Source organism: Pseudomonas sp. IzPS59, assembly GCF_014863505.1.
Taxonomy (GTDB): domain Bacteria; phylum Pseudomonadota; class Gammaproteobacteria; order Pseudomonadales; family Pseudomonadaceae; genus Aquipseudomonas; species Aquipseudomonas kribbensis.
Map to the genome: position 1 here is coordinate 6,203,559 of NZ_CP062251.1, position 57,671 is coordinate 6,261,229.

A 57,671-nucleotide genomic window follows, 5' to 3' on the forward strand; every position below is an offset into this window, starting at 1 on the left:
CGCGCAAATGCCATTCGGATCTTCAATCACCACGGCAGCCATCGTTCCACCACTCCAGCTCACCACGCCATCTGCAATGGTGCGAAAACTCTCGGCAGGCATTTGGTTTTCCTTCGTGAGTGCAGCGACCATCGCGGTGGGCATTGTATGGCTTGTACTGACACCGGCTGGCGCTGCACTTGCGGACAACGCCCACGTCAACGCCAGGAACAACAGGGGAACGACTTTCACTCTGAATCTCCGATGGCATGGCTGACCGATTTGCAATGCACGACCCTTACTGCGCCGTACATTCAGGTTCGGCGAGATGTTCACCATCAACGCGGAATCTGCACAATTCGGTAGTTTCATTCACTCCAACCAGCGACATCAGCTTGAAGGTCAACTGCAATTCGGTGTCGGAAAACGTGGCCCTATCCAATGAGACATCGGTGAAGCCGTTGTTAAAATTCTTGCCTTCAATGTCGCAGAACTCCATCGAGTCGCTCGCTGCTCCTTGTCCCCCAGGCTTGAGAATCTGAATATTGACGCAGGGGCTATCGAACGTTTGGTAATAACGGACCAGCTTTCCGGAAACGTGAGCGACATCGGCCTTATATATATCGACGACCGGCCCTCGTGCGTTGCCTGCAAATGCACAAAATGAAAAACACAAAACTGAAAACAGCGAAAATCCTTTCAAGACTCACCCACTCCATAAACCTGCTGATCAAATGCTTTAGTTCACTGTTTGCTCTTGTCCGGAGCCATAGCCAATTGACGGGCTCGCTCTATCGTCGCGCGGATCAAGCAGGAATCTGACCACTCCCCGAAAACCGATTTAGACGATTTCGGCTCAGGCAGACACTCCGCATCGCGAAATTTCATCCAGGCCCTTTGGGTTTCCCTCAGGCCTCTCCGTGCATTTTCGTCCAACCGTTCCATGCGTTCCCGGTAAACGAGGTTGAGCAGTGCATCCGTATCCGTCACAACCAGATCAAGCGCCCCACTCGACGCAGTTGGCCACACAACGTCCGCCAACGCCTGCTTGGTTTCGTTGTTCCAATTGTAGAAACCGTTCTCTTCAATTTTCAGCCAGGCAGAGCGCCCATAATGATTGGTCGGATCGCTCGCACTGACTTCAGATTGGTAGACAATTTCCAGATAGATCGGGTCGGTTGAGCGCTGAGGATCATTCAGCAGCGTTTGACGAACGATGGACCGTTGCTTTTTGCTCTCGGTGATTTCAATCGAAAAACATGGGTCCGGGCCGGGACGGTCTGTTGACTTCACCCTCGCCAGACACTCTTTACGAAGGGCCATGGACGGAGCATCTGGCCCAAATCCTATGTCTACAACCCTCACGAGCAGTCGTACTTCAGGATCTTTGGAAAAATCCGCCTGAAGCACGGTCGCAATCATAGTTCCTTCTGCTTTCACAACCGAAGACAGCAAAGAAAAAGCCAAAACAAGACTAAATCTAAAATTCATAATCCCTTGATGTCCGCAAAAAATACAACAGCAAACTAGACCTGTTTTAATCTAAACATACGAAAAAGATCTATTTAAACGCCGCACCAAAATCAAAGCCGCTGAGCGCAACACCACAAATAAATCTGTCACCTTTTCTGGAATATGCTGGAAACATTCATTTCATCTGATCATATAGAACAAACAAATCCGCCACTTTAACTTGCTGAACGTAACAAATAAATTTGTCCATTTTAATTAAGCACAACAAACAATCTATCCCGTTAGCTTTTTAAAGCTTCAACACCAATATAACCGCTGACACAAACAACTTACTCATCCTCGCTCATAATCAAATGAAACTCCTTTCCATCAAAATCGTAATACCGTGTACGATACTTATGCGAGACCTTATTACCATCAACCCCCAATTCTTTATTTTCAGTGACACCCATTATAACGATCAAACTACTATCTACATGATACTCAATATCAAAAGGCTTACCTGTTTCCTCATCTTCCCCCTTATAAGCATTTGGAAGGGTCTTGATAACTTCACCAATTTTCGCATCTATAACCTCCCCACAGATTGACGAGCCTCCACATCCGCCAGTATATACAATGTAATGACCAGCAAAATTTACAGATCCTTTTATTGCATCCTTCCTAATTCCATCCCATTGACTACCTGTATCCTTATTAACTAATGAATGAACGCTTCCTCCATACACATCCTTGATCATATATTGTGAAAACAAAGGCGGTTCAGCCAGCGCCGAAAAGCTGACTGCGCACAACAACATGAGCACCCTAGACAACATCTTAGTTAGCATTCTTTTTTGACTCCTCTAAAACTCGAACCATTTCATCAGGCTTAATATGAGCGACATTCAGGCCATCACCTTGATAATAAGACACCCCCTCGACCTCCGCAACTCGTTCAATCATTTGCCTTTTATGAGTTACCGGATCAAGAATTGCGTGACCAGCAGAATCTTTAAGATACGTAGGATTTATTCTTTTACCTCGACGCACACCTGCTGATGCAAACTCTTTCGCCCAAGCATAGATTGCATCCTCAACATCGCCGCTACCTTCCAGGTAGTTAATAATTGCCTTCCTTTTGATCCTTATAAGGTACTGATCGAATATTTTATCTTGCATAGCTTCGTCATATTTTTGCGACGTATCCAACTTCAGCTTATCCACTGCATCAGCCAAAGTCGAAGTAACTATCTGATATCTTCCCGTCGCAAACATTTCACTATTTTCTTGTTTTGCCTGGACCTCGGCTATGGTCAGCGACGTCAAGTTTGTATTGTAGTATGGCTGAACCTCATTACCCACAGTTCGATTGTAGGCGGTATAGTCATTACTTGACTCAACTTTTGCCAATAAGTTACCGAACGCACTATGGGCCCAACCAGCCAAGGCAGGTTTAAGAAGATGATTAGATATGAATTCAATAGGATGGAAGTGCCAAACAACGTCCGAGGCCATAGCTTGTATACTTACAAGCTCATCCCAAAACACATACTTATCAATACGTTCTTTTTCATGCTTAAGTGTTTTTGGAAATCCCTCTAGAAGCTTCTCTAGCTTGGCCCATTTCACTGCATCTGACTTTGACTTCCACTCCGTCGGATGATGCGCGACAAGCTTAGCCCACTGATCTCTGATTGCAGGGTCTCTCAAAGCGTCAGCAAGCTCAGATGCATCAACCTCCCCATCATGATTCTTATCTATCTTTGCAAAAATTTCTTTAAAAAATTTTGGCATATTTTCAGAGTCAAGAAATCCGTCAGCATCAGAATTAGTCTCTTCAACTATATGAAAACCTAATTTTTCCCAATCATGCTGTGTAATTACTTCCGTTCCTGCTTTCTTTACCAATCCGTTAACTTCTTGATCTCCATCGAACAATTTCACCTCATAATACTCTTCGCCCCCCTCCTTTATGACTGACGCTTTGCTCAGATCTATCACGCAATCCTTATTTAACTCCTTACTTTCTAGAGAAGGGGCTTTATTCTTCACTACAGTCTTAGATGGCAACCACAAGTACTTCCTACCAATCTTTAAAACGGCAGAATTTTCAAGAAATTTATTTACATCAGCTTCATCTGTGAAAATCTCAATATGGACTTGCCGCCTTCCACTTATTTCACCTTGTTCGCTAACAAGATTCTCGACTAAACCTAAATAGCCAACGGGGTCGCCTGCCTTAACGCCAGCACCAACTTTAATAACGTTGTCGAAATTAGTCGGTGTGAGATCCCACCGGACGAACTGGCTAGATGGATCATTCTCTACGATTGTCCAAAATGATGAGGGCGCGCTTCCAGTCGCTTGCCATACACCTCCGGATACCAAAGTGCATGGAGCCATACGGCGCAACACATTGCCGACCACTAGGTTCACAACCATAGTGCTGTCAAATTCAATTACACTGTTTACGGCTAATTCTAAATTTCCAGCAACACGAGGACCCGCGACTTTTTCGTTTACAGGTTCCGCTGGAGGCTGAAAGATCGGCAAGCGTCTAGTGGCTTGGGCTTTGACCTTTCCCTGCCAATAATTAGGCCTAGCCCTCTCAGGAATAGCGTCTCCTAACCAGATACGATTACCTTTGGAGTTCTTATATGGTTCACCGTCTTTCATGTAAGCAAACCAGATTTCGCGCCCTACGCCACGTACTTTGTGAGACCCGCTCTTTACACTGCCAGATAGAATCTTTCCTTTGGCGTACGTCAAGTTCCCAATATCTTTCTGGTCTATGATCTCCAGCTTCGTACCGCTTGCTACTTTACCTGGTGAAGGTGTCTGTGCTGATACAGGTGCCTCGTCGTAAGCCTTAAAATCTCCCACCTTCATTGTGACTTTCGGTGTCGGCTTCTCTTGGGTTGTTAGAGGATATCCCTGATAAGGCAGCAAATGCATGTATAGACTGTAAAAGTTAAGTTTGTTTTGTTTACCCTTATTCACCCCTTCCTCAGGATTGGGTGCGGATTTATATTCATGGCGCACAAGGCAAAATGAGTTCGAATACTTGAGTTTTTTTTCGCCGTCACCAAAAGTCGATTCCAAATAATCTTCATTTAGCCGATAAGCAACTACTTTACCATCAGCGACACAGCGAATCGGTTCATTCAACACACATTGTGGTATAGATATTTCGCTGATATGAATGCCGCCATGCCAAAATTTATTGCTGCCCAGCAGATAATGCCCTGACCGCTCGTTCGCTAAAGTTTTGTAAACCTCTTCTGCATCGGAAAACTGTTTCCCATCCGCTTGTCGGAATGGGTACTGAAAATTCATCAAAGGCGCAGGCCCTTGGGCAGCGACAGGAGCAGCCGCGGGTGTCGCAGCACTCTGTTGGCTCCACCAAACCTCAGGGCTTATCAGGTTGCCACTAGGACTTTTCATTTGATAGTGAACATGGCGAGGATATTGAGTTATACCATTCGGTCCTTTTCCTCCCATCGTTCCGATTTCGTCACCTGCCGCAACAGTCATCCCTTGGCTTACCGAATGGCTACTGGTGTGTAGAATTTCGTGACTGTTACCGTCCGCGTCTTTTATTTTTATCGTACCGTAATTACCACCGGTAAATGTGACTGTACCGGAGATTGGTGCATAAACTTTAGGATTCTGCAGATTGATGCCGTTCTGGCCACCTTCATAATTAAAATCAGTTCCTCCGTGAGGGCCGTTCGCACGTTGTTCGCCATAAACTCCCGTGATATGAGGTTGATGGCCATTAACTGGGGGCAGAACACGATGCATTACTTCACTGAAAGACATAAAACATCCTTTTAAATTTTGTCAAAGCGAGTAGTCTTGAATTTCTTCCAAAAACCAACAGCGCTCAAGTTTAAAAATATATAAAACCTGATAGTCAGTATCCGGCTTTTCAATTTTCACTTTCGCAGTCTTTTTGGCTTCTTCAAGAATCTCAATCTGAATTCCTTCCGATGCTCTTCTACTTGCATTAGGAACTAAAGGGAAGTTTATATCTTGCCTTTCTACTAAAACCACTTTCTGCTCTGGCTCTGGTTCGGCGTCTACCGTTATCATTTTCTTCAATGGATTGTGAGTAAATTCACGCTGGACGGCAGGGCTCTCCGTATAAGCAGCTAAAAAACTTGAGAATGTCTTCGATGGGCAGGACTCAATATCAGTACCACCTGCAGTTGCGCTATTCGAAAAAAATGCGACCGCAGATATAACTAACGCAAAGATAAGTTGATTCTGATTATTCATAATATAGATCCTTCAGCGTAATCATTGATCACTCAGAAAACACAAAAAAAGCCTTCGGCTTAACCTTCTCAGGCGGCGCATTCAACAACGCCTGATCCATCAAACTCCCCGCCTTATCCTTATCCGCCGCCCCCGGCAGCACCGGCGGTTTGATCCCGATACCAGTGCCTGCTCCCGGCGAACCGCCAGCATTAATCTTCACCACCGGCCCAACCACCGTCACACCACCGCCATCCAGCTTGATGAAACTGCCGCCGCCGAGAATCGTCAGCTCAGTCCCCGCCTCGATGACAATCTTGTCCCCAGCCTTGATATGAATCTCTTTCCCGGCACTGGTCAGTTGGGCCGTACCGAGCTTCACATGCTGGCTCTCACCAATAGTCAGGTGGTCGTCCATCCGCGCTTCGATCTTGCGGTCGCTGATGGTGGTGCGGTGTTCTTCAGCCTTCAGCTCGGTGTAGGTGTTCTTCACCACGGTGTCGTGGCGTTCATTCCCGACGCGGATCTTCTGGTCGTGTTCGACGTTTTCATCCCAGTCGCGCTGGGCGTGGATGAAGATTTGTTCGGCGCCTTTTTTGTCTTCGATGCGCAGTTCGTTGTAGCCACCGCCGCCCGGGGAGCTGAGGGTTTTGAAGACGGTTCGGGTTTTGTTCGCCGGGAGGGCGTAGGGCACCGGGTTTTCCTTGTGGTACAGGCAGCCGGTGACGAGGGGCTGGTCGGGGTCGCCTTCGAGGAAGGTGACGAGGACTTCCATGCCGATGCGCGGGATGGAGATGGCGCCGTAGCGGTCGCCGGCCCAGGAGCTGGAGACGCGTAGCCAGCAGCTGGTTTTGTCGTCGGCCTGGCCTTCGCGGTCCCAGTGGAATTGCACCTTGATGCGGCCGTATTGGTCGCAGTGGATTTCTTCGCCTTTGGGGCCGGTGACCATGGCGGTCTGGCTGCCGAGCACGCGGGGTTTCGGGTGTTCAAGGGCCGGGCGGTAGAACACGTCCCACGGGGTGGCGAGAAAGCGGTTGCGGTAGCCCTGGTGGAAGTCGTCCTTGTTGTCGGTGGTGTCGCTGGTCACCGATTCTTCGAGGACTTGCGGCTGTTTGCCTTCGTGGAAGATTTCGGTGAGCAGCCACAGGTCGTTCCACTCGCTGCGCGGGTGGTCGGACATTTCCATGAAGTGGCCGCTGACCAGTCGGGTCTGGTCGCCACGACCCTCGGCCTGACGGTAGTCGGCGCGATGGCGTTCGAGGGCACGCTGGCTGAGGAACTTGCCGCGCGCGCGGTCGATGAAGCGGCCGGGGTAGTCGTAGTCTTCCAGATCCGGTTCGGTGCTCTCGCCGTCCGGTTTGTAGGCTGCTTCCATTTGCAGGCGCGGCTTTTCGAAATCGTAGTCGCGGCGGGTGGTGCGGCTGGTACGGGTTTCCAGGCGCAGTCTGAAGCCTTTGATCACCGGTTCTTCGGCGACCATGCCGCTGCCCTGCACATACGCGGTGGGCTGGCCGAGGTTCGGGAACACGGTCTGGTCATCGCCGAACACCAGCAGATGGCCTTTCTTGCTGTGCTGGAAGTGGTAGTGAATGCCTTCCTCTTCGCACAGGCGCTGGACGAAGTGCAGGTCGGTTTCGTCGTACTGCACGCAGTAGTCGCGATCCGGGCACGGCTGGCTGAGCTGGAAACTGTAGGCGTTGCCCTGGATGCCGTGCTCGTCGAGGATCAGCGCGATGATTTTCGGCGCCGACATCTGCTGGTAGATGCGCTGGTTAGTGCGGTGATGCAGGTATTGCAGCTGCGGCACCAGCGAAACCTTGTAGCGGGTCAGGCGCTTGCCGGCATCACCCTGGGCGACGCGGTAGATCTGGCCGTGGATGCCCGAGCCTTGTGGGTCGAGGGCGAGGAAGGCCTGTTTGTGCAGGAGTTTTTCCAGGTCCAGATCCGGGTTTTCGCTGACCAGTTCCAGGTCGAAACGGAACGGCTGGCTGATGCCTTCAGTGCCGGTGAACGACAGGACTTGCAGGTCGCCCACGTAGTCTTCGACCGTCAGGCTGAAGTGCGTTTCGTTAGCTGGGTTGAACATAGTGTGCTCCCTGTTCGAATGTCATCCGTTACGCCCTCAGCCGCAAACGCTGCAACCAGGACGAAGTGGCGCCCAAGGCGTCACGCAATTGGTCGGCAGAAATGTTGCGCTCTGCCGCGTCAAAGGCCAGCGCGGTGCGCAGCGCTGGCCAACAGTGTGTCGGCAGATTTGCCGGGGCTTGCAGTTCGCGATCCAGGTGTTCGTCACGGGCCTGGGTCGAGGGCAAGCGGCGGAACGGGTGTTTGCCGCTCGCCAGTTCATAGATCACGCAGGCCACGCCGTACACGTCTGCGCTGGCCGACAGCGGTTGGCCCTCGAGCAGTTCGGGAGCGGCGTAGCCCGGGGTCCAGGCGTTGAAGCGCTCGCGGCTCAGGTGTGGCAGGCCGGGCAGGATGCCCTCCTCGGCTTGCCCGAGACCGAAGTCGAACAGGCGCACGCCGTCTTCGCAGAGCATGACGTTGCTCGGTTTCATGTCACCGTGCAGCACGCCTCGACGGTTGGCGTAGGCCAGCGCGTCGAGCAGCGGCAGCGCGATGTCGCGCAGTTCTTTCCACGGCAGGCCCAGCGGCCGCTCACAGAGCAGTTTGTCCAGGGTCAGGCCACGCATGAGTTCCATGGTGATGAAGGCCCGCTGGCAATCGGTGTCCACTTCGAACGTGTGCGGTCGCAGCACGTTGTCGTGGCGCAGGCGTCGGGTCAGGGCGAACTCGCTGTAGAGCAAGGCACTGGCGTCCGGCGACTCGGCAAATTCTTCGCTGAGGATTTTCAGCGCAATGTAAGGATCGGGATCGCCGAACTGTTCGTGCAACAGATCCCGGGCCCGGTAAACAGCACCCATGCCGCCGGCCCCGAGCAGGCGCTCGAGGTGATAGCGGCCGGCGAGTACGTCCGGCAGTGCACCGATGCTGGCCTTGGTTGGCGCCAGCAAAGGCTCTGCCTTGTTTTCCTTGGCGAAGGCGAAGTAGGTCAGGTTGTTGGCCTGCTCTTCGCTCATCAGCAAGTCGTCGACTGAGGATTCGAGTTCAGTCATTGGCGGATCACCACGGCAGTCAGATTGTCCCGGGCGGCGCCACGCAGGGCACCGTCGAACAGACGTTCCAGCGCCACGTGTGGCGCCGCCAAGCTGAGCGCATTGCCGAGGGCATCGCTGCTCAGGCCTTGATACAAACCATCGCTGCACAGCAGGAACACATCGCCCGGATACACCTCGAGTTCCAGCACATCCAGGGTCAGTTGTTCCGCCGCGCCCACCGCCCGGGTCAACGCCTGGGCCGCCGGGTGCGCCGCTGCCTGTTCGACGCTCATCTGTTGCTCGTCGATCAATTGCTGCTGCAGCGAATGGTCCTTGGACAGCTGATACAAGCGCTGCCCGCGCCACATGTAGCAACGGCTGTCGCCGGCCCAGATGCAGGCCGCGCGATTGCCTTCCACCAGCAGCGCCACGACGGTGCTGCCCATGATGCTGTCGTGACGCCCGGCGGTGACGGTCAACTCCTGCCCCAGGCGCCGGTTCAGCCAGTGCAGACACTGGCGGATGGCTTTGAGGCGTTCGTCGAAGTCTTCGTGCTGCGGCAATTCAGCCAGGCTGGCGACGATCAACTGGCTGGCGATGTCGCCACCCTGATGACCGCCCATACCGTCCGCGACCACCCACAGCCCATGCTGCGGGGTGTCGAGGAAGGCATCTTCGTTGCGCGACCGCACCTTGCCCGGGTCGGTTCGCGCCGCGCTGCGCCAGGGACTGGCCACCAGCATCAGAGCTGCACCGGCATACGGAAGGTGCGCATCACGCCCATGTCGAACGGATTCGGCGTGCGCTGGCTGGTCAGCAGGTAGTTGGCGCGCAGGCCACCCACGTCGGCTTTCAGCACCAGCACGTCGCGACCGGTCAGGTACTCGGTCTGCATCAGGTCGAACAGACGGAACAGCGACCACGGGCCGGAGTTCTTCTCGATGCCGATCGGGCGCCCGGCCATCTTGTCCATGACCAGGCTGGTGCGACCGTCTTCAGCATCGGTTGGCCACTTGAAGTTCATCGGCAGGATCGGACCGTGGCGGTACTCCATGGTCTTGTCGCCGAACTTGAACTCGGAACGGCTGACCGCCGGATCGAGGGTGTACGGCTCCAGCTTGAACTGCACGGTCGGCTCGGCCGGGTTGATCGAGAAGAAGCTCTGGCGGATGTTCAGTGCAGCCGCCATCTGGTCGAGGAAGACCTTGGACACCGGCAGGCTGCGACCGTCGATGCTGCGCATCCGGTAGTTGCCCGGATCACCGCTGACGAATGGACGCATGTAGCTGTCGAAGAAGCGGTCGATGGTGCCTTGAGCCCGGAAGAACTCGCGGAAGTCGCTGATCGCCACGTCGCTGGTGCTCGATGCGCTGAACGGGTAACGCTGGTTGATGGTCTTGCCATACACGCTGTACAGCTCGCTCTGATAACGACCGTTCAGGTATTGGTAGGCATCGTTGAGCACCAGGCGCCACGAGTCTTCGGCCAGCACGTTGAACCACACGCTCAGCGGACGCGGCAGACGACCCGACGCATTGCGCAGGTTGGTCAGCGCATCACGCTGGCCGCTCATGCGGGTCTTGGCCAGTTCGAACGCGGCCTGCTCCGGCGTGCTGGAACGGGCGAGGCCCGCCAGTTGCAGTTGCAGGTCGTTGAGTGCAGTGAAGGCCGGGGTCAGGTCAGCGGCCGGGCCGTTGTTGTCGTCGAGCAGTTTATGCAGCGGCTCGAAGCGACGTTGCAGGGCCTTCTTGGCGGTGTCCGGCAGGTTCTTCGCCACGTTCATGGCCGCTGCCTTGTCCGTCAACGCCGAAGCGAGCTTGCCGACCTTGCCCAGTTTGCCCTTCTGCCCCGCCAGTGCATCGGCGGCGTCACCGGCTTCATCCACCGGCTCAGGAGCCGCCGGGAAGCGGGTGTTTTCGCGCACTTCGGTCAGCAGCGCCAGCACCGGCGAGTTGGCCGAGGTCAGGCCCGCCAGTTGCTCGGCGCCTTCACCGGCATCGCTGATCGGCGGCAGCGCCACCTGGCCAACGGCCTCGCTCCAGTAGTTGGCGTAGTCGCGGAAGTACAGTTGCTCCAGCTCGACCATCAGGCGACGCAGATCCATGTCGCTGATGCCCGCGCCTTCGCCCAGTACCCAGTTGTCACGCAGGATGTCGGTGACCAGCGCCGACCCCTGTACCGAAAAATACTGCTGATAACCGGTCTGGGTGTAGAAGCCCGGGATCACGTATTCGGTGCCGATGAACAACGAACCTTGCGGGCCGAGGTGCTGGCTGAAACGGTAGTCCGGCAGGTTGCGCGCCTGTTCGCGGAGCATGCGGTAAACCACAGCCGCCAAAGATTCACTGCGCAGAACCTGACGCGCCTGCGTCACCAGTTGCTCGTTGAGCGGGTAGATAAACGGCAGCTTCAGCAGACGCTCAAGGTGCGCGTTCAAACCGTTCTGCACCGCAGTGTTGCCGGTGTAGCGCTGGGACCAGTCGGTAGCGACCCAATCCTTGAGCCATGCCGCATCGCGACGGTCCTTCATGTTCAGCATCAGGTACGCGCGCAGGCTGTTGATCAGCTTTTCGCGGTCCTTCATGTTGGCGCGGATCTGGCCTTCAAGCATGGTGGCGACGCGCGGCAGCAGTTGCTTTTCAAGCTCGCGCTCGTAGGCTTCCTTGACCACCGGATTGACGTCCTGGCCCTGATACAGACCGACGCGTTCGTGGTACGCAGCGTCGCCCTTCTTCGGGAACACCTGGGTCGCGGCGTAGCTGGTGTCGAGGGTTTTCAGCGTGCCCATGGCGTCATCGCGCGGCGACAGTGCCGTGCGCTGCTGCGTCCAGTTCTGCGCCAGGTTGCGCAGGTTTTCCAGACGCTCCCAGTTGGCCGAGAAACCACCGGCCCAAAGCATGCCGAACAGCGCCAGCGCACCCAGTGCACCGACGTACAACGCACGCTGGCCCCAATGAATGCGGCTGCGCTCGCGCTTGTCCAGACCGGCCAGATCGGCCTCGGGGAAAATCACCCGGCTGAGCAAGTGGTGGATGAATCGCGAACGACCGCTGCGCAGCGTCGGCAGCACGCCGGCGCTCATGCCCAGGCTGGCGCCGATGCCGGCGGTGGTCGAGTCCATTTCGTGGGTCAGGTGCGGTGCGCTGGTCAGGTAGAAACCACGCAGTTGCGTCGCACGCTGGTAGCGGTTGCCGGTGAACGCCATGTCGACGAACAGGCACAGACGCTCGCCGATCTGCCCCATCTGGTGCGGAAAGTCGAGGATGCGGCCACGGCGCTGGGTGTCGCGCTCGGAGTGCATGCGCATGATCACCTGGCTGTTGAGGCGACGCAGCAGCTCTTCGAACTCGCCGCGCAGCACAGCCACGTCGGTGCCGACCTGATCCTTGCGGAAACTGGTACCCAGCACCTGATCGCTTTCTTCGCGGGTCAGTTGGTCGAAGAATTCGTCGAAGCCCAGCAGCTTGTCAGCCTTGCTCAGCACCAGATACACCGGCACGTCGACGTGCAGCTTCTGATACACGTCTTGCAGACGCGCGCGCACCTGGCGGGCCAGAGTGTCGATGTCCTGCTCGCTGCCACCGGTCAGGGTTTCTACCGGAATGGTCACCAGCACGCCGTTCAGCGGACGACCGCGACGACGCTTGCGCAGCAGTTCCAGCAGAGTGGTCCAGGCGCTGCCGTCGACTTCCGAATCCGGTTGGGTCAGGTAGCGGCCGGCGGTGTCGATCAGCACACCGTGGTCGGCGAAGTACCAGTCGCAATGACGGGTGCCGTGGGTGTCGCGGGTCAGCTTGCGGTCGATCTTGTTGATCGGGAATTCCAGCCCCGAGAAGTCCAGCAGGCTGGTCTTGCCGCTGGCCTGCGGGCCGATCAGCAAGTACCACGGCAAGTCACTGCGCCAGCGCTCGCTGCGGCCGCGATACAGGCTCGAAGTCTTGAGGGTTTTCAGGGCGTCCTTGAAACGCTCCTTCAACTCTTTCTGCTCTTCTTCGATCAGGTCGTCGCGACGGATACGGTCCTGGCCGTCTTCGGTTTCTTCGACGGCTTTCTTGCGGATACCCGCGCGCCAGCTGACGAAGACCATGGTCAGACCCCAGATCAGGAACAGCACGGCGATGGTCAGCAAGCGCGAGGTCGAACTCTCCCAGAACTTGTAGTCATCCACCGCCAACAGCGGGCCGACGAACCACACCAGCAGCGCCACGAACAGCACCAGCAGCAAGGTCCAGACCCAGGTCTGGCGCAGGAAGGCGCCGACTTTCTTGAAAAACTTTTTCATCACACGTCCCTGTTTACGGCTGCGACTGCGGCTGGACCGCGGCCGGATCAAGCGGCTGATAAGGTTGCAGAACGGTGTCGCGCTGCTCGCCCAAGACCCAGGCGAAGCCCGAATACATCATCACCAGGCAGACGAAGGTGAACAGCACCACCATCCACGCCGGCACGATGCGCACCAGGTTGCGGCGCTGATCGTTGAGGCCTTCCCACTGCGGCGACAATTCGCGCGGCACGTCGCCGCGCAACTGACGGATCTGCCGGTACAGGGCGTCGCGGATGCCTTCGAGCTCCAGCATGCCGCGGGCCTGCACGCGGTACTTGCCCTCGAAACCGAGGGACAGGCACAGGTACATCAGCTCCAGCATCGGCAGGTGCTTGACCGGGTTTTTCGACAGCCGATCGAGCAGCTGGAAGAACTTCTCGCCGCCGAAGGTTTCGTTGTGGAAGCTGCTGAGCAGGCTCATCTGCGACCACTCGCTTTCGTTGCCCCACGGCGTGGTCACGACGGCTTCGTCGACCACGGTGCAGAGCACGTAACGGGCGGCCATCACCTGGCTGCTTTCGGCGCCGTTGTGCAGGGCGCGCACTTCAAACAGCTTGAGCCCGGCGGTCAGGCGCTCGTTGAGCGCGTAGAGGTCTTCGCGGGTTTCACTGTGCTTGAGGCGCACCACTTCCGACAGCAGTTCGGACGACGCCGCCACCAGCGAATTGAGACTGATGTTGAAGGCTTCCGCCGGGCGCAGGCGCGCGGCGTAGATCATCCGTTCTTCCAGTTGTTCGAAGCGCGGCGGCGCAGCGAAGTCGGTCAGCGGACTCGCCGCCGGGCCATGGCCCTGACGGTCGAGCAGGACGGTTTTGTCGTCCTGGTTGTGTTCCATGTCCTTGATCATGTCGGTCAGTTCCTGATGGCCCAGAATTTCAGTTCAAGCTCGGCGAATTCGCCGGACACGTGGAACGCGAAGCCGCCGGAGCGCTCGAGTTGCGCCAGGTCTTCGGAACTGAGTTCGAGGATGAAATAGGTTTTGTTGGAGTGGAACGCGATCTGCCGCGGGGCCACCGGCAACGGTTTGACCTTGATCCCCGGCAGGTGCAGGTTGACCAGTTGGCGGATGCGCTCCACCGGGCCGACCTTGAGGTGCGCAGGCAAGCGGTTGCGCAGTTCTTCGGAGTCGCAGTTGGCACTGGCTGCCAGCACGAACGACGCCGAGCCCAGCAGTTTGTGGTCGTGCAGCGGCGACACGATGATCCCGTACTGACGCGCCTGCAGGATCAGTTCGATGGCGTGCTGTTCCAGCACCATCGACAGCACCTGACGGATCGACTCCATCAGTTTGCGGAAGCTCGCACCCTGGTCGGCGTGGGAGTAACGGCTGTCCAGTCGCGGGCGTTTGCTGTCGCTGGAGAAGGTCGCCAGATCGCCGAGCATGGTCAGCAGCGTGCGGTACAACTCTTCCGGGTGAACCTGTTCCAGGCCCAGGTAGTGGCGCAGCAGCAGCTCGGTGCGGTTGATCAGTTGCAGCATCATGAAGTCGCCGATCTCCGCGCCGCCGACCTTGCCATTCGAACGAATGCGCTCGGCAATGGTGTCGCCACGGTGGCCGAGCATGCTGATCACTTCTTTCAGGCACGACAGCAGGTAGCTGGAGGCGTGGGCCTGAATGTAGGTCGGCACGAAGTCCGGATCGAGGCTGATCACGCCGTCCGGCGTGGTGTCGAGCACGTCGCAGATCTTCAGCTTCACGTAGGCCTGGTCGCTCTGCTGCTCGCCGAGCAACAGCTTGAAGTCCGGGCGACCGCATTTGACCTGGCTCGCCGAATCGTCGCCGGCGTTGGAGTCGGCCACTTCGGTTTCATAAGCGGTGTAGCGCGCCAGCACGTCGGACTGCTCCGGGCGGCGGGCCTCGATGTGGTTGCCGGTGACCAGCGGCAGCGCCAGGTAAATCGGCGTATTGCCGGTGTTCGGCGGAATGTCCAGGGCCAGCGGTTCGGTGTTGCCGCCGAGTTCGAACAGGCTGCCGTCCGGCAGGATCCCCGAGGCTTCACTGATTACCAGTTTGCCCATGTTGAGGAACTGCAAGTCGATCTCCAGATTCAGGAAACCCCAGGTGTAACCACCCAGCAACTGGGTGCGGGTCTTCATCTGGTGATCGTAGTAGCGGTCGTTGTGCTGGAAGTGCTGCGGACGCAGCAGCATGCCTTCCTGCCAGATGACTTTATGGGTATTCATGATCAGTCATCCGCCTTGGCGAGCACTTCGTTGGTCTTGCGGATACCTGCCTGATCCAGGGTCAGATCGGCTTCGGTGACTTCCAGCGGCGTGATCGGGAACGTGTGGCGCCACTTGGTTTCCGGCAGGTCGCGGTACGCGGCGAGGATGCCGATGTAGCGGCTGCCCTCCTCCACGCTGAGTTTCAGTTCCACGGTTTCACCCGGGCGCAGTTCGAGTTCTTCGCTGGCCACCAGATCCGGGTTGAGGGATTCCTTGGCGCGCTCGTAGAGGCTGAAGAAATCGGCGTTCTCGAAGGTCACCGGGTGCTTGAGTTCGAACAGGCGCACTACGATCGGCGACGGACGACCGTTGAGGTCCGGGTTCAGCTGATCGCTGCCGGTCAGCTTCAGGTTGATCTTGGTCACTTTCGAATACGGCGACAGCGACGAGCATCCGGCGAGCAGCACCAACAGGGTGAGCGCGGTCAGCGTCTTGAAAAAAGCGGTCGAGCGGCGAGACATGCGCATCATCCTTGGTGGTCGGTGTGGAGGGTGGAGATCAGGCGGATCTGTTCTTCGTAGGCCTGGGCGAAGTCACGGGCCAGCAGACGCTCGCTCCAGTCGTCGTCCTGACGCAGCGCGTGGTGGTAGCGGTTGAACGCTCTCCAGCGGCCACCGGAAGTGGCGAGCAACGGCTTGTTGTCGCGCTCGAAACGCAGGGTCAACTGCTCCGGCGAGAAGTGTTCCAGGGTGCCGCGCACCGCCGCACGGCTGGCGGTCAGCAGCGCCACCTGATGCGCCTGCAAGTCGCGGAACGCACGGGAGATCGCCTGCTCTGCCGGCAAGTGCCCCGGCTTGTGCGGCTGCAACAGGATGTCCAGCGCTTCGCTCGGATCGACGGCGAACTTCAGCGGGTTTTTGTTGGTGCCTTGCACGGTGGTCTGGGCCAGACGCAGCTCGTTCTTAAGCTCCGAACGGGTGCGCAGGCTCTGTTGCAGACCGCCGATGCTCTGGCGCAGCAGGCGTGCGGCGTTGACCGCCAGCGCCTCGCGTTCGTCATGGCTCAGGCCTTTCAGATCGACACCCAGTGCCGCACCGAAGTGATCCCAGAAACCCTGTGGCTGACGCTCGACTTCTTTCGGAGCCGGCGCAGGTTCTGGCTTGGGCTCGACGATCAGCTCCGGCACCATCAGGCTTTCCATGTCGATGCGCGCATAGTCGGCGCGCTGACGGGAGTCTTCCGGGTCGGTGGTCGGCGCGAGCATTTCCTCGAATTCCGAGTACACGCGCTCTTGCTGCTCCAGCGATTTCAGCGGGTCGAGGTCGAGGAACGCGTCATCCGGAATGATGGTGCCGGCGGCCCGTGGCAGGCCCGCTTCACCGTCGAACGTTGCCGGGTCGCGCACCAGTCGCGCACGAATCTCGAAGTCGCCCAGCACGTAGGTGCTGCCGTGCTCGATGCGCACCGGTTCGCCCTTGTGCAGACGTGCGCCGCTGTCGCCGTCCTGAACACCGTTGCTGCTGGTGTCGGTCAGGAAGAACGTGCCCTCGCGATAACTCACGATGGCGTGGTGGTTGGACAAGTGACGCTTGCGGTCAGGGATGATCCAGTCGCAGTCCTCGCCCCGCCCGATCACGCCGCCGGCCTGTTTGAAGGTCCGCTGGCACAGCTCGGTGGGCACGAACTGCTTGGTGTTCAGCATTTCGAAAACCAATTCCATGTTTGATGCTCCTTGCGGTCACTTGCCGCGATTGACCGCCTGCGGATCACCCAATGGGCGGTAATCGTTATCGTTGAATTTGTAATTGCCGCTACAGCCGCCGAGGCCGCATAGAACGACGAGGGTCAGCAGGACAGCGTGCCAGTGACGAACAGACATCAGAGGGTCTCCAGGTGTAGACAAAGCACAAAGCGCCGACCCTTTCGGGCGGCGCTGATAGAAGCGGACGAGGTGAAACCGACGGACTTTTGCCTACCCATCGAAGTCACCCAGATTGATGTTCAAGCGGCCGAGCCGGTACAGCAGCGTGCGCCGGGGCAGGCCCAGTTCGCGGGCCGCGAGCGTCTGGTTGCCGTCGTTCTTGCGCAGGCAATCGAGCAGCAACGTGCGCTCGACTTTCTCCAGGCGTTCGCGCAGGTTCAGGCTGCTGTCGTCCTCCAGCATCGGCTCCATGCGCAGGGCAAAATGCTCGGCCAGCAGCTCGCCGCCTTCGCACAACAACACGGCACGCTCGACCAGCGCCTTGAGTTCACGGACGTTGCCGGGAAAGGTGTAACCGGACAGGTGCTCGAGCGCCGAATCGGACCAGCGCACCGGGTCCCGCTGCAAATAGGCGCAGGCCTTCTCGGCGAAATGTTTCGCCAGATCGAGGATGTCGCCTTCGCGTTGACGCAGGGCCGGCAGAACGATCGGGAATTGCGCGAGGCGGTAATACAGGTCCTCGCGGAATTTGCCTTCGCTGACCAGCACCGACAGATCGCGGTGCGTCGCAGCAATGATGCGCACGTCGATCTTGTGGGTGTCGTTGGAGCCCAGCGGGCGGATCTCGCCTTCCTGCAACACGCGCAGCAGTTTCGATTGCAGCGACAGCGGCATGTCGCCGATTTCATCGAGCAACAGCGTGCCGCCATTGGCCGCGTCGAACAGCCCGGCGCGGTCGCGGTCGGCGCCGGTGAACGCACCTTTGCGGTAGCCGAACAGCTCGCTTTCCAGCAGGTTTTCCGGGAACGCCGCGCAGTTCTGCACGATGAACGCCTGGGAGCGACGCGGCCCGCAATCGTGGATCGCGCGGGCCACCACTTCCTTGCCGGTGCCGGTCTCGCCGCGCAGCAGCACGGTGTACGGGCTGTGCAGAACCTTGCTGATCAGCGAATAGGTCTGGCGCATGGCCGCGCTTTTGCCGATCAGGCCGTAACCGCTGATGCTCGGCACGCTGCGAACCGCCGGCGCAACGGTATCTACCGGTTGACGCAGGCGTTGCAGCAGATGCAACTGGCCGAGCACGAACGAGCCGAGCTGACCGAGGGAATCGGCGAAGCCTTGCAGATTGGTGTGACGACGGCTGGCGCACAGCAACAGACCCTCGACGGCCTTCTGCTGATTGACCAGTGGCACACACAACAGCGATTGCCACGGCGTGGCCGACGCCGGCAGGAAACTGGTTTCGTGCAGGCTGCCGCCCAGGTCGTCGAGGCATACCACGCGGTTCTGGCACAGGGCGAACTGCAGCAACTGCTCGCCGTTGTAGTCCGCCGGCAGGCTCGCCGCGCCGCGTGGTTGCAGCAAGCCGTCGAGGCACTCGGCGTTCATCCCCAGGCACGTGTGGGTGGCATCGAGCAGATACAGTTGCGCCAATTCGCAGCCACTCAACCCGGCCACGCCGCGCACGAAGTCACCCAGCAGCGCAGCACCGTCCGCCGAGCGCGACAGGCTGGCGAACTGCGCCAGCAACGCTTCGGCATAGAGCAGTGGCTGCGGCACTTGAGTGAACATCACACTCACCTCAGGCGAACTCGCAGGTCACGCTGGCTTCACCATCGAGCGTCGCATGCACACGCTTGAGGCTTTCACCGGTGGCCATGGCGTCGAGCAAGCGGTCGGCCACCAGCGGCAGCACGTGCTGGTCGAGCAAGTGGTCGATCAGGCGCGCACCGCTTTCGCTCTGGGTGCAGCGCTCGGACAGGTGATCGACGAGGTTCTGGCACCAGCTGAAGTCCAGCTGGCGACGGTTCAGGCGCTCGCCCAGACGACCGAGTTTGATCTCGATCAGCTCGCGCAGCACCGGGCCGCCCACCGGGTAGTACGGCACCACTTTCATCCGCGCCAGCAGCGCCGGTTTGAAGTGTTTGCTGAGCACCGGGCGAATGGTTTCTTCCAGTACTTCGGCGGTTGGCCGCGCGCCGTCTTCGCAGAGGTCGCTGATCTTGTCGCTGCCCAGGTTCGAGGTCATCAGGATCAGCGTGTTGCGGAAGTCGATCTCGCGCCCTTCACCATCGTTGGCCACGCCTTTGTCGAAGATTTGGTAGAACAGGTTGAGCACGTCCGGATCAGCCTTCTCGACTTCATCGAGCAGCACCACCGAGTACGGCTTCTGGCGCACCGCTTCGGTGAGCATGCCGCCCTCGCCGTAACCGACGTAACCTGGCGGTGCACCGATCAGGCGGGAAACGGTGTGCTTCTCCTGGAACTCGGACATGTTGATGGTGGTGATGAAACGGTCGCCGCCGTACAGCAGATCGGCGAGCGCCAGTGCGGTTTCGGTCTTGCCTACGCCGCTCGGGCCCACCAGCAGGAACACGCCGACCGGCGCATCAGGCTTGTTCAGGCCGGCTGCGGTGGCGCGCATCGAGCGATCCAGCGCGTGCACGGCTTGTTCCTGACCACGGATGCGGGTGCGCAGGTCGGTGGCGAAGCTTGCGACCTTGGCGTTGTGCTCGCGGGCCAGTTGCGCCAGCGGCACGCCGGTCCAGGCGCTGATCACTTCGGCCACCAGACGCGGGCAGACTTCGAAGCTGACCAGACGCTCCTTGACCTGAGCGGCGGTCAGGGCGCTGTGGGTTTCGTTGAGTTGGGCTTCCAGCGCTTCGACGCTTTGGCCTTCTTCAACTTCAGCAGCAACGGTTTCAATCACCGTGCCTTCGGCGTCTTCTTCAACAGTCACTGTCGGCTCTACCGCCGCAGCTTCACGGGCCTTGGCCAGTTGCTGACGCAGTTCCAGCAGACGCTCGGCCAGTTGTTTCTGCTCGGTCCACAGGGTTTCCAGTGCGACCATTTCGGTTTCGGCTTCGTCCAGACGCGCTTCCAGTGCATCCAGCGCTTCGTGGTCGATCAGCAGACCGGCTTCGGCATCGCGACGGAGGGCCTGACGCTGACGGCCACCTTCAGCCAGTTCACCACGCAGGCGCTCCAGGCTTTCCGGGGCAGCGGCGAGGCTGATGCGTACGCGGGCACAGGCGGTGTCGAGCACATCGACGGCCTTGTCCGGCAGTTGCCGGCCGGCCAGGTAACGGGCGGACAGCTCGGCTGCCGAGACCACCGCGTCATCGCGCAGGTAGATGCCGTGGCTCTTCTCGTAGACCTGAGCCAGACCACGGAGGATGGTCACCGCTTCGCTCACGGTCGGTTCGTGCAATTGAACCGGCTGGAAACGACGGGCCAGCGCCGGGTCTTTCTCGAAGTATTTCTTGTACTCGGCCCAGGTGGTGGCGGCGATGGTGCGCAGTTCGCCACGGGCCAGCGCCGGTTTCAGCAGGTTGGCCGCATCGGAACCGCCGGCATTGCCACCCGCGCCGATCAGGGTGTGGGCTTCGTCGATGAACAGGATGATCGGCTTCGGCGAGGCTTTGACCTCGTCGATCACGCCTTTCAGACGACGCTCGAATTCACCTTTGACGCTGGCGCCGGCCTGCAACAGGCCCATGTCCAGTGACAGCAGTTCAACGCCTTTCAAGACCTGCGGCACTTCACCGGCGGCGATGCGCGAGGCCAGGCCTTCGACGATGGCGGTTTTACCGACGCCGGCCTCACCGACCACGATCGGGTTGTTCTTGCGGCGACGGGCGAGGATGTCGACCATCTGGCGGATCGCGCCATCGCGGCACAGCACCGGGTCGAGTTTGCCGTCGCGGGCCTGCTGGGTCAGGTTGTGAGTGAAACGCTCCAGCAGCGATTCGCCCTGGGCGGCCGGTTTGCCATTGGCCGCTGCTTGAGGCTGCTGCGACAAAGCAAATTCTTTCAGGCGATCAATGTTCAGTTTGGCAAGCAACGGCTGGTAGCGGCTGCCGGCGTAGCGCATCGGGTTGCGCAGCAGCGCGAGGATCAGCGCCGCGTCCTCGACCGAGGTCTGGCCCAGTTCAAGGTTGGCCACCAGCAGCGCGTCTTGCAGCCACTGCACCAGCTCCGGGGCGAACACCGGGTTGCGCGAAGCGCTGTGCTCGACCCGCGATTGCAGCGCGGCGCTCAGCTCACCAGCGTCAACGTCGGCATCCTGCAACGCGCGGGAGAGCAGACCGTTCGGGCGCTCCAGCAGGCCGAGCATCAGGTCTTCGACCAGAATCTTGCTGCCGCCACGGGCGACGCAGCGCTCGGCCGAACGCTCCAGATCGCGACGGGTTTCGGCGTCCAGCGCCTGGATGAGTTGTTGCAGGTCTACGTTGATCATGGCTCACGTCCTTAATGAATTTTGCTGCCCAGGGTCACCACGCCGTCTGCTTTTTCGCAGCCCAGCCAACTGGTCCAACCCAGGCGACAGTCGTTCTTCTCGCCAATGCGCAGTTCGCGGATTTCTTCCGGGCGCAGCACCAGGCGAATGTCGTAATCGAGCGGGTCACGCAAGGTGAACCGCACCAACGCGCAGAGCGGCTGGTAACCGAAACCGATGGGCAGGAATTCGTGGAATCGCTCCCAGTCGAGTTCGGTGATGTGAATGCGGAACTTGCCGCTGCGATCGCGCACGTGTTCGCCCAGCACCAGGTCTTCCCCCAGCACGCTGTTGGCGAAGCCGAGGCGGTTGCGCTGTTCTTCGAGGATTTCCACGCGGCGCTCGATGCACTGCTCGATGACCAGGTCTTCGTGCTTGAAGTAGTAACGCAGCACCGCTTCGATCAGCGCCGCCGAGTGCGCCCGCAGGCTGAGCAGGCCGAGGTACGGCAGCAGGCGTTTCCAGTTCAGTTCCTTGGCCCGGCGAATCTCGTCGCCACCGAGGCCGATCAGCGCAAACAGCTGCGACGAAAACGGGTCGACCGCGCCGCTCTGGAAGCTGGCGCGGTAACGGTATTTGCGCCAGATCGGCAGCATCAGCCGTTGCAGGCGATGGTGGAACAGATCGAGGAAATTGCGCGTCGGGTTGCCGTCTTCGCTGTCGCCCAGGGCTTGTTCGCCGTAGAACGCCGGCAGCGGCGAACCGGAACCGACCAGGCCGATCAGGTTGAAGCGCAGGCGCGCGCGCATCTGCCCGTGCTCTTCGAAAAACTCCACGCGATCGACATCGCTGCGCGGAAATCCGAGGCTCGGGTTGGCCTGGAACTCCACCTGGTCGTACAGATCCTCTTCGCTCAGGTACGGGTGCGCCTCGCGCAGCCGGTCGATCACCAGCAGCACGGCCTGAAACAGCGAGTACTCGCGTATTACCTTCGTCAGCCCGCTTAAAGCAGGGGCTGCAGGCCCATACGTGGTGTCCATTGGTACACCTCTCCCTGTGTGCTTTTTACTCGCAGCTCGTGGAATGAATTGAGACTGGCGTAAAGCGCGAAAAACTCGTTGAGAACCGAGGCGAAGACGAACAGGTCGCCCTCACCGATATACCCTTCCGGGTCGATGGTCAGTTCGGTGCGCAGACCGCGCACCGGCAAGCCACGGTGCAGCCGGTCGACGTGGTGATGCTTGATCAGTTTCAGACCGCCGAGCAGGCGCTTGCTGACCTTCTCCGCGTGCTGGTCGTAGTAGCGCGGCAGGTCGTAGGTTTCGAGAATCACCTTCAACGCATTGACGTCGGCCAGCGACAGATAGTTGAGCGACATGTTGCTGATCAGCTTCCACAGGAAGTCACGGTTCAGCGGCGGCGCGAAACTGGAAGTGGCCGGGGTGATGTTGCGGAAACTCAGGAACTCCGGGGTCTCTTCGCAGGCCATGCAGATCTGCCCGAGCTTGAGCTTGCGCGGCAGGTTCTGGTTGGTGCAGACCAGCTCGATCGACAGGGTTTCGTGGGCTTCGGTGTGGCGGATGCCGAAGCTCAGGTAGGTGTCGAGACCGTCATGCAGCAGCGACGAACGCTGGCGGATGCTGTAATGCGGACGGCTGTTGGGCACGTCGAAACTCGGGTCGTGCTCGAAGGATTCGAACGGCACGTACTCCTGATAACCGAGGCCGCCGGGCTTCCAGCCGGTCACGGTTTCCACCGAGAACACGCCGCAGTTTTCCAGATCGAATTCCGCCGGCAACAGCAGGTATTCGTCCTGTTTGCCGTCGAGGCGGATCGGCAGCGCGTCGTGCTTGAACAGGTTGACGATCGGCGTGCAGAACAGCTTCACGTTATCCGTCGTCGGACGCATGCGCATGATGCCGCTCTTGCGGATGTCGAAGCGCAATTCCAGGCCGCGCATCTGCTTGAGGGTGTCTTCCGGCAGCGCCTTGAGAATGTCCAGGCCGTGGACATCGACGAACAGGAACTTGTCCTGGAAGGCGAAGTATTCCTGCAGGTAGCGGTAGCCCCGGAAGGTGTTCAGCGGATACGGGATCAACGCTTCTTCTTCGGCAAAGCCCACTGGCTTGACCCGGTCGCCCGGAATCTTGAACGCCATCGGCTTGCCGCTCACGCCGTCGATTGGCTTGCCGGCGCCGTCGAGGGGGATCAGTTCGATACCGTCGAGGTTGCGCAGCAGGCTCAGGTAGAGCATCTGGCTGATGTAGCGCTCGCCGGCAAAGTGCAGGCGCAGCTTGCTCAGCTCCAGTTCGCCGAGGTGACCGTCGGCACTCATCTCCAGGCGCAGGCTGAGCAACGAGCCGTCGCCCTTCACCGAGTAGTTCAGCGCGGCCAGATCCAGCGCCATGACTTCGGTCGGGTAGCAGGTGCGGAAGCGGCAACGCACGTCTTCGATGGGCACGCTTTCAATCGGCGTATCCCGCTCGACCTTCAGCGCCGGCCCCGAACGCTTGAGCGGATCGAACTGCAGAATGCTGAACGCCGGCAGCGGGCGCATGTAGTTCGGCCACAGCAACTGCATCAGGGAATGGCTGAGCTCCGGCAACTCGTCATCGAGCTTCTGGCGCAGCCGCCCGGTCAGAAACGCAAAGCCTTCCAGCAACCGCTCCACATCCGGATCCCGCCCGGCCTGCCCCAGGAACGGCGCCAACGCCGGACTACGCTCGGCGAAACGGCGGCCCAGTTGGCGCAGTGCGGTGAGTTCGCTTTGGTAGTAGTGGTTAAAGGACACGGGTTACCTGCCTGGTAGTGGAACTCATCAAAAAAATATCCTGTAGAGCGCGACCGTCAGACCGGCACAGAAGTAACCGGCAATCAGGAGGTACGGCACGAGCAGAATCCAGCCGTAGGCCATGAAAGCACTGTCGAACGGCCCGGCGACCAGACTGCACACGCCATAAAGCATCCAGGGCACCGCGTAGAAAGGGATGAACTTCAACGGTGCCAGCCAGACCATTCGTACCGCCTGTTGCTCACTTCGGCTCTTCGCGGTCCGCGATACCCAGAGCGCAAACAACAACAGCCCGGGCATACCGAACCACAACAGATACACCCAGTGGGTCTCGGACGAATCGAAGGTCGAATATTCGCCAATCCATAGGCCATAGGATGAAAACGCCAGCGTGACCAGCAATGGCGCCCACAAGGCGCCCATGAAGAAACTGAGTTGCGCGCGACTGAGCAGGGGCATCTCGTTCGATACACCTGTGACGGGCAAGCCCTCATCCTCGAAAACACGCGCATCCCTTGCGTCATGATGCGCACCGTGTGCTTTCTGTATGAGAGAGTTTCTGGCGATCAGGCGCATTCCGGCACCCACCAGTCTTCGTAGCCTTGCGCGCCGGGATACAGCACTGTCGAGCCGTTGAACTCGGGAGCAACCGCTAAAACTTCAGTCACCCGAAAATTCCATTCCGAGGACTCGAGCAGTGCGCCGTCCTTGGTGTACACCCGAAAAAAGTACCCGCTGCTGAACAGCCCAAATACTTGTCCGATCAATCCCAGCTTGTGATAACCGGGTGTGTATGTGACGAGATAGCACTCGCCCGACTCGCTCGACTGTCGCGTCAAGGCCTGCGCCGTTACGCCACCGAAAATCTTCAACCCAAGCGCGACGATGCATATGGACACACCGATCAGCGCCGAAGCCAGCAATAGACGCGGCATTGCTCGACGGTTGTGAGCCTTCAGCGGTTGCAGTGCCGCGTGCTTGCGCCAGCGGGTGTAAGCCGTGTGGATGGCGTTGGTCAGCAGGATGGCGCAAACCGTCAAGCCACCTGTTAGCGCGCTATAGGCCAAGCCACGAATGGGGTACTGCGGCAGCAGATAAAACAGAATCGCCAGCATCATCAAAACCACCAGGCCAAACTGGATGGCTTGACGCTGGATGAAGACCAGAACCAGATTCAGGGAAACGAAAAAATAGAAAATCAGATACATCGCCATGCCGATGGCGACGCCGCGCGAGGTCAACCCACCGACCAGCTGTTTATAAGCGGGAACGGCATAGCCATTCATGACGATATAAATCGCACAGGCCAGCGAGTGCACGGCCAGACCGATGGCGTGCCGGCTATTCATGTGCAATTCCGGCCATGGCTTTATCGGCACTCTGGAATGAAGACGTGCCTTCAGCCCCCAAAAAAACTATTACCGACATTCTGGAATTATCCAACTTTCCCAGCCTTCAGAGCCCGGATACAAGATCATCTCGCCGCGAAATTCCGGGGCAACCCCTGAATCTCCCTCTCGCATCCATAGATACCACTCCGATGTTTTTAGAAGCTTTCCATCCGCTGAATAGACCCGATAGAAGGCCTGACTGCTGAATAGCTCTAACAAGCTTCCTGCGACTCCCAAAAATTCATAATCAGCTGCATATCTGGCGATGTAGCACTTACCAGATTCACTCATATAAGTTTTTAATGGCTTTGTGACCAGAGAACTATGAACTTTTAGTGCGAGAAGCATCGCCAGAAGCAATAACATAGTCAGCAGCAGATAAACGCCTCGTTTTCTGTTAGTACCGATCATGACTTCACCATCGGCTTTGCCCTTGCCACGAACTCACCAAAGTCAGCATTCATGAAGCGAAATGAAATGGATGTTGGCAACTTCTTTACTGTCGAATAAACAAACAAATCGCCACCTTTACCGTGTAGAGCACGGTACTGATTGAAGCTATCGTTCGTTACCTTGTGATACAACTGACCATCGGCTTCAAATGTATCTCGACCCAACGCAGTAAATCCTTTCACGCCACTTTCAAAGCTCCAGTACCCAAGCGGCTGATTCTTACTGCTGTCATTCAAAAATTCATACGTATCACGTATGTAGCAACCAATTTCTTCGATGTGCAAAGTAGCCGGTGTCTTTTTTGTTTTCGAGACCGCCGAAAACTTGGTAACAGCAAATTTGACGGAAAACCCACCTAGTGTTCCGTAGACATCATCCAGTGGATCAGTAATCCTTGCCCACTTATCAGTTCCGATAGGTCTGTGATTGTACTGCGAGGTCACTTCCAACTCTTTGGCACTCATAGAACTGAAATCATATTCGCCTGTTTTCAGATCCATGTTTGCCTGATCAAGAATCCCGAGATCTCTCAGACGCGTCATAAATTGCAAAAGACCAGGCGCCAGTTGATTCAATCCTTTGACACGTCCGATCAACTCGTTGTACTGACTGGCATACGCCGCTTTTTCGAGCAACGCTTTTACATCTTCACCTGTGTGCGGTGACGCACTGTTCAACCAATCGAATTCCAGATCATCAAATAGTTTTTCTGGAGTGAGTTGCTTAACGTCAAGACGCCCTTCCTTTTCGTCGATAGTCATCTCGTAAGGCTTGCCATCGAACCAGCGCTGCATCAGTCGAGCAGCCTGCACCCAGCCCATTTTTCTCATGGCGCCGGGAATATCCGTGATCTGGAACTCGTCCACAGGTACTTCTACTGGCGTCTTGTCAGAAGAAGGGGTGAGCTGGGTCGTGAGTGGTGCCGGTGCGGTCATGTCATAAACCCTATGCAATCACGAGCGAAGACTGTGGTTCGAAGGTAAGCGTGACGCTTTCAGCCAAATTGGAAGCAATCGGCGACGTTCTACCCTGTGCATCAGTAACGCCTTTGATTTCTTTGCCAGAAGCCGTTCTCAGGGTGTAAGCACGGTTTGCGACCGGAGCACCGGTTCTCGGATTGCGTGCTACGAAGTGCTGGGTAAAAGGCCAACTGAGCTCCACCGGCAACGGCGGCACAAACGGCGCCGGTGAATGCGAATTGCCGATAATCACCGTCCCTGATCCAGCCGTGACTTTATTGCCGTGAGAACCAACCGAACCAACGGTGGCCGCCGGCTTGCCATTGATCAGAACCGTCGTCGCCAGATCGCCTACCAACGCACCACCACACGCGGAGGCATCGCCTTCGCGGGCGGCCGCGAGGCCGTCGAAGAACACGTCGCCGGAACCGGCGGCAATCGGGTTGGTGCCGTGGCCGGGAAGCGGGCAAGCAGTGGGGTCGGATACGCGTGCTGCAGGTTTGCCAGACATCGGGGTTCTCCTTAGTTGACCTTGGCTTGAGGACTGTTCATTTCTTGACCACACGCTGGAATATTCCAGCCCTCGTAGCCCGTCGCTGTCGGATAGATCGCATGACCGTAAATCCACTGCGAGCGTTCATCGGTGGTGAACTCGTTCTGCCAGAGCAACCATTCGGACGACTTCAGCAGCGTGCCGTCTTTTGCGTAAACCCGGAAAAAGGCTTCACTGGCAAACAGCTTGAAAATCATTCCCGGTATTCCGACGGCCGAATACTGCGGAATGTAGGAACGAATGAAGCACGTACCAGCGTCATTCCAAACTGTGGAGTACTCGTGAGCCAGCCGTGACGCCGTCGTTTTCACGTAACAGGCAGCTGAAACCAGGGCAGCAGCCGTCAGCGCAAGCAATAACAACGCGCTACGTCTCCACTTCGCCCACATTCCCGGATTCACGACGCTCCCTCGCATGGTTCTAACTCACCTTCACTTGACCGCTGCCATCCAGGCGCGCGGCGAAACTGACCTGACGCTTGAAGCCCTCGACTTCCAGCAGGCCTTCGATGCTGAAGGCCAGGCGGAGCTGGTCGTGGTCTCGCGGCAGGGAAATGACACGCACGTTGCTCAGGCGCGGTTCGTAGGCTTCGATGAAGCTTTCGATGGCCAGGCGGGCCTGACTCAGGGAGTCGTGCAGGCTCAGGCGCATGTCATTGAGATCGGGCAACCCGTAGTCGGACAGCGTTTGCACGCTGCCGGCCCGGGTGCTGAGCATTTTGGCCAGATGGGCAGCCACCGACGCCATGGCAGAAGCCTCGAGGCTCTTGCCCTTGCGTAGTTCCGCGTCGCCGTTGAGGCGTTCGAAAAGGCTGCCGTATCCGTCCATGAGTCGCTCTTACTCTTTGTCCAGCTTGCCAACCAGCGACAGGGTGAAATCGGCACCCATGTACTTGAAGTGCGGGCGCACGTTCAGGCTGACGCGGTACCAGCCCGGCTCGCCTTCAACGTCGCTGACGATCACTTGCGCAGCGCGCAGCGGACGACGGCCACGTACTTCGGCGCTCGGGTTTTCCTGGTCGGCCACGTACTGGCGGATCCACTTGTTCAGTTCCAGCTCGAGGTCGGTACGCTCTTTCCACGAACCGAGTTGCTCGCGCTGCAGCACTTTCAAGTAGTGAGCCAGGCGGTTGACGATCATCATGTACGGCAGTTGGGTGCCAAGCTTGTAGTTCAGCTCTGCCGCCTTGCCCTCTGCGCTGATGCCGAAGAACTTCGGCTTCTGCACCGAGCTTGCGGAGAAGAACGCCGCGTTGTCGGAGCCTTTACGCATGGTCAGGGAGATGAAGCCTTCCTCGGCCAGTTCGTATTCACGACGGTCGGAAACCAGAACTTCGGTAGGAATCTTGGTTTCGATTTCGCCCATGCTTTCGAAGTGGTGCAGAGGCAGGTCTTCAACGGCGCCGCCGCTCTGTGGGCCGATGATGTTCGGGCACCAGCGGAACTTGGCGAAGCTGTCGGTCAGCTTGGTGCCGAACGCGTAAGCAGTGTTGCCCCACAGGTAGTGCTCGTGGCTGTTGGCAACGTTTTCCTTGTACACGAACGATTTGACCGGGTTTTCTTCCGGATCGTACGGGTTACGCAGCAGGAAACGCGGAACGGTCAGGCCAACGTAGCGGGAGTCTTCCGAGGTACGGAAGCTCTGCCATTTGGTGAATTGCGGGCCTTCGAAGTGATCTTTCAGATCCTTCAGGTCCGGCAGGCCGGTGAAGCTTTCCAGGCCGAAGAATTTCGGGCCGGCAGCGGCGATGAACGGCGCGTGGGACATGCAGGATACGCTGGCCACGTACTGCATCAGTTTCACGTCCGGCGAGCTTGGGGACAGGTAGTAGTTGGCGATGATCGCGCCAACCGGCTGACCACCGAACTGGCCGTATTCAGCGGTGTAGATGTGCTTGTACAGGCCCGACTGCATCACTTCCGGCGAATCTTCGAAGTCGTCCAGCAGGTCATCTTTGGAGACGTTGAGGATTTCGATCTTGATGTTTTCGCGGAAGTTGGTGCGGTCGACCAGCAGTTGCAGGCCACGCCACGACGATTCCAGCGCCTGGAAGTCCGGGTGGTGCAGGATTTCGTCCATCTGGCGGCTGAGCTTGGCATCGATCTCGGCGATCATGCGGTCAACCATGGCTTTCTTGACCGGCTCACCGTTGTTCTGCGGCTTGAGCAGCTCTTCGATGAACGCCGACACACCGCGCTTGGCGATGTCGTAGGCTTCGTCGTCCGGCGTCAGGCGGGTTTCGGCGATGATGCTGTCGAGAATGCTGTATTCGCCGTTTTCGGCGGCGTTCTGTTGTGCTGCGCTAGTGCTCATTGTGTTGGCTTCCTTGGCTGCTGTGGGCTCAGGCGTCCGGGGCTGCGGCGTTCAAGCCCAGCTCACCGAGTACGCGACCGCGGGATTCGTCGTCGGCGAGCACGCCTTCGATGGCTTTACGGAACGCAGGTGCGTTACCCAGCGGGCCTTTGAGGGCCACCAGCGCATCGCGCAGTTCCATCAGTTTTTTCAGCTCAGGCACTTGCTCGACCAGGCTGGCCGGGTTGAAGTCCTTCATGGAGTTGACGCGCAGTTGCACGGCCAGCTCGTCGGCCTCGCCATCTTCCTGCAGACGGTTCGGCACGCTCAGCGTCAGACCCAGCTCTTGCTTGGCCAGCACTTCGTCGAAGGTCATCTTGTCGATGCTGATCGGCTTGCGATCCTCGATCTTGCGATCGTCCTTGCGGTGGGTGTAGTCACCGATTGCCAGCAGCTTCAGCGGCAGTTCAATCTCTTCCTGAGCACCGCCGGTGGCGGGTTTGAAGGTGACGTTGATGCGTTCCTTGGGGGCTACCGAGCCTTCTTTGGCCATGGCTTTTCTCCTTGCGGTTGTGGCCCTGGGGCCTATTCGAGTACCACTTCGAGGTCGAGGTGGCACAGCCTGCGATAAATCTCTTCCTTGCGTTCACGTACGGCATGGTTCTGCGGCAGCAACTCGCAGCAACTGTGCAGCAGGTGCAGCACTTCCAATGCAAGATCGGGCTCCCAGGCGTGCAGGCCTGAGTCCTGTAATGTCTGATCGAGGGTTTCGAGCTGGTTCTTGGCGAGTTCGTATTTCTTGGCCAGGAAGCACAGCCGCGCGAGGGCGAACTGCCAGAAGAAGCGTTCGCGGCCGCCATGGGCGGACTGCAATCCTTGCTTGAGGATCTGCACCGCTGGCTTGAGGCCTTCCTTGCGCAGGATCGGCTGGACTTCTTCCAGGGCTTTTTCCCAGGCGGGCTGGGTTTCGACGTTCTCGGTTTCGACCTTGCGCGGCGCGCTGGCGCTTTGCAGGTGCGGCATGACGTTGCCCGCGATCCACGCCCGGGTGGACGGATCGGCGAACGGCGCGCCGTCATGGAAACGCAGCTCGATGATGCCGGGCAGGCGCTGAATCAAAAGCGCGAAGTGGATTTCCACTTCGCGCATGGCCAGCTCGGCGTTGAGGTTCTGGAGGCATTCCCAGACCATCCTCTGGCCATCGAACCAGAACGGCGCCTTCGCCAGGCTCGCCTCCAGTTCCACCAGCAGGTCGGCGTATTTGCCTTGGTCAAAACGGTCCTGATACTGCTTGAGCTTGTCCACCGGCAACCCCCGCAGCACGGTGATCTGCTCAGCGTTGCGCTCGGGCACCGCATCGATCGTCATCCAGAGCAAGGTGCGGTTGAGGCGCAGGGCGCGCAGGTCGGTGGCCTTCTGCTTGAGCCACCAGGCGCACAACGGACGGGCGCTTTCCTGCTGGGCGCGCAGGGCTTTGTGGGCTTCTTTCTCGTTATCGATCGGCGCGCCGGGGGCCAGCAACTGGCTGGCAGCCTGTTTGACCTGTGCTACCGCCGCACCCACAACGCCGGGGGCCGGCTGGTTGTCGGCGGCGCGCTGGATCATGGTTTTCAGGCGGCGGGAGAGCGGCAGCAACAGCGGCGCGTCATCACCCAGATGTTCGGTGCAGGCCGCGTCCAGACCGGACAGGTGCTCGGACAACTGCCGGAACATCGGCAGCTGTTCCTTGATCGCGATGTTCTCGGTGATCACCTGCTCCAGACGCGGCACCAGCCAGCCGATGGCGGCGGCCCGGGTACGGGGCTTGAGCGGGTGAACATCGGCCCAGTTATTTTCCGACAAGTGGTGCAGCAAACCGAGGCCGGCGAGCAGCCCGGGGAAGGATTCACGCTGGTACAGCGACCAGGTCAGCCAGGCGCCGACACGTAGATCCTTGGATTGGGTGCGCAGCAGGTTTTCGCTGTTTTCGCGGATTTTCAGCCAGTCGACCTGCCCGCTTTCGTGCATCGACGAGGCTTTGGCCAGCTCGCTTTCCAGCGCCTCGAATTCGCTCGAGAAACGAACGTCTTCGCCCGCAAAATTCTCTTTGGAAACAGAGACTTTAGCGAGTTCGAGGTAATGGGCGGAAAGTTTGCTTGAGTAGGACATCCATGGCCTTTATTTGGATTACGGTCGTGCGCCTATTGGAGTTGCAGCGGCGCGGGGACAGTATCGAAGAGCATTGGGGAGACTCATCCAATTGAGTGTGTGCTCTTTCAAGTGCGCGCATCGTAATCACAATGATGGCCACTAGCAAGCATCCGATTAAACAACAAGACGAACTGTTCATTGGGGTGTGTAGGAGATCGCCCTATATGTCGCAGGGGTTTCCCTGATATCGGTTTATATTTCACATTTTCGGCCTGCTGCCCCGTAAGCATTGATCTAGAGCGCCCAGTGAAAGCCAGCAACAGTGGTGGCACGGCCGTTCCATAAATACGGATGAAAGCATGACAAAAACGGAAAAAATTTGAAGTAGGACGCTTCCGAAAATACACGCTCATCTATTAACAAATGACTGGCGACAACTGCAAACAATAAAAGTGCCATCAAATTGATGGCAATTCATATGTTGAATATTGTTGGAATACCTGCACAGACAGGACTATCGCAGGGTTTCCTTATCGCCTTGAATCACTTTCCCACAGGCATTTCCCACAACCCTGGCGCTGTTTTACAACGCGGAATGTTCCGACTTAAACCAGGGACTCTTCTTACATAAATTTGTTTCACGCCTTGTTAGCGTGCCGGGCAATGTTCGCGTGCGCTGACCAGGGAGGGTTTCGACATCACGCCAAATTTCCCTCTCTGCTTAAGGACAAGCGTATGTCTGGAGCTGTCAGTTCTGCGCGCTTTACGCTGCAGATTCCCGCCGTTCGCAACGACTTCAAGGTGTTGGCTTTCGAGGGTTCCGAGGCCGTCAGCACGCTTTATGCCATCAAGGTAGGACTCGTCTGCGAGGTTCATGATTTCGACGTGGAACCTTTGCTTGGTCAGCCGGCGTTCCTGCGCTTCGGACTGGATGGCGAAGGCATTCACGGGTGCATCGAGGATGTGCAGGCCGGCGAGTCTGGAAAGCGCCTGTCGCACTATGGCCTGACACTGGTCCCAGTCCTCCACTATTTGCAGTTCAGTCGCGATCAACAGATTTTCCAGAACCAGACTGTCCCGCAAATCATCACCCAAGTGCTCAAACGTCACGGCATCCTTGCCGATGCGTTCAGGTTCCATGTCCAGACCTTGCCACCACGCGCGTACTGCACCCAGTACGGTGAAAGCGATTTCGAGTTCATCCAGCGCCTGTGCGCCGAAGACGGCATCACATGGCATCACCAGCACTCGGTGGAGAGGCATTTGCTGGTGTTCACCGATGACACGGTGTTCCTGCCGACATTGCACGCAACAACCTACCGGCACGACAGCGCGATGGTGGCGGAGCACCCGGTGGTCCACCGGTTTTCCTGGCACGCCCGAACACGTACCAGCCGCGTCACCCGTCGGGACTACGACCTGAAGCGCCCGCACCTGTTGCTTGAAACCCGATTTGTCGCCGATTTCACACCCGGACTTGAGGACTATCGCTATCCGCTGTCGATGGAGAACGAGAAGCGTGGCAAACAACTTGCCCGTCAGGCCCTGGAACGCCATCGCGCCGATTATGAAACGGCCGAGGGTCAGAGCAACCAGCCAACCCTGCGCTGTGGCCACCTGTTCGAATTGACCGAACATCCCCGCAAGCAATGCAACGGACTGTGGCAATTACTCGAAGTCACGCACACCGGGCGACAACCTCAAGTTCTGGAGGAACACGCCACAAACGAAACCACTACTGCAGACGGTTTTACCCAGGGATATCGCAACAGCTTCCGCGCCATACCTGCCGAAGTGGTTTTCCGCCCTCCACTGCCTGCGCGCCGGCCACCGTTGGTGAGCCAGACGGCTCGGGTAACCGGGCCAAAAGGTGAAGAGATCTACTGCGATGAGTTCGGTCGCGTGAAGATCGAATTCCACTGGGACCGGGCCGAGCTGAACTGCGAACGCAGCAGTTGTTGGGTACGAGTGTCGTCGAACTGGGCCGGAAACGGTTTTGGCGCAATGACCCTTCCCCGCGTCGGAATGGAAGTCGTGGTGACCTTTCTGGAGGGCGACCCCGATCAACCACTGATTACCGGTTGCGTGATCAACAAACTCACGCCCGCGCCTTACAGATTGCCCGAGCACAAGACCCGCACCGTTCTGCGCAGTCGCAGCTCACCCGACACCGGCGGCTACAACGAACTGACGCTTGAAGACCGTGCCGGCCAGGAACTGGTTTACCTGCGCGCCCAACGCGACATGGAGCGGCAGATCCTCCACGACAGTCGACTGGAGGTCGGACGCGATCGACGGGAAAGCATCCAGGGCAGCAGCCAGACATCTGTCGGCAAGGTCATTGCCGTCGAGGCGGGACAGCACGTGCAGATCAAGGCCGGTGCCAATGTGGTGCTGGATGCGGGCGCCAGCATCACGCTGAAAGCCGGCGGTCATCACATCGTGATCGACGAGGGCGTGATCTTCAGCAGTACCGAGATTGTGACGGGCGGCGAGGTATCCAGGGATGAATCTGCCAAGCGTTTTGTGTCGCAGGCCACGGGTAATCCGGCAGCGAGACAGACGAACGCCTCGCAACCCTCCCCAGAGGAAAGCGAGCTCGAAGAAGAGGAAGAAGAAGTCGAGCTGGAGGATGAAACGCCTGCCGGGATTACGTTGCGGATTCGCGTTTTTTTCGATGGGACGGGGAACAACAAGGCCAACAGCGAAACGGTCGCGGCTTGCTATGCGCCAGATGCCAATCTGGCGGAGGCGGCCGAAGAGATTCAGAAGCACTGCGCCGCCCATGGGTACGACGGGAATGGCAACTCGCCGGATAACAGTTATGGCAATGATGTGAGCAATATTGTGCGTTTGCATGAGCTGTATACAGACCATGCCTTCGAGGTATTGCCGGAGAAAACGAAACAGGCTTCCTTGCGTGTATACATCGAAGGCATTGGTACGACAGCTGATGGAGGCGATTCACTTTACGCCCAGTTAACCGGCCGAGGCGAAACGGGTGTCCTGGCTCGTGTGGAGCAGAGCCCTGAAAAAATCATGGAGCAAATTCGATCACTGATTGATAGCAACCCCAACGCGCTAATAGAACGAATCGAGTTCGATATTTTCGGCTTCAGTCGAGGCGCCGCCGCTGCACGGCACTTCGCAAACGAAGTGCTCAAAGGCAAGCGCAGCATTCTTGCAAAGGCGCTGCCAGCGGGCTCTCCGTCTTTATCCAGTAGCTTTGACTGGGATCCACAATCCTGTATCGGCATCAATTTCATTGGTCTGTTTGATACCGTCGCGGCAATCGCCAATCCATGGTTGCTCGACTTCACAGGCGCTAACAGCAGAAATCCCGGGCTGGACTTGAAGCTGCCGGAAGGTTGCGCCAGCAAAGTGGTGCACCTGGTGGCTCGTGATGAATATCGCGAGAACTTTGCCCTTAACAGCCTGGGTGAGATTGATCTGGTATTACCCGGCGCCCACTCGGATCTGGGAGGTGGTTATCTGCCCAGAGCCAAGGAGAAACTTCTGTTGAGCAGTCCGGTCACCAGCACCATCAGCCGAAGCCACGAAGCGACCCGTAGCGCAGCTTATGTCGCTGCCGAAAAGGAGGCGTTTGCCTGGTATACGAAAGGCGTCATCGAAGATGACGCTCCAGGCAATCAACTGCGGGTTGCACTCTGGGAGACCCCTGTAATTCAACGATTGGAAAGGGGCCGATCCACACCGGATCCCCAGAAGCGGGTTTATGCTGCGGCCATGATTGAACGCCCGGTACACGGTGAGTTGTCGCTGGTGTATTTACGCATCATGCGTGAGCTTGCGATAAGAGCCGGGGTGCCGCTCAAGCTGATTCCCGACAGGCCAGCGCTAAATTTGCCCGCAGAGTTAGTACCCATTCACAAAAAACTTCAGGCTTACGCCTTGGGTGAGTCATCTGTTGAAGGACTGACTATCAAAGAGCGGGCTTTGTTACGCAGTCGCTATATCCACCTATCCGCGCACTGGAACGCAGCCAAAGATTTCAACAACAGCGACTGGAGCGTTGTTTTTATCAACCGCCCAACAAAGAACAAACAACGAGTGGTGCACCCCCATGAATAAATTCACTCGGCCCGTCAAAAAACACACGGGGTTCGTCTTCGGATTGCTGTTGGTGCTTTGCACTCAAAGTCATGCACAACCGATCACCAAACGGCCTTGGTATCTCGGCTTCGGAGCACCTGCCTACATGGAGGTCTGGATTGAAACGGCCGACGTGGTGGATATCCGTGAACGTGTGTTCAAACGCGCCGGAGCCGGGATTGCCTCGGTGAACACACCCGCCGACAACAAGGGCAAGCCCGCAGGCTGGCCTGACAGCCCCGGTAGTGGCGGCGGACGTGACGTCACTGGTGCCGATCTTCCCCGCTTGATCTATGTGCGATGGCAATCACTGGCTGAGCCTCAAACCTATGAGGCCTACATTGTGATTCCCGAATCTGCGCGGGAAATCATGCATAAACCGGAAAAGGCGTACTGCAGACTGGATGGCAAATGGATCACGGATTACCGCGATCGCGTAACTATTGGATTGGCGCCCGGCGGCATTGCCAAGGTTTGGCAGCGTGGGCCTTGTCTCAAGCCTGTCGAGATTGCTCGGGTTGAAGGGAGCATCGTCAAGCAGGGGCCGTATCAAGGGAAAAATGGAGGGCGCTACGCGCTACCTCTTTCACCGGAGTCCAAAACCTACATCGAAAAATACGGCATCCCCTTCGGGAGCTGGTAAGGCATCACAAACACCCTCCAGTCACTTGCCATGTGCAATCGCTGCACAAAGGGATCCATAAACAATAAAAGGGAGCTTTAAAACCAACATGAGCGGTAGACACAATAAACAATCAATAATCGGGGATTGGATGCGCACTGGTTGTCATGCTGACGCTCACAACCAGCACCTCTGTTCGAGCTGAAGGCTGCGTTGGTATTGGATGCCTGGTGAACGGTGGTCCCCTGGAGTTCTCAATGCTGACGGGTATCGGCTTGTTTCTCACAGTGGCGGGACCGTTCATTTCAACTTCGGAAGCCAGTACAAACAAATCCTCGAAACATTACACCCAAGTCCTGATAGACGATGCAGCTACACATCTGGCGACGGAGGGCGAATACGAAAGCCCCATACTCGAGTCCGAGTGGCGTAAATACCTGAAATCCTATGGGCACCAGCCAAGCAAGAACGAGTTTGCCAAGATGGTATTGGCTACCTATGGGTGAACTGCTAAAAGCCGTATCTTCGGTCACCCGATTATCGAGCGCCGTCTACCGGTAGCAACGACAGCTGATCGGTGGCTACATATTCTGGATGACGCCGATCAGCTTCGCTGCACCGATTTTCTTTCACATGACCCGGTACATCTTCTCTACCTGATCAGACAAATGCCTCACCGAGATAGAGACGATGCGTCTTCTCGATCTCATCGATCAATCGCGGCGCAACGCCTACCGATCCCGCGATCTCGCGCCAGCGCTTAACAGCAGCGCAAACCTCCTTGATGATGGCCGGCGCGTCGATGCCCCGGATCTGCCCAGCCACCGCCTCGAGGTCCGCGAGTTCGAAGTTGTCGCGTTTGCCGTTGATCGTCATCTGGTGGGTAGCCACCCAAAAGCTGCCGGGCTGGTACGACCAGGAAACGTCATAGGCCGGGGAAAGAGACCAGGTGCCTGCCCGATCCATCAGGAAGCTGGTGTTCTTGGTGTGGTCATCCTGATTGCGGCCCACCACATTGAAAACCATGCGGCGGAAGTACTCCACGGCGTCACGGCGCGGCAAACCAAGAACCCGCATGACCCCGAACGCCTCCTCGTAGGAGTAGCCGCCTGGCTGTTTGTAGTCGGCATGATCCATGGCACACAGAGTGGCCATGTGGATCTTCTCTCCGCCATCGGTACGATCAAAGCGTTTGGTCAGAAAGTGCGCGCGGCCACCCTCTTCCAGCAATTCACACGGGCTCATGGTGATGCCGGCAGCTTTGGCCATGAGCGAATAGGCGTACTCCACGCGGCCGAAGCCTTGCGAGTCGGCCAGGACGTCGGTGTTCTTGGCAACGTCGAACTTCAGCAGCCAGTAGGAAAACCCTTTTGGCGCCCTGACTTGCCCCGAGCGGATCTCGCCAGCCGCATTCATCGCGATAACCGCTTTGGCCCGGGCACCGCCAGCGCTGGTACCGACCTGGATCAAACGCTTCAGTGCCTCGTCATCGACCTCGGTGTCGTGATGGGCGAGGCGATCGGCCAGGCTTTCCCGTTGCGAGAGCACTTCGCTGGCGAGCTCTACCAGCGCATCAATCTGAATATGTTCACTGGCATTTACAGAACCGCTGAGAGCGGGCCGGTATTCGAGCCCGCCCATTCCGCGCGAGCCCTGATACAGGACCCTTTCAACGGGAGTGAACGTCGCTTTGTCACGGCCCTCCTTGGCGAGCCAGGCGTCGATCAGTGCGTTACCGAAATCATCCGGCAAGGAGTCCGCCAGGATGGCGGGAAGGCCTTTGTAGGTTTCCCGGTTCAGGCCGGGGAAGGCGTATGTCTGATTGGCGGCCAATGGCATATGGAGGGGCGAGATTTCGATACCGGTCTTGACGAATTCAGGATCGTATTCGAACAAACCCAGCTGGCTTCCCTCATCCCAGAGCAGCCCCCCGACAAACCGCTCGAAGAGATAGACCTTTGCCGTAATCACCAATCAACCTCCTTTTTGACTTCGCTGCCGGACACCGGCTCGCCTGCGCTCCCCGCCGAGGCCTTGCCCACCGCCCGCGTGCCGGTTGCCCGCATACGCCGGGTTCCGGCCATCTTGATTACCTGCAACGGGCTCGGTCGAACAGGCTCCACAAGTGAAGCCGCTCTTTCCAGCTCGCCGATGACACGCAGGACGGCCAGCAGATTCACCAGGGTGCCTTTGCCATGGAGAAGATTGATCAGAGTCTGGCGGCTGATGCCGGCTTCCCGGGCGACATGCTCCTGGCTGAGATTTTTCTTCAGGCGCAATTCCTGGAGCCGGGCACCAATGGCACTGGCAATCGCATCGTCGGTCATGGCTTGAAGGCGCATAGTGTCTGAATTCCTGGAGCGAATGTGCAAATCACGAAGTGTGTGTATTCAATACTAGACATTGCAGAAGGATCGACCTGCATGAAAGCCAACGCCAACCCTGCGTATGTATATCTGGTCAATAACGAACGAAACGAACCTTATGTCTCAATTAAAAGACATTGGATTTAAGCAATACCTACGATACATGCAACATCAGAAACGCCTAGATAGCTAGACAATAACAAGGATAATGACTGATAACGTATGCATATCAAGACAAATAGCTCGATCGATACATGAATAAAGGCAAGAAGAGCACCTGCGACCTCGGGATTCTCCAGACACAAAAAATGGGCACCCGACCGCAATCGGTGTGCCCACTTTTTATTACGGCTCTCCCCGCTATTCAGGGATGCGCCGCAATTATGGATTGACGCTGTCTTTCAACGACTTGCCCGGCTTGAACGCAACAGTGTTGCTGGCCTTGATTTTGACGGGTTCACCGGTTTGCGGGTTTTTACCGGTGCGGGCACCGCGATGGCGTTGCAGGAAGGTGCCGAAGCCGACGAGCGTGACGCTGTCCTTGCGGTGCAGGGCGCCGGTGATTTCTTCGAGGACGGCATTGAGAACGCGGTTGGCCTGCTCTTTGGTCAGATCCGCTTTTTCAGCGATTGCAGCGGCGAGTTCTGGTTTACGCATTAGTGAAGCCCCTTTGAGTCGGTTTTTTGTTGTTATGTCCGTGCTGCTCTCGTTGGAACAGCGCCCAAGGCGCCGCAGGCTCTACTCTGCGGCAGACGGGAGTGAGAATGGCACGCGGATAAGGGCGGCGCCAGTCTCCCCGCGACCTTTGTGGGGGCAAAAGCGGGGTGATTCCGACAGAACGACCGGTATTTACGCCAGCAAGGCCGGAAGCTGTTTGTTCAGCGCGAGTTTTTCCATCACCGCCGCGCCAGTCAGGGCGTAACCGAGCAATTGCCCTTGCGCGTCGTGACACAGCGCCTTGACGTCGGCACCCTGCCCTTCAACGGTCCAGACGCCTTCGCGGCCCCGTGGCGGCGGCGAAACCACCAACGGGCAGACCGGGGTTTTCACGGTGATCGGCATCGGTCCGTAGTTCACCACGGTCGGGTTGCCGGCCAGGGTCTGTGCCAGCGCTCGCGCACAACTCATGAGGGGCATGACGTACAGAAGATTCAGCCCGTCGACCTCGGCGCAGTCGCCCAGGGCGTAAATATTGGCGTGAGAGGTTTGCAGATGGCGGTCGACCACCACTCCTCGGTTGGTCTGGATGCCGGCAGCCGCTGCCAGATCGATCCGTGGGCGCAGACCGATCGCCGACACCACCACATCACATGGGACAACCTGGCCGTCGGACAGGTGGGCTTCCAGTCCATCGGCGACTTTCTGCAAACGGGTCAGCACCGGGCCGAGGTGGAAGCGCGCGCCAAGGCTTTCCAGCCCGGCCTGCACCGCTGCGGCAGCGGCCGGGTGCAACAGGGTCGGCATCACCTGCTCGCACGGCGCAACCAGTTGCACTTCGTAGCCGCCAAGGATCAGGTCGTTGGCGAATTCACAGCCGATCAGACCGGCACCGAGCAGCAACACCCGACGCTTGCCTGCCGCCGCCGCGCGAAAACGTGCGTAGTCTTCGAGATCGTTGATCGGGAACACCAGATCCCCGCCGTCGCCTTCAATCGGCACACGCACGGTTTCGGCGCCCCAGGCGAGGATCAGGTCGCGATAGCTCACCGCTTCCTCACCGATCCACAGGCGCTTGTGGCCCGGGTCGATGCCGCTGATGCGGGTGTGGGTGCGGATTTCGGCCTTCAACTGCTCGGCCATGGCGCCCGGTTCGGCCATGCTCAGGCCGTCGGCGTCCTTGTTCTTGCCAAAACCGGTGGACAGCATCGGCTTGGAGTAGGAACGACCGTCATCGGCGGTAATCAGCAGCAGCGGGGTTTCGCCATCGAGTTTGCGAAACTCGCGGGCCAGGTTGTAACCCGCAAGCCCGGTGCCAACGATTACGACAGGTGCGCTCATGCCCTACTCCTCAGTGTTTTCTCAGTTGATTTCGATCATTTCGAAGTCCATCTTGCCGACGCCGCAGTCCGGGCACAGCCAGTCTTCCGGCACGTCCTGCCACAGGGTGCCCGGCGCAATGCCGTCATCCGGCCAGCCGTCGGCTTCGTTATAGATCAGGCCGCAGACCACACATTGCCACTTTTTCATTCAGGTACTTCCTCAGGATTCAGGCTTTAGCCGGCGCGGACGGTCGATGGTGCAGCACTGCCATCCGGCTCAGGGCGTTTTGTACTGATGGTACCGGCCAGATGCAAGCCTGTTCGGCGCAATGGCGGCCCGGATCAATCAAATTCGCGGTGCGCCATGGTAAGCTCGCCGCCTCATTTGCTGCCAATAATGACTCATTGTGCAACTCAAAAACGCCCCGTTGTGGCGCCCGCAAAGCCACCTGACACCCCTCCCCGACACGTCCACGCTCGACTGGCTGTTCGACGAAGGCTCCCTGACCCGCCGTCTGACCCGCCTGTCCGATGACGGCTTCAGCGTCACGCCGCTGTTCGAAGGCTGGCAGACCCTGCGCGACGACGAATGCGCGGCGCTGGACCTGGCCGAAGGCAGCGAAGGCTGGGTGCGCGAGGTGTATCTGCGCGGTCATGGCGAGGCCTGGGTGTTCGCCCGCAGCGTGGCGTCGCGCAGAGCCTTGCAGGGCGACGGCTTGCATATGGATGAACTGGGCAGCCGCTCGCTGGGCGAACTGCTGTTCTGCGATCACGCGTTTCAGCGCCGCGCCATTGAAGTCTGCCATTACCCGGAACACTGGCTGCCCGAGAATTCCCGGGCCATCGGGTTGTGGGGTCGTCGTTCGCGTTTCGATCGTGGTGCATTGAGCGTACTGGTGGCGGAAGTTTTCCTGCCTACGCTGTGGGAAGCCGTCCGCGCCCGTCCGGAGAACTGCTGATGTATCAAAGCCTGCTCAAATCCCTGAATCGCCTGAACCCGCGCGCCTGGGACTTCATCCAGCTGACCCGCATGGACAAGCCGATCGGCATTTACCTGCTGCTGTGGCCCACGCTCTGGGCACTGTGGATTGCCGGCAAAGGGTCGCCGTCGCTGGCCAACGTCGTGATTTTCGTCCTCGGCGTGGTGCTGACCCGTGCCGGCGGCTGCGTCATCAACGACTGGGCCGACCGCAAGGTCGACGGCCATGTGAAGCGCACCGCCGAACGCCCGTTGGCCGCCGGGCGGATCAGCTCGAAAGAGGCGCTGGTGTTCTTCGCCCTGCTGATGGGCGTGAGTTTCCTGCTGGTGCTGTGCACCAACGCCGCGACGATCTGGCTGTCGCTGGGCGGTCTGGCGCTGGCGTTCACCTATCCGTTCATGAAGCGCTATACCTATTACCCGCAAGTGGTGTTGGGTGCGGCGTTTTCCTGGGGCATGCCGATGGCGTTCACCGCCGAGACCGGTGAGCTGCCGGCGACGGCCTGGCTGCTGTGGATCGCCAATCTGCTGTGGACCGTGGGCTACGACACTTATTACGCGATGACCGACCGCGACGATGACCTGAAGATCGGCGTGAAATCCACGGCGATCCTGTTCGGCGAAGCGGACCGGGTGATCATCCTGACCTTGCAGGCGCTGTCACTGGGCTGCCTGTTGCTGGCCGGGTCGAAGTTCGAGTTGGGGATGTGGTTCCACCTCGGCCTGCTGGTAGCGGCCGGGTGCTATGCGTGGGAGTTCTGGTACACCCGCGACCGAGACCGGATGCGCTGCTTCAAGGCGTTCCTGCACAATCATTGGGCCGGTCTGGCGATCTTCGTCGGGATCGTCCTGGATTACGCGCTTCGCTGACCTCAAGACATCGCGGCCCGAGGCAATGCCTGCGGGCCGCGATCCTGTTTCACTGCCGATGGCTTACTTGTGCTCGTGAACCACGTGCCACGCGTCCATCTTGCCGTCGCCCATCATGTCACCCGGCTTGGCGTCCATCTTGAAGGTATACAGCGGCTTGCCGTCGTAGGCGTACTGCATCTTGCCGTCGTCGCGCTTGATCACCGTCCACTTGCCTTCCGCCTTCGCACCCGCCGGCGCCATCATCGGAGGCCAGTTGTCGGCGCACTTGTCATTGCACATCGACTTGCCGCCAGCGTCCTTGTCGAACGTATAAACGGTCATGCCTTTGTGATCGACCATCATGCCGTCTTTCATCATTGCCGGTTCAGCGGCCATCGCAAGGCCGGGCAGAGTCACGGCAGCAGCCATCAGCAGAGCTTTAAAGGAAGCAGTCATTTGTGTCATGGAAACCTTCTTTTGTGGTTGTCAGGATTCGGACTTAGAGCTTAGTTCAGGATTAGCACAATCGCCGCTGGACTAAAATACTGTCACACGACTGCAATAATTCCGTTATCTAATGCGGCGCAAGACAGTTAAATGACAAGAGGATTAAGGCATGGTTGGCAGGAGCATTCTGATCGTCGACGACGAAGCGCCCATTCGCGAAATGATCGCCGTTGCGTTGGAAATGGCCGGCTATGACTGCCTCGAGGCAGAGAACTCGCAGCAGGCGCACGCCATTATCGTCGACCGCAAGCCGGACCTGATCCTGCTCGACTGGATGCTGCCCGGCACCTCCGGCATCGAGCTGGCCCGCCGCCTCAAGCGTGACGAGCTGACCGGGGACATCCCGATCATCATGCTCACCGCCAAGGGTGAAGAGGACAACAAGATCCAGGGTCTGGAAGTCGGCGCCGACGACTACATCACCAAACCGTTTTCCCCACGCGAACTGGTGGCACGCCTGAAGGCTGTGCTGCGCCGCGCCGGCCCGACCGATGGCGAAGCGCCGATCGAAGTCGGCGGCCTGCTGCTCGACCCGATCAGCCACCGCGTGACCATCGATGGCCGTCCGGCCGAGATGGGCCCGACCGAATACCGTCTGCTGCAATTCTTCATGACCCACCAGGAACGCGCCTACACCCGTGGCCAGTTGCTGGACCAGGTCTGGGGCGGCAACGTCTATGTTGAAGAGCGCACCGTCGACGTGCACATCCGACGCCTGCGCAAGGCCCTCGGCGACGCCTACGAAAATCTGGTACAAACCGTTCGCGGCACCGGCTATCGGTTCTCCACCAAGGCATAAAAGCAGCGGCAAGCTTCAAGCTACAAGCGGCAAGGAACAGCCGAACCGCTCTCACTTGCAGCTTGCAGCTTGAAACTCGAAGCTGCGTTAAGGACGCTCCGTGAATCAAAACTGGCATGGCACCCTGATTCGCCACATGCTGTTGCTGGTCACCGGCTGCCTGGTGATCGGCCTGATCACCGGCTACTACGGCTGGAGCCTCGCGGCGGGACTGGGCCTGTACCTGGCCTGGACGCTCAAGCAACTGCTGCGCCTGCACGAATGGCTGCGCCTGCACCAGCCCGATGAAGCACCGCCCGACGGCTACGGTCTCTGGGGTGAGGTGTTCGACAGCATCTACCACCTGCAACGCCGCGACCAACGGGTACGCGGACGCCTGCAAGCGGTGATCGACCGCGTTCAGGAGTCCACCGCCGCACTGAAAGACGCGGTGATCATGCTCGACAGCGACGGCAACCTGGAATGGTGGAACCGCGCCGCCGAAACCCTGCTCGGCCTCAAGACCCCGCAAGACAGCGGCCAACCCGTGACCAACCTGGTCCGCCATCCGCGCTTCAAGGAATACTTCGAGCAAGAAAACTACGCCGAGCCGCTGGAAATCCCCTCGCCGACCAACGACCGCGTGCGCATCCAGATGTACCTCACGCGCTACGGCAACAACGAACACTTGATGCTGGTGCGCGACGTCACGCGCATCCATCAGCTGGAACAGATGCGCAAGGACTTCATCGCCAACGTCTCCCATGAGCTGCGCACCCCGCTGACGGTGATCTGCGGCTACCTGGAAACCCTGCTCGACAACGTCGAGGAAGTGAACCCGCGCTGGAGCCGCGCCCTGCAGCAGATGCAACAGCAAGGCGGACGCATGCAGACCCTGCTCAACGACTTGCTGCTGCTGGCCAAACTGGAAGCCACCGATTACCCGTCGGACAACCAGCCCGTGCACATCGACACCCTGTTGCAGTCGATCAAGAGCGATGCACAGCAGCTGTCCGGGTCGAAGAATCAGAAAATCACCCTGGAAGCCGACGCCAGCATCCTGCTCAAGGGCAGCGAGGCGGAACTGCGCAGCGCGTTTTCCAACCTGGTGTTCAACGCCGTCAAATACACCCCGGCCGAAGGCAATATCCGCATCCGCTGGTGGGGCGACGATCAGGGCGCACACCTGAGCGTGCAGGATTCCGGGATCGGCATCGACAGCAAACACCTGCCGCGCCTGACCGAACGCTTCTACCGTGTCGACTCCAGCCGCAACTCCAACACCGGCGGCACGGGCCTGGGCCTGGCCATCGTCAAACACGTGTTGCTGCGCCACCGCGCGCGGATGGAGATCAGCAGCGTGCCCGGCCACGGCAGCACGTTCACCTGCCATTTCGCCCCGGCGCAGGTCGCCCAGGCACGGCTCATCAGCGCCGCTGAGTAATGCCGGACTAGGCAATCGCCAGGTCAGCCGCTACATTGGCTGACTTGCGCCTGCCTTTCAGGCGCGATTTCTTCTCTCTTACGAATCACACGGAACCCGCAAAACTCCATCATGGACCCTTCCCCTGGCTTGTCCCTCGCAACAATATTCGCCGATTTCGGCATGATTCTTTTCGCTCTGATCCTGGTTCTGCTCAACGGCTTCTTCGTTGCGGCGGAATTCGCCATGGTCAAACTGCGCTCGACCCGGGTCGAAGCCATCGCTGAACAGCACGGCTGGCGCGGGCACATCCTGCGCACCGTACACAGTCAGCTCGATGCGTACCTCTCGGCGTGCCAGCTCGGTATCACCCTCGCCTCCCTCGGTCTGGGCTGGGTCGGCGAGCCGGCGTTCGCGCACATTCTCGAGCCGCTGCTGAGCGCGGTCGGCGTGCAGTCGGCGGAAGTGGTCAAAGGCATCTCGTTCTTCACCGCATTCTTCATCATTTCCTACCTGCACATCGTGGTCGGCGAGCTCGCACCCAAGTCCTGGGCGATCCGCAAACCCGAGCTGCTGTCGCTGTGGACGGCGGTGCCGCTGTACCTGTTCTACTGGGCCATGTACCCGGCGATCTACCTGCTCAATGCCAGCGCCAACACCATCCTGCGCATTGCTGGCCAGGGTGAACCCGGCCCGCATCACGAGCACCATTACAGCCGTGAAGAACTGAAACTGATCCTGCACTCCAGCCGTGGCCAGGACCCGAGCGACCAGGGCATGCGCGTGCTGGCCTCGGCGGTGGAAATGGGCGAACTGGAAGTGGTCGACTGGGCCAATTCCCGGGAAGACCTGATCACCCTCGAATTCAACGCCCCGCTGAAAGAAATCCTGGCGATGTTCCGTCGCCACAAGTTCAGCCGCTATCCGGTGTACGACAGCGAGCGCAAGGAATTCGTCGGCCTGCTGCACATCAAGGACCTGCTGCTGGAACTGGCGGCGCTGGACCACATTCCCGAGTCGTTCAACCTCGCCGAACTGACCCGCCCGCTGGAGCGCGTGTCGCGGCACATGCCGCTGTCGCAGCTGCTGGAGCAGTTCCGCAAGGGCGGCTCGCACTTCGCCGTGGTCGAAGAAGCCGACGGCAACATCATCGGCTACCTGACCATGGAAGACGTGCTGGAAGTGCTGGTCGGCGACATCCAGGACGAACACCGCAAGGCCGAGCGCGGCATCCTCGCCTACCAGCCGGGCAAACTGCTGGTGCGGGGCGATACGCCGCTATTCAAGGTCGAGCGCCTGCTGGGTATCGACCTGGATCACATCGAAGCCGAAACCCTCGCCGGGCTGATCTACGAAACCCTGAAACGGGTGCCGGAAGAGGAAGAAGTGCTGGAAGTCGAAGGCCTGCGCATCATCATCAAGAAGATGAAAGGTCCGAAGATCATTCTGGCCAAGGTGCTGATGCTCGACTGACGGGGATTACCGCTTGCCCAACGCAAAGTTGGGCAACGCCCCCAGCGGCTGGTTGAACTGATACGGAATCGACACCAGCCCCCCTCCAGTATTGCGCTGCACCACGAAGTGCAGATGCGGGCCGCTGCTGTTGCCGGTGTTGCCGGACAGCGCCAGCGGACTGCCCACTGCCACCCGCTGCCCTTCCCGCACACTCACCGACCCTTGCTTGAGGTGCAGGTACACGCCCATCGTGCCGTCGTCGTGCAGCACCCGCACGAAATTGCCGGAAGGATCGGTGCCGCGCCCGTTCTGCGAGTTCTCGATCTTCACCACCACCCCGGCCCGCGCCGCGATGATCGGCGTGCCCACCGGCATGGCGATGTCCATCGCGTACTTGTTCTTCGGCCCGTAGTGGCTGTAGTCACCGTTGGCGCCCTGACTCAGGCGGAACGGCCCGCCCCGCCACGGAAACGGATAGCGATAACTCTGGGCAGCGCCAGCGGGGTCGCCGAGGGAATACTGGAACTGCGGCGTGTACACCAGCGGTTTGCCGCCGGACACCGCCGTCAGCAGCGCCAGCCGCGTGTTGCTGCGCGCCGGCAGCACCCGGCGGATCGTTTCCGTCGGCGCGCCTCGCACGTTACTCATTCCGGTGAACGCCAGTGCAACCTCGACCGGCGCATACAGGTCGTTGCGCACGAACACCACGTCGGTGCCCTTCTGTTTCTTGATGTCGAGATAGACCTGACGCTCGAGCCTCTCGACCATCCGGTCCTGAAACACGAACACCTGGGAGCCTTTGCTCGGACGGTCGCTGTACGAAACCACTCCGTTGGCATCGGTGGATTTGTAGATCGTCATGGCCACAGTCGAGGTGGAGGCCATGAACAGACCACAGAAAAACAGCAGGCGCAGGGGCATGGGCAAAAATTCTGTCGAGTAAGGCCTGGGAATGAGCCTAGCAGCTGAAGCAGACCAGGCTAGTCGACAGATGTTTCAAATTTGGCACAGCATGAAAAAAGACCGCAGCCTGTGTCAGGCAGCGGTCTTTTTTTGCCCGCGACGCTTACGCGCCCGGAACGAAGTGCTTCTGCGCCGTGCCGCGGGCGATCAGGCGGGAGATGTAGTCGAGCTTCTGCGCGTCCTGATCGACGAAACGGAAGGTCAGTTGCAGCCAGTCGCTGTCGGGTTTCGGCTCGTGGGCGACGACAGCGTGCAGGTAGCCGTTGAGGCGGGCGATTTCGGCGTTGTCGCCCTGCTCCAAGTCCAGCACTGCGCTGTCGAGGATCTGCGGCAGGGTGTCGGTGCGCTTCACTACCAGCAGCGCTTCCTTGATGCTCAGGGCCTTGATCACGCATTGCTGGGTGCCACTTGGCAAACGCAACTGGCCCTGGCCACGGCCGCTGGCCGGAGCAGCAGAGGCTGCCGGGGCTTTCACGGGAGGGCTGTTGAGCAAGCCACGCTGTGGCGCGGCGGCAGGTGCCGGGGCGGCAGCGGCAGGCTTGGCAAACGGGTTGGCCGCAGGCGCAGACGGCGCGGAGCCGACCACTGCAGCCTTGCCGCCGGTCAGTGCGCTCAGGGAGTCGTTGCCGAATGCCGAGTTCATCTTGGTCGGGGCGCTGTTCATCAGTGTGTCGAGCTTGCCCACCTTGTTCAGGGCCTGCTTGACCTTGGTCAGCAACTGCTCGTTGGTGAACGGCTTGCTGACGTAACCGGAAACGCCGGCCTGAATCGCCTGCACCACGTTTTCCTTGTCGCCACGGCTGGTGACCATGATGAACGGCATGGTCTTGAGGTTGTCCTGCTCACGGCACCAGGTCAGCAGTTCAAGGCCGGACATTTCCGGCATTTCCCAGTCGCACAGCACCAGGTCGAAAGCTTCCTTGGCCAGCATGGCCTGGGCTTTTTTACCGTTGACGGCGTCCTCGGTGCGGATCCCCGGGAAGTAATTACGCAGGCACTTTTTCACCAGGTCACGAATGAACGATGCATCGTCCACGACCAACACACTGATCTTGCTCATCCAACACCCCTATTAAAATCCCGGCAAGCATAACGCTGGCTGATGGCACATTGCCAAAACTCTTCAGTCACGCCGGGACTTTTCGTTCGCGGGTGCTGCTTTTTAATTCGGTTCTGCCTATGAAAAGCAGAAACAAAAACGCCCGGCCAAAGGGCCGGGCGCTTTTCTCAGGCAATCTTACTTATCGTCAGCATCGCCCGGAACATTAGCGGTTTCGCCGCTTGTCCCTTCAACTTCTTCCTTCATGCGCTTGAGGCCCATGTGGCGCACGTCGGTGCCGCGCACCAGGTAGATCACCAGCTCCGAGATGTTGCGCGCGTGGTCGCCGATCCGCTCCAGCGAACGCAGTACCCAGATGATGCTCAAGACCCGCGAGATAGAGCGCGGGTCTTCCATCATGTAGGTCGCCAGCTCGCGCAGGGCGGTCTTGTATTCGCGGTCGATGATCTTGTCGTACTGCGCCACCGACAACGCCAGATCGGCGTCGAAGCGGGCAAACGCGTCCAGCGCATCGCGGACCATGTTGCGCACCTGGTCGCCGATGTGACGCACTTCGACGTAACCGCGCGGCGCTTCACCTTCCTCGCACAGCTGAATTGCACGACGGGCGATCTTGGTCGCTTCGTCGCCGATGCGCTCAAGGTCGATCACCGACTTGGAGATGCTGATGATCAGACGCAGGTCGGACGCCGCCGGCTGACGACGGGCCAGAATGCGCAGGCATTCTTCGTCGATGTTGCGTTCCATCTGGTTGATCTGGTCGTCGATCTCGCGCACTTGCTGGGCCAGGCCCGAGTCGGCCTCGATCAGCGCGGTGACCGCGTCGTTGACCTGCTTCTCGACCAGCCCGCCCATGGCCAGCAGGTGGCTGCGCACTTCTTCCAGTTCGGCGTTGAACTGCGCGGAAATGTGATGGGTAAGGCCTTCTTTACTAATCATGTTGGCGTCCTTGGAGCGTCCGGTAAGGTGCGAGCGTCAATTCAGTGAGCGACAACCAGCGTCTGCTAGCCGTAACGACCGGTGATGTAGTCTTCGGTCTGCTTCTTGGCCGGATTGGTGAACAGGGTATCGGTGTCGCCGAATTCCACCAGTTTGCCCATGTACATGAACGCCGTGTAGTCGGACACCCGCGCCGCCTGCTGCATGTTGTGGGTCACGATGACGATGGTGAACTTGGATTTGAGCTCGTAGATCAGCTCTTCGACTTTCAGGGTCGAGATCGGGTCGAGTGCCGAGCACGGTTCGTCGAGCAGCAGCACTTCCGGCTCCACGGCGATGGTACGGGCGATCACCAGACGCTGCTGCTGACCGCCGGACAGGCCAAGTGCCGAGTCATGCAGACGGTCTTTCACTTCGTCCCACAGGGCCGCGCCCTTCAGTGCCCACTCAACGGCTTCGTCGAGGATGCGCTTCTTGTTGATGCCCTGGATGCGCAGGCCGTAGACCACGTTTTCGTAGATGGTCTTCGGGAACGGGTTAGGCTTCTGGAACACCATGCCGACCCGGCGACGCAGCTCGGCCACGTCTTCGCCCTTGCGGTAGATGTTGTTGCCGTACAGGTTGATCGCGCCTTCGACGCGGCAGCCGTCCACCAGGTCGTTCATGCGGTTGAAGGTACGCAGCAGCGTGGACTTGCCGCAGCCGGACGGGCCGATGAAGGCGGTCACGCGCTGTTTCGGGATGTTCATGCTGACGTCGTACAGCGCTTGTTTCTCGCCGTAGAACAGGCTCAGGCCCGGCACTTCGATGGCCACGGTTTCCTGTTCGAGGTTCAGGCTCTGCTTGTCGCGGCCCAGGGCAGACATGTTGATGCCGTGGGTATGTGTTTCGTGCTGCATGGGAGATCCCCTGTGCTAACAAATTCGGTTCGGTTGGCTGCCGGGAATCAGGCCGGCAGCCCTTCAATTCCTGTGACGGCGATCAGCTGTCCAGCGCCTTGTACTTCTCGCGCAAGTGGTTACGAATCCACACTGCCGACAGGTTGAGCACGGCAATCACCAGCACCAGCAGCAACGCGGTGGCATACACCAGCGGTCGTGCGGCTTCAACGTTCGGGCTCTGGAAGCCGACATCGTAGATGTGGAAGCCCAGGTGCATGATCTTCTGGTCCAGGTGCAGGTACGGGTAGTTGCCATCCACCGGCAGCGACGGCGCCAGTTTCACCACACCCACCAGCATCAGCGGTGCCACTTCACCGGCGGCGCGGGCCACGGCGAGGATCATGCCGGTCATCATCGCCGGGCTGGCCATCGGCAGAACGATCTTCCACAGGGTTTCAGCCTTGGTCGCGCCGAGGGCCAGCGAGCCTTCACGCACGGTACGCGGGATACGCGCCAGACCTTCTTCGGTGGCCACGATCACCACCGGCACCGCCAGCAGCGCCAGGGTCAACGAAGCCCAGAGCAGGCCCGGTGTACCGAAGGTCGGTGCCGGCAGCGCTTCCGGGAAGAACAGACGGTCGAGCGAGCCACCCAGCACGTAGACGAAGAAGCCCAGACCGAACACGCCGTAAACAATGGCCGGAACACCCGCCAGGTTGTTCACCGCGATCCGGATCACCCGGGTCAGGGTGTTCTGCTTGGCGTATTCACGCAGATACACCGCCGCCAGCACGCCGAACGGGGTCACGATCATCGCCATGATCAGGGTCATCATCACGGTGCCGAAGATCGCCGGGAAAATCCCGCCTTCGGTGTTCGCTTCACGCGGGTCGTCGGACAGGAACTCCCAGACCTTGCTGAAATAGAAGCCGACCTTGGTGAAAGTACCCATGGCGTTCGGCTGGTAGGCGTGAACCACTTTGCCCAGGCCGATTTCGATTTCCTTGCCGTTGGCATCGCGAGCGGTCAGGGCGTCGCGATTGAACTGCGCGTGCAGATCGGCCAGACGGGCTTCGACGTCCTGATAGCGGGCGTTCAGCTCGGCACGTTCGGCGTCCATGTCCGCTTGCGCGGTGGCGTCGAGCTTGCCTTCCAGTTCCAGTTTGCGACCGTGCAGACGGATGCGCTCGAGACCGGCGTTGATCGCACCGATGTCGGTTTTTTCCAGGGTCTTGAGCTGCGCGGCGAGGCCGTTCACACGGTTGATTCGCGCCTGTAGCTCGGGCCAGGCCGCTTCGCCTTCGGCGATGACCTTGCCGTCCTGTTTGACGTTGACCAGGTAGCCATAGAAGTTGCCCCACTCACGACGTTCCAGCGCCATCAGCTCCGGCGGGTTCTTCTGGTCGGTCAGCCACTCGCCGACGATCCAGGTGAAGTCGTTGCCGTTCAGGTCGCGGTTGCCGACCTTGATCAGCTCGCGGGTCATGAATTCCGGGCCCTGGTCAGGCACCGGCAAGCCGGCGCTCTTCAGGCGTGCGCGGGGCACTTCTTCCTTCTGCACCACTTCGCCGATGACCAGGTGATTGCCCTGGCCCGGGACGTTGTAGCTGGCGTGGATCAGGTCCGCCGGCCAGAAGTGACCCAGACCGCGCACGGCAATCACCGCCAGCAGGCCAATGGTCATGATGACCGCGATGGACACCGCGCCACCGCTGATCCAGACGCCCGGGGCGCCGCTCTTGAACCATCCATTCAGGGAGTTCTGTTTCACAGACTTCTACCTTTCTTAAAGCGACGAGTATTTCTTGCGCAGACGCTGACGAATCAGTTCCGCGAGGGTGTTCATGACGAAGGTGAACAACAGCAGCACCAGCGCCGAGAGGAACAGCACGCGGTAGTGGCTGCCGCCGACTTCCGACTCCGGCATTTCCACCGCGACGTTGGCCGCCAGGGTGCGCAGGCCTTCGAACAGGTTCATTTCCATGACCGGGGTGTTGCCGGTGGCCATCAGCACGATCATGGTCTCGCCGACTGCACGGCCCATGCCGATCATCAGGGCCGAGAAGATGCCCGGGCTGGCGGTCAGGATCACCACGCGAGTCATGGTCTGCCACGGCGTGGCACCGAGGGCCAGCGAGCCCAGGGTCAGGCCGCGCGGCACGCTGAACACGGCGTCTTCGGCGATCGAGTAGATGTTCGGGATCACCGCGAAGCCCATGGCCAGACCGACCACCAGTGCGTTGCGCTGGTCGTAGGTGATGCCCAGGTCGTGGGAGATCCACATGCGCATGTCACCGCCGAAGAACCAGTTCTCCATGAACGGGCTCATGTACAGCGACAGCCAGCCCACGAACAGGATCACCGGAATCAACAGCGCACTTTCCCAACCGTCCGGGACTTTCAGGCGGATCGATTCAGGCAGGCGGCTGAAGGTGAAGCCGGCGACCAGGATGCCGATCGGCAGCAGCATCAGCAGGCTGAAGATGCCCGGCAGATGCCCTTCCACATACGGTGCAAGGAACAGGCCGGCGAAGAAGCCGAGGATCACCGTCGGCATCGCTTCCATCAGTTCGATCACCGGTTTGACCTTGCGGCGCATGCCCGGGGCCATGAAGTACGCGGTGTAGATCGCAGCAGCAACCGCCAGCGGCGCAGCCAGCAGCATCGCGTAGAACGCAGCTTTCAGGGTGCCAAAGGTCAGTGGCGACAGGCTCAGTTTCGGTTCGAAATCGGTGTTGGCGGCGGTCGATTGCCAGACGTATTTAGGCTCGTCGTAGTTCTCGTACCAGACCTTGCTCCACAGCGCGCTCCACGACACTTCCGGGTGCGGGTTGTCGAGCAGCAGCGGTTGCAGCTTGCCGCCGGCTTCGACGATCACACGGTTGGCCCGTGGCGACAGACCGAACAGGCCCTGGCCATCGACCACCTGATCGACCAGCAAGGTGCGGTGCGCGGTGCTGTGGAACACGCCGAGCTTGCCGGAAGCATCCAGGGCAACGAAGCCCTTGCGGCGCTCTTCGGCGGTGATTTCAACGATCGGCGTCTTGCCCATCTGGAAGGTGCGGATCTGCTTCAGGCGCAGCTCGCCATCGGTGTCACGGGCCATGAACCACTGGGCCAGGCCACCGGTGGAGTCACCGACGATCAGCGAGATACCGCCTACCAGTTGAGTGGCGGCGGTGACTTGTGCGTCGGCGTTTTCCAGCAGTTTGTAGCGACCGTTGAGGCTCTTGTCGCGCAGACTGAACACGTCGGCCTGGGCACGTCCGTTAACCACGTACAGCCATTGCTGGCGCGGGTCGACGAAGATGTTTTTCACCGGCTCGGTCATCTGCGGCAGATCGATACGCTTCTGCTCGTTGGTGACTTCGCCGGTCATCATGTTTTCTTCGCTGGTCAGCGACAGCACGTTGAGTTGCGAACCGGTGGAGCCGACCAGCATCAGGGTCGAGTCGGTGGCGTTGAGGCTGACGTGCTCCAGGGCACCGCCGCTCTCGTTCAGCGCAATCGGCGCCTCGCCATACGGGAACTCGATCGCCGGGGTGATGGTTTTCTTGCCTTCCGGGTAGCTGACTTTATAGGTGTGACGGAACACCAGCGCCTGACCGTTGGACAGGCCCACGGCCACCAGCGGATGGCCCGGCTGGTCTTCACCGATGGAGGTCACACTGGCGCCTGCCGGCAACGGCAGATCGACGCGCTTCAATTCAGCGCCACTGTCGATATCGAAGAACAGCGCCTGGCCCTTGTCGGAAACGCGCATGGCCACCTGATTCTGCTCTTCGAGCGAAATCATCAGTGGCTTGCCGGCGTCCTGCATCCAGGCTGGGGTAATGGCGTCTTTCGCAGTCAGTTCGGCACCCTTGAACAGGGGCGCGACGACGTAGGCGAGGAAGAAGAAGATCAGGGTGATGGCTGCCAGCACCGCCAGACCGCCGACGAGGACGTACCAACGGGTGAAGCGATCCTTGAGCGCGCGAATGCGGCGCTTGCGTTGCAACTCAGGCGTATTGAAATCAATGCGCTTGGGAGGGTTCGTAGTCATTTTGGAATTGGCCAGATCATTCATGCGCACACCCTAGCGATCCTGTATGACAGAAAGATGACAATGCAGTGACGCACCAAATCCGCCGCCAGCAGGGCACTGGCAGTGGATAAAAGAATTCGGGGAGTGTGGGGGCCGGGCCGCTTGCGGGCCGGGCCCCACACGGGAGTCAGGCGGGGTTCACCCCTGACTCAGTTTGTTACTTTTTTGCGACTTCAGCGCCGCCTTCCTGCAGACCCAGGTCAGCCAGTGCTTTTGCAGCAACCTTGGCCGGCAGTGGGATGTAGCCGTCTTTCACTACCACTTCCTGACCCTGTTTCGACAGAACCAGTTTCACGAACTCGGCTTCCAGCGGGGCCAGAGGCTTGTTCGGGGCCTTGTTCACGTACACGTACAGGAAACGGGACAGTGGGTACTTGCCGTTCAGGGCGTTTTCTTCGCTGTCTTCGATGAACTCGGTGCTGCCTTTCTTCGACAGAGCAACGGTTTTCACGCTGGCGGTCTTGTAGCCGATGCCCGAGTAACCGATGCCGTTCAGCGAGGAGCTGATCGACTGCACGACCGAAGCCGAGCCTGGTTGTTCGTTGACGTTAGGCTTGTAGTCGCCTTTGCACAGGGCTTCTTCCTTGAAGTAGCCGTAGGTGCCGGATACCGAGTTACGGCCGAACAGCTGAACCGGCTTGTTGGCCAGGTCGCCGGTCACACCCAGGTCGCCCCAGGTTTTAACGTCGGCTTTGGCGCCGCACAGACGGGTGGACGAGAAGATCGCGTCAACCTGTTCCATGGTCAGGTGCTGGATCGGGTTGTCCTTGTGTACGAAGACAGCCAGGGCGTCCACGGCAACCGGGATTGCGGTTGGCTTGTAGCCGTATTTCTGTTCGAAGGCCGCCAGTTCGGTGTCCTTCATCTTGCGGCTCATCGGGCCCAGGTTGGAGGTGCCTTCGGTCAGCGCAGGTGGCGCGGTGGCGGAGCCAGCGGCCTGAATCTGGATGTTTACGTTCGGGTATTCTTTCTTGTAGTTCTCGGCCCACAAGGTCATGAGGTTGGCCAGGGTATCGGAGCCGACGCTGGACAGGTTGCCCGACACACCAGTGGTCTTGGTGTAGCTCGGGATCGACGGGTCAACAGCGGCGAACGCGTTGGCGGTCGCAACGCCAGCAGCGACAAAAGTCATTGCCGCCATCAAACGCTTCAGTTTCATGCCTTACTCCTAGCAGATAGGGGGTGTTAAGTCGGGGCCAAGTATCAGCAGGCCGTGTGAACACTCTATGGCTGAAATATGACAATTGGATGAAAGGCCAGCATCCCCTGTCGGAAGGCTGGCCTTTCAGTTGTAACCGGACGTGTGGGATGAATTACCGCCCCTTGCTCCACAGCCAGGCGCCGACCAGGATCCCCATCCCGCACAGCACCGCCACGTAATAGGCAGGCCCCATCGCACTTTCTTTCAGCAGCAGACTGACCACCATCGGGGTCAGGCCACCGAAGATCGCGTAGGCGACGTTATAAGAGAAGGACAGACCGCTGAAGCGCACCACCGGCGGGAACGCCTTGACCATCACGTACGGCACCGCGCCGATGGTGCCGACCAGGAAGCCGGTCAGCGCATACAGCGGGAACAGCCAGTCCGGGTGATCGGCGAGGCTGTGATAGAAGGTCCAGGAGCTGGCCAGCAAGCCCAGACAGCCGAACACGAACACCCGACCGGCACCGAAGCGATCCGCCAGTGCGCCGGAAATGATGCAGCCCAGGCTCAGGAAGACGATGGCCAGGCTGTTGGATTGCAGCGCCATCGTCGGCGAAAAGTGATAGACCGTCTGCAGCACGGTCGGGGTCATCAGGATCACCACGACGATGCCGGCGGAGAGCAACCAGGTCAGCAGCATCGAGACTGCGATGGCCCCGCGATGGTCACGCAGCACCGCGCGCAGCGGCACTTCTTCGGCCAGGGCCTTGCGCTGTTGCAGTTCGGCGAACACCGGAGTTTCGTGCAGCCAGCGGCGCAGGTAGACCGAGAACAGGCCGAACACGCCGCCAAGCAGGAATGGAATCCGCCAGGCGTAATCCGAGACTTCCACCGGCGTATAAATGCTGTTGATCGCAGTGGCGACCAGCGAGCCAAGCAGGATGCCCGCCGTCAGGCCGCTGGTCAGGGTCCCGCAGGCATAACCGACATGCTTTCCGGGCACGTGTTCGGAAACGAAGACCCATGCCCCCGGCACCTCACCGCCAATCGCCGCGCCCTGAATGACGCGCATCAACAGCAGCAGGATCGGCGCCCACATGCCGATCTGCGCGTAGGTCGGCAGCAAGCCCATGATCAGGGTCGGCACGGCCATCATGAAGATGCTCAGGGTGAACATCTTCTTGCGCCCCAGCAGGTCGCCGAAGTGCGCCATCACGATCCCGCCCAGCGGCCGCGCAAGGTAACCGGCAGCGAAGATACCGAAGGTCTGCATCAGGCGCAGCCACTCGGGCATGTCGGCGGGGAAGAACAATTTGCCGACCACGGTGGCAAAGAACACGAAAATGATGAAATCGTAGAACTCCAGCGCACCGCCCAGGGCCGATAGCGACAGAGTCTTGTAGTCATTGCGGGTCAAGGGTCGTGCGGGTTGGTCCGGCTGCGCAATGCTCGAGGGCGCTGTGGTCATGGCAAGGTCTTCTCTTATAGTCGGATCTGCCGCCACAACAACGCTGGCTGTGGCTCGGGCAGGT

At 59.1% G+C, this 57,671-nt stretch carries 51 protein-coding genes (1 of these 51 only partly in view); 8 read left to right on the plus strand and 43 right to left on the minus strand.

What is annotated here, in order from left to right; genetic code table 11:
- The 29 genes from IF189_RS28015 to tssA all read right to left on the minus strand — a co-directional run.
- Positions 1-231, minus strand: partial view of a hypothetical protein gene (locus IF189_RS28015; protein ID WP_192552584.1) — the 5' end (the start) only. The gene continues 297 nt to the left of window position 1, outside the view; only the first 231 of its 528 coding nucleotides appear in the window; it begins with the start codon at positions 229-231; its stop codon lies off the left edge, out of view.
- Positions 232-277: 46 nt separating this feature from the next.
- Positions 278-682 carry a hypothetical protein gene (locus IF189_RS28020; protein WP_192552585.1) on the minus strand — a complete coding sequence of 135 codons (405 nt, stop codon included), beginning with the start codon at positions 680-682 and terminating at the stop codon, positions 278-280.
- A 41-nt stretch (positions 683-723) separates the two neighbouring features.
- The gene (locus IF189_RS28025) at positions 724-1,401 is read right to left on the minus strand and encodes a lysozyme inhibitor LprI family protein (RefSeq protein WP_225739929.1); all 678 of its coding nucleotides are present in this window, start codon (positions 1,399-1,401) and stop codon (positions 724-726) included.
- A 380-nt stretch (positions 1,402-1,781) separates the two neighbouring features.
- Complete coding sequence (locus IF189_RS28030; protein ID WP_192552586.1) at positions 1,782-2,282, minus strand: hypothetical protein; 501 nt, start codon at positions 2,280-2,282, stop codon at positions 1,782-1,784.
- On the minus strand, positions 2,272-5,256 hold the full coding sequence (locus IF189_RS28035; protein WP_225739930.1) for a peptidoglycan DD-metalloendopeptidase family protein: 2,985 nt from the start codon (positions 5,254-5,256) through the stop codon (positions 2,272-2,274). Before IF189_RS28035 ends, IF189_RS28030 begins: the two co-directional genes overlap by 11 nt.
- Before the next feature lie 21 nt (positions 5,257-5,277).
- Positions 5,278-5,715: a hypothetical protein gene (locus IF189_RS28040; RefSeq protein ID WP_192552587.1), complete on the minus strand. Its 438-nt coding sequence runs from the start codon at positions 5,713-5,715 to the stop codon at positions 5,278-5,280.
- Positions 5,716-5,743: 28 nt separating this feature from the next.
- On the minus strand, positions 5,744-7,780 hold the full coding sequence (locus IF189_RS28045) for a type VI secretion system tip protein VgrG (protein ID WP_192552588.1): 2,037 nt from the start codon (positions 7,778-7,780) through the stop codon (positions 5,744-5,746).
- A gap of 28 nt (positions 7,781-7,808) precedes the next feature.
- Positions 7,809-8,810 (minus strand): serine/threonine-protein kinase, encoded by a 1,002-nt coding sequence (locus tag IF189_RS28050; RefSeq protein WP_192552589.1) that lies wholly within the window; start codon positions 8,808-8,810, stop codon positions 7,809-7,811.
- Positions 8,807-9,535, minus strand: coding sequence for a PP2C family protein-serine/threonine phosphatase (locus tag IF189_RS28055; protein ID WP_039765158.1), 729 nt, complete (start codon positions 9,533-9,535; stop codon positions 8,807-8,809). The genes IF189_RS28050 and IF189_RS28055 overlap by 4 nt, the downstream gene beginning before the upstream one ends.
- The gene (gene tssM, locus IF189_RS28060; RefSeq protein ID WP_192552590.1) at positions 9,535-13,074 is read right to left on the minus strand and encodes a type VI secretion system membrane subunit TssM; all 3,540 of its coding nucleotides are present in this window, start codon (positions 13,072-13,074) and stop codon (positions 9,535-9,537) included. Before tssM ends, IF189_RS28055 begins: the two co-directional genes overlap by 1 nt.
- A gap of 13 nt (positions 13,075-13,087) precedes the next feature.
- Positions 13,088-13,963, minus strand: coding sequence for a type IVB secretion system protein IcmH/DotU (gene icmH / locus IF189_RS28065; RefSeq protein ID WP_007954389.1), 876 nt, complete (start codon positions 13,961-13,963; stop codon positions 13,088-13,090).
- Positions 13,964-13,968: 5 nt separating this feature from the next.
- Complete coding sequence (tssK, locus tag IF189_RS28070; protein WP_085708838.1) at positions 13,969-15,300, minus strand: type VI secretion system baseplate subunit TssK; 1,332 nt, start codon at positions 15,298-15,300, stop codon at positions 13,969-13,971.
- Between the two features lie 2 nt (positions 15,301-15,302).
- Positions 15,303-15,803: a type VI secretion system lipoprotein TssJ gene (gene tssJ, locus IF189_RS28075; protein ID WP_085731356.1), complete on the minus strand. Its 501-nt coding sequence runs from the start codon at positions 15,801-15,803 to the stop codon at positions 15,303-15,305.
- A 5-nt stretch (positions 15,804-15,808) separates the two neighbouring features.
- A complete protein-coding gene (gene tagH / locus IF189_RS28080; protein WP_085708836.1) occupies positions 15,809-17,002 on the minus strand; it encodes a type VI secretion system-associated FHA domain protein TagH in 1,194 nt (397 codons plus the stop codon).
- Positions 17,003-17,020: 18 nt separating this feature from the next.
- Positions 17,021-17,161: a hypothetical protein gene (locus IF189_RS28085; protein ID WP_003229566.1), complete on the minus strand. Its 141-nt coding sequence runs from the start codon at positions 17,159-17,161 to the stop codon at positions 17,021-17,023.
- Between the two features lie 93 nt (positions 17,162-17,254).
- Positions 17,255-18,775: a sigma-54 interaction domain-containing protein gene (locus IF189_RS28090; RefSeq protein ID WP_192552591.1), complete on the minus strand. Its 1,521-nt coding sequence runs from the start codon at positions 18,773-18,775 to the stop codon at positions 17,255-17,257.
- Between the two features lie 10 nt (positions 18,776-18,785).
- The gene (gene tssH, locus IF189_RS28095) at positions 18,786-21,443 is read right to left on the minus strand and encodes a type VI secretion system ATPase TssH (RefSeq protein WP_134828527.1); all 2,658 of its coding nucleotides are present in this window, start codon (positions 21,441-21,443) and stop codon (positions 18,786-18,788) included.
- An 11-nt stretch (positions 21,444-21,454) separates the two neighbouring features.
- Entirely contained in the window at positions 21,455-22,462 is a 1,008-nt protein-coding gene (gene tssG / locus IF189_RS28100) for a type VI secretion system baseplate subunit TssG (protein WP_085708833.1), read from the minus strand.
- Positions 22,426-24,213 (minus strand): type VI secretion system baseplate subunit TssF, encoded by a 1,788-nt coding sequence (gene tssF / locus IF189_RS28105; protein ID WP_007954380.1) that lies wholly within the window; start codon positions 24,211-24,213, stop codon positions 22,426-22,428. The genes tssG and tssF overlap by 37 nt, the downstream gene beginning before the upstream one ends.
- Before the next feature lie 27 nt (positions 24,214-24,240).
- Positions 24,241-24,672 carry a hypothetical protein gene (locus tag IF189_RS28110; RefSeq protein WP_134828678.1) on the minus strand — a complete coding sequence of 144 codons (432 nt, stop codon included), beginning with the start codon at positions 24,670-24,672 and terminating at the stop codon, positions 24,241-24,243.
- Positions 24,673-24,779: 107 nt separating this feature from the next.
- On the minus strand, positions 24,780-25,562 hold the full coding sequence (locus IF189_RS28950) for a hypothetical protein (protein ID WP_225739931.1): 783 nt from the start codon (positions 25,560-25,562) through the stop codon (positions 24,780-24,782).
- 69 nt (positions 25,563-25,631) lie between these two features.
- Positions 25,632-26,015: a hypothetical protein gene (locus IF189_RS28120; RefSeq protein WP_134828528.1), complete on the minus strand. Its 384-nt coding sequence runs from the start codon at positions 26,013-26,015 to the stop codon at positions 25,632-25,634.
- The gene (locus IF189_RS28125; protein ID WP_134828529.1) at positions 26,012-26,992 is read right to left on the minus strand and encodes a DUF6402 family protein; all 981 of its coding nucleotides are present in this window, start codon (positions 26,990-26,992) and stop codon (positions 26,012-26,014) included. The genes IF189_RS28120 and IF189_RS28125 overlap by 4 nt, the downstream gene beginning before the upstream one ends.
- Before the next feature lie 10 nt (positions 26,993-27,002).
- Entirely contained in the window at positions 27,003-27,527 is a 525-nt protein-coding gene (locus IF189_RS28130) for a PAAR domain-containing protein (RefSeq protein WP_134828530.1), read from the minus strand.
- A gap of 11 nt (positions 27,528-27,538) precedes the next feature.
- Entirely contained in the window at positions 27,539-27,970 is a 432-nt protein-coding gene (locus tag IF189_RS28135; protein WP_225739932.1) for a hypothetical protein, read from the minus strand.
- 19 nt (positions 27,971-27,989) lie between these two features.
- Positions 27,990-28,397 (minus strand): type VI secretion system baseplate subunit TssE, encoded by a 408-nt coding sequence (gene tssE, locus IF189_RS28140; RefSeq protein WP_134828531.1) that lies wholly within the window; start codon positions 28,395-28,397, stop codon positions 27,990-27,992.
- A 9-nt stretch (positions 28,398-28,406) separates the two neighbouring features.
- Positions 28,407-29,882 carry a type VI secretion system contractile sheath large subunit gene (gene tssC, locus IF189_RS28145; protein ID WP_085708829.1) on the minus strand — a complete coding sequence of 492 codons (1,476 nt, stop codon included), beginning with the start codon at positions 29,880-29,882 and terminating at the stop codon, positions 28,407-28,409.
- Positions 29,883-29,910: 28 nt separating this feature from the next.
- Entirely contained in the window at positions 29,911-30,414 is a 504-nt protein-coding gene (tssB, locus tag IF189_RS28150; protein WP_003229587.1) for a type VI secretion system contractile sheath small subunit, read from the minus strand.
- A gap of 32 nt (positions 30,415-30,446) precedes the next feature.
- Positions 30,447-32,009, minus strand: coding sequence for a type VI secretion system protein TssA (tssA, locus tag IF189_RS28155; RefSeq protein ID WP_119426836.1), 1,563 nt, complete (start codon positions 32,007-32,009; stop codon positions 30,447-30,449).
- Between the two features lie 717 nt (positions 32,010-32,726).
- On the opposite strand from tssA, the gene tssI reads away from it, so the two are divergent.
- The 3 genes from tssI to IF189_RS28170 all read left to right on the plus strand — a co-directional run bounded on the left by tssI (position 32,727) and on the right by IF189_RS28170 (position 37,232).
- A complete protein-coding gene (gene tssI / locus IF189_RS28160) occupies positions 32,727-36,083 on the plus strand; it encodes a type VI secretion system tip protein TssI/VgrG (RefSeq protein ID WP_192552592.1) in 3,357 nt (1,118 codons plus the stop codon).
- Complete coding sequence (locus IF189_RS28165) at positions 36,076-36,747, plus strand: DUF2931 family protein (RefSeq protein ID WP_011336603.1); 672 nt, start codon at positions 36,076-36,078, stop codon at positions 36,745-36,747. Before tssI ends, IF189_RS28165 begins: the two co-directional genes overlap by 8 nt.
- Before the next feature lie 236 nt (positions 36,748-36,983).
- A complete protein-coding gene (locus tag IF189_RS28170) occupies positions 36,984-37,232 on the plus strand; it encodes a hypothetical protein (protein WP_134828534.1) in 249 nt (82 codons plus the stop codon).
- A 154-nt stretch (positions 37,233-37,386) separates the two neighbouring features.
- On the opposite strand, the gene IF189_RS28175 is transcribed toward IF189_RS28170, so the two are convergent.
- From IF189_RS28175 to IF189_RS28195, 5 genes are all read right to left on the minus strand, one after another.
- Complete coding sequence (locus IF189_RS28175) at positions 37,387-38,700, minus strand: type II toxin-antitoxin system HipA family toxin (protein ID WP_192552593.1); 1,314 nt, start codon at positions 38,698-38,700, stop codon at positions 37,387-37,389.
- Positions 38,694-39,068: a helix-turn-helix transcriptional regulator gene (locus tag IF189_RS28180; protein WP_114886394.1), complete on the minus strand. Its 375-nt coding sequence runs from the start codon at positions 39,066-39,068 to the stop codon at positions 38,694-38,696. The genes IF189_RS28175 and IF189_RS28180 overlap by 7 nt, the downstream gene beginning before the upstream one ends.
- Positions 39,069-39,473: 405 nt before the next feature.
- A complete protein-coding gene (locus IF189_RS28185; RefSeq protein ID WP_003213368.1) occupies positions 39,474-39,749 on the minus strand; it encodes an HU family DNA-binding protein in 276 nt (91 codons plus the stop codon).
- 192 nt (positions 39,750-39,941) lie between these two features.
- Positions 39,942-41,090: an NAD(P)/FAD-dependent oxidoreductase gene (locus tag IF189_RS28190; RefSeq protein WP_192552594.1), complete on the minus strand. Its 1,149-nt coding sequence runs from the start codon at positions 41,088-41,090 to the stop codon at positions 39,942-39,944.
- 21 nt (positions 41,091-41,111) lie between these two features.
- Complete coding sequence (locus tag IF189_RS28195) at positions 41,112-41,279, minus strand: rubredoxin (RefSeq protein ID WP_007954349.1); 168 nt, start codon at positions 41,277-41,279, stop codon at positions 41,112-41,114.
- Between the two features lie 199 nt (positions 41,280-41,478).
- On the opposite strand from IF189_RS28195, the gene IF189_RS28200 reads away from it, so the two are divergent.
- Complete coding sequence (locus IF189_RS28200; protein ID WP_192552595.1) at positions 41,479-42,030, plus strand: chorismate--pyruvate lyase family protein; 552 nt, start codon at positions 41,479-41,481, stop codon at positions 42,028-42,030.
- Positions 42,030-42,920: a 4-hydroxybenzoate octaprenyltransferase gene (gene ubiA / locus IF189_RS28205; RefSeq protein ID WP_192552596.1), complete on the plus strand. Its 891-nt coding sequence runs from the start codon at positions 42,030-42,032 to the stop codon at positions 42,918-42,920. Before IF189_RS28200 ends, ubiA begins: the two co-directional genes overlap by 1 nt.
- A gap of 63 nt (positions 42,921-42,983) precedes the next feature.
- Here the strand turns inward: ubiA and IF189_RS28210 are convergent, their stop codons facing one another.
- A complete protein-coding gene (locus IF189_RS28210) occupies positions 42,984-43,367 on the minus strand; it encodes a hypothetical protein (RefSeq protein WP_085708820.1) in 384 nt (127 codons plus the stop codon).
- Positions 43,368-43,518: 151 nt separating this feature from the next.
- Between IF189_RS28210 and phoB the strand changes: the two genes are divergently transcribed.
- The 3 genes from phoB (at position 43,519) to IF189_RS28225 (ending at position 47,083) form a co-directional block, all read left to right on the plus strand.
- A complete protein-coding gene (gene phoB / locus IF189_RS28215) occupies positions 43,519-44,208 on the plus strand; it encodes a phosphate regulon transcriptional regulator PhoB (protein WP_003229608.1) in 690 nt (229 codons plus the stop codon).
- 136 nt (positions 44,209-44,344) lie between these two features.
- A complete protein-coding gene (gene phoR, locus IF189_RS28220; protein ID WP_240789170.1) occupies positions 44,345-45,631 on the plus strand; it encodes a phosphate regulon sensor histidine kinase PhoR in 1,287 nt (428 codons plus the stop codon).
- Between the two features lie 111 nt (positions 45,632-45,742).
- A complete protein-coding gene (locus IF189_RS28225; RefSeq protein ID WP_007954342.1) occupies positions 45,743-47,083 on the plus strand; it encodes a hemolysin family protein in 1,341 nt (446 codons plus the stop codon).
- A gap of 6 nt (positions 47,084-47,089) precedes the next feature.
- Here IF189_RS28225 and IF189_RS28230 read toward each other — a convergent pair whose 3' ends face one another.
- The 8 genes from IF189_RS28230 to IF189_RS28265 all read right to left on the minus strand — a co-directional run bounded on the left by IF189_RS28230 (position 47,090) and on the right by IF189_RS28265 (position 57,607).
- Entirely contained in the window at positions 47,090-47,986 is an 897-nt protein-coding gene (locus tag IF189_RS28230) for a peptidoglycan DD-metalloendopeptidase family protein (protein WP_085708818.1), read from the minus strand.
- 145 nt (positions 47,987-48,131) lie between these two features.
- Complete coding sequence (locus IF189_RS28235; RefSeq protein WP_134828539.1) at positions 48,132-49,088, minus strand: response regulator; 957 nt, start codon at positions 49,086-49,088, stop codon at positions 48,132-48,134.
- A gap of 177 nt (positions 49,089-49,265) precedes the next feature.
- The gene (gene phoU / locus IF189_RS28240; protein WP_007954334.1) at positions 49,266-50,027 is read right to left on the minus strand and encodes a phosphate signaling complex protein PhoU; all 762 of its coding nucleotides are present in this window, start codon (positions 50,025-50,027) and stop codon (positions 49,266-49,268) included.
- Between the two features lie 65 nt (positions 50,028-50,092).
- Positions 50,093-50,926, minus strand: coding sequence for a phosphate ABC transporter ATP-binding protein PstB (gene pstB, locus IF189_RS28245; protein WP_065258233.1), 834 nt, complete (start codon positions 50,924-50,926; stop codon positions 50,093-50,095).
- Between the two features lie 82 nt (positions 50,927-51,008).
- Positions 51,009-52,679 carry a phosphate ABC transporter permease PstA gene (gene pstA / locus IF189_RS28250; protein ID WP_114886409.1) on the minus strand — a complete coding sequence of 557 codons (1,671 nt, stop codon included), beginning with the start codon at positions 52,677-52,679 and terminating at the stop codon, positions 51,009-51,011.
- Between the two features lie 15 nt (positions 52,680-52,694).
- Positions 52,695-54,728, minus strand: a complete 2,034-nt coding sequence (locus IF189_RS28255; protein ID WP_192553620.1) for an ABC transporter permease subunit — start codon at positions 54,726-54,728, stop codon at positions 52,695-52,697.
- A gap of 424 nt (positions 54,729-55,152) precedes the next feature.
- Positions 55,153-56,154: a phosphate ABC transporter substrate-binding protein PstS gene (locus IF189_RS28260; RefSeq protein ID WP_085708814.1), complete on the minus strand. Its 1,002-nt coding sequence runs from the start codon at positions 56,152-56,154 to the stop codon at positions 55,153-55,155.
- A 154-nt stretch (positions 56,155-56,308) separates the two neighbouring features.
- On the minus strand, positions 56,309-57,607 hold the full coding sequence (locus IF189_RS28265; RefSeq protein WP_119426847.1) for an MFS transporter: 1,299 nt from the start codon (positions 57,605-57,607) through the stop codon (positions 56,309-56,311).
- Positions 57,608-57,671 lie beyond the last annotated feature (64 nt).

What these genes read in the sequence shown, in the direction of transcription:
- IF189_RS28025 (WP_225739929.1), bottom strand. Translation starts at nt 1,401, where the DNA reads ATGATTGCGACCGTGCTTCAGGCGGATTTTTCCAAAGATCCTGAAGTA.
- IF189_RS28030 (WP_192552586.1), bottom strand. Translation starts at nt 2,282, where the DNA reads ATGCTAACTAAGATGTTGTCTAGGGTGCTCATGTTGTTGTGCGCAGTC.
- IF189_RS28035 (WP_225739930.1), bottom strand. Translation starts at nt 5,256, where the DNA reads ATGTCTTTCAGTGAAGTAATGCATCGTGTTCTGCCCCCAGTTAATGGC.
- IF189_RS28040 (WP_192552587.1), bottom strand. Translation starts at nt 5,715, where the DNA reads ATGAATAATCAGAATCAACTTATCTTTGCGTTAGTTATATCTGCGGTC.
- IF189_RS28045 (WP_192552588.1), bottom strand. Translation starts at nt 7,780, where the DNA reads ATGTTCAACCCAGCTAACGAAACGCACTTCAGCCTGACGGTCGAAGAC.
- IF189_RS28050 (WP_192552589.1), bottom strand. Translation starts at nt 8,810, where the DNA reads ATGACTGAACTCGAATCCTCAGTCGACGACTTGCTGATGAGCGAAGAG.
- IF189_RS28055 (WP_039765158.1), bottom strand. Translation starts at nt 9,535, where the DNA reads ATGCTGGTGGCCAGTCCCTGGCGCAGCGCGGCGCGAACCGACCCGGGC.
- tssM (WP_192552590.1), bottom strand. Translation starts at nt 13,074, where the DNA reads ATGAAAAAGTTTTTCAAGAAAGTCGGCGCCTTCCTGCGCCAGACCTGG.
- icmH (WP_007954389.1), bottom strand. Translation starts at nt 13,963, where the DNA reads ATGATCAAGGACATGGAACACAACCAGGACGACAAAACCGTCCTGCTC.
- tssK (WP_085708838.1), bottom strand. Translation starts at nt 15,300, where the DNA reads ATGAATACCCATAAAGTCATCTGGCAGGAAGGCATGCTGCTGCGTCCG.
- tssJ (WP_085731356.1), bottom strand. Translation starts at nt 15,803, where the DNA reads ATGTCTCGCCGCTCGACCGCTTTTTTCAAGACGCTGACCGCGCTCACC.
- tagH (WP_085708836.1), bottom strand. Translation starts at nt 17,002, where the DNA reads ATGGAATTGGTTTTCGAAATGCTGAACACCAAGCAGTTCGTGCCCACC.
- IF189_RS28085 (WP_003229566.1), bottom strand. Translation starts at nt 17,161, where the DNA reads ATGTCTGTTCGTCACTGGCACGCTGTCCTGCTGACCCTCGTCGTTCTA.
- IF189_RS28090 (WP_192552591.1), bottom strand. Translation starts at nt 18,775, where the DNA reads ATGTTCACTCAAGTGCCGCAGCCACTGCTCTATGCCGAAGCGTTGCTG.
- tssH (WP_134828527.1), bottom strand. Translation starts at nt 21,443, where the DNA reads ATGATCAACGTAGACCTGCAACAACTCATCCAGGCGCTGGACGCCGAA.
- tssG (WP_085708833.1), bottom strand. Translation starts at nt 22,462, where the DNA reads ATGGACACCACGTATGGGCCTGCAGCCCCTGCTTTAAGCGGGCTGACG.
- IF189_RS28110 (WP_134828678.1), bottom strand. Translation starts at nt 24,672, where the DNA reads ATGCCCCTGCTCAGTCGCGCGCAACTCAGTTTCTTCATGGGCGCCTTG.
- IF189_RS28950 (WP_225739931.1), bottom strand. Translation starts at nt 25,562, where the DNA reads ATGAATAGCCGGCACGCCATCGGTCTGGCCGTGCACTCGCTGGCCTGT.
- IF189_RS28120 (WP_134828528.1), bottom strand. Translation starts at nt 26,015, where the DNA reads ATGATCGGTACTAACAGAAAACGAGGCGTTTATCTGCTGCTGACTATG.
- IF189_RS28125 (WP_134828529.1), bottom strand. Translation starts at nt 26,992, where the DNA reads ATGACCGCACCGGCACCACTCACGACCCAGCTCACCCCTTCTTCTGAC.
- IF189_RS28130 (WP_134828530.1), bottom strand. Translation starts at nt 27,527, where the DNA reads ATGTCTGGCAAACCTGCAGCACGCGTATCCGACCCCACTGCTTGCCCG.
- tssE (WP_134828531.1), bottom strand. Translation starts at nt 28,397, where the DNA reads ATGGACGGATACGGCAGCCTTTTCGAACGCCTCAACGGCGACGCGGAA.
- tssC (WP_085708829.1), bottom strand. Translation starts at nt 29,882, where the DNA reads ATGAGCACTAGCGCAGCACAACAGAACGCCGCCGAAAACGGCGAATAC.
- tssB (WP_003229587.1), bottom strand. Translation starts at nt 30,414, where the DNA reads ATGGCCAAAGAAGGCTCGGTAGCCCCCAAGGAACGCATCAACGTCACC.
- tssA (WP_119426836.1), bottom strand. Translation starts at nt 32,009, where the DNA reads ATGTCCTACTCAAGCAAACTTTCCGCCCATTACCTCGAACTCGCTAAA.
- tssI (WP_192552592.1), top strand. Translation starts at nt 32,727, where the DNA reads ATGTCTGGAGCTGTCAGTTCTGCGCGCTTTACGCTGCAGATTCCCGCC.
- IF189_RS28165 (WP_011336603.1), top strand. Translation starts at nt 36,076, where the DNA reads ATGAATAAATTCACTCGGCCCGTCAAAAAACACACGGGGTTCGTCTTC.
- IF189_RS28170 (WP_134828534.1), top strand. Translation starts at nt 36,984, where the DNA reads ATGCTGACGGGTATCGGCTTGTTTCTCACAGTGGCGGGACCGTTCATT.
- IF189_RS28180 (WP_114886394.1), bottom strand. Translation starts at nt 39,068, where the DNA reads ATGCGCCTTCAAGCCATGACCGACGATGCGATTGCCAGTGCCATTGGT.
- IF189_RS28185 (WP_003213368.1), bottom strand. Translation starts at nt 39,749, where the DNA reads ATGCGTAAACCAGAACTCGCCGCTGCAATCGCTGAAAAAGCGGATCTG.
- IF189_RS28190 (WP_192552594.1), bottom strand. Translation starts at nt 41,090, where the DNA reads ATGAGCGCACCTGTCGTAATCGTTGGCACCGGGCTTGCGGGTTACAAC.
- IF189_RS28195 (WP_007954349.1), bottom strand. Translation starts at nt 41,279, where the DNA reads ATGAAAAAGTGGCAATGTGTGGTCTGCGGCCTGATCTATAACGAAGCC.
- ubiA (WP_192552596.1), top strand. Translation starts at nt 42,030, where the DNA reads ATGTATCAAAGCCTGCTCAAATCCCTGAATCGCCTGAACCCGCGCGCC.
- IF189_RS28210 (WP_085708820.1), bottom strand. Translation starts at nt 43,367, where the DNA reads ATGACACAAATGACTGCTTCCTTTAAAGCTCTGCTGATGGCTGCTGCC.
- phoB (WP_003229608.1), top strand. Translation starts at nt 43,519, where the DNA reads ATGGTTGGCAGGAGCATTCTGATCGTCGACGACGAAGCGCCCATTCGC.
- phoR (WP_240789170.1), top strand. Translation starts at nt 44,345, where the DNA reads ATGCTGTTGCTGGTCACCGGCTGCCTGGTGATCGGCCTGATCACCGGC.
- IF189_RS28225 (WP_007954342.1), top strand. Translation starts at nt 45,743, where the DNA reads ATGGACCCTTCCCCTGGCTTGTCCCTCGCAACAATATTCGCCGATTTC.
- IF189_RS28230 (WP_085708818.1), bottom strand. Translation starts at nt 47,986, where the DNA reads ATGCCCCTGCGCCTGCTGTTTTTCTGTGGTCTGTTCATGGCCTCCACC.
- IF189_RS28235 (WP_134828539.1), bottom strand. Translation starts at nt 49,088, where the DNA reads ATGAGCAAGATCAGTGTGTTGGTCGTGGACGATGCATCGTTCATTCGT.
- phoU (WP_007954334.1), bottom strand. Translation starts at nt 50,027, where the DNA reads ATGATTAGTAAAGAAGGCCTTACCCATCACATTTCCGCGCAGTTCAAC.
- pstB (WP_065258233.1), bottom strand. Translation starts at nt 50,926, where the DNA reads ATGCAGCACGAAACACATACCCACGGCATCAACATGTCTGCCCTGGGC.
- IF189_RS28255 (WP_192553620.1), bottom strand. Translation starts at nt 54,728, where the DNA reads ATGCAGGACGCCGGCAAGCCACTGATGATTTCGCTCGAAGAGCAGAAT.
- IF189_RS28260 (WP_085708814.1), bottom strand. Translation starts at nt 56,154, where the DNA reads ATGAAACTGAAGCGTTTGATGGCGGCAATGACTTTTGTCGCTGCTGGC.
- IF189_RS28265 (WP_119426847.1), bottom strand. Translation starts at nt 57,607, where the DNA reads ATGACCACAGCGCCCTCGAGCATTGCGCAGCCGGACCAACCCGCACGA.